This window comes from Uliginosibacterium gangwonense DSM 18521 (genome assembly GCF_000373965.1).
Classification (GTDB): Bacteria; Pseudomonadota; Gammaproteobacteria; order Burkholderiales; family Rhodocyclaceae; genus Uliginosibacterium; species Uliginosibacterium gangwonense.
In genome coordinates, this window is the sequence record NZ_KB892841.1 from 57,027 (window position 1) to 113,833 (window position 56,807).

Annotated in this window: 58 protein-coding genes, 1 tRNA gene and 1 other RNA gene (2 of these 60 cut by a window edge); 15 read left to right on the forward strand and 45 right to left on the reverse strand. The window is 58.7% G+C overall.

The window, feature by feature from the left end; translation table 11 throughout:
* The 4 genes from B145_RS0109915 to B145_RS0109930 form a co-directional block, all read left to right on the forward strand.
* On the forward strand, window positions 1-590 hold the 3' portion of the coding sequence (locus tag B145_RS0109915) for a DUF4350 domain-containing protein (protein ID WP_018607056.1). Its footprint begins 694 nt before the window's first position; 590 of the gene's 1,284 nt are visible here — the last part of the coding sequence; its start codon lies beyond the left edge, outside the window; its stop codon occupies window positions 588-590.
* Window positions 587-1,558, forward strand: a complete 972-nt coding sequence (locus tag B145_RS0109920; protein ID WP_018607057.1) for an AAA family ATPase — start codon at window positions 587-589, stop codon at window positions 1,556-1,558. The genes B145_RS0109915 and B145_RS0109920 overlap by 4 nt, the downstream gene beginning before the upstream one ends.
* A 6-nt stretch (window positions 1,559-1,564) precedes the next feature.
* A complete protein-coding gene (locus tag B145_RS0109925; RefSeq protein ID WP_018607058.1) occupies window positions 1,565-2,872 on the forward strand; it encodes a DUF58 domain-containing protein in 1,308 nt (435 codons plus the stop codon).
* 199 nt (window positions 2,873-3,071) lie between these two features.
* The gene (locus B145_RS0109930) at window positions 3,072-3,632 is read left to right on the forward strand and encodes a hypothetical protein (protein WP_018607059.1); all 561 of its coding nucleotides are present in this window, start codon (window positions 3,072-3,074) and stop codon (window positions 3,630-3,632) included.
* A 98-nt stretch (window positions 3,633-3,730) separates the two neighbouring features.
* Here B145_RS0109930 and B145_RS25160 read toward each other — a convergent pair whose 3' ends face one another.
* From B145_RS25160 to petA, 6 genes are all read right to left on the reverse strand, one after another.
* Entirely contained in the window at window positions 3,731-6,802 is a 3,072-nt protein-coding gene (locus B145_RS25160) for a sensor domain-containing protein (protein WP_018607060.1), read from the reverse strand.
* 33 nt (window positions 6,803-6,835) lie between these two features.
* A complete protein-coding gene (locus tag B145_RS0109940) occupies window positions 6,836-7,327 on the reverse strand; it encodes a ClpXP protease specificity-enhancing factor (RefSeq protein WP_018607061.1) in 492 nt (163 codons plus the stop codon).
* A 139-nt stretch (window positions 7,328-7,466) separates the two neighbouring features.
* Window positions 7,467-8,066, reverse strand: a complete 600-nt coding sequence (locus B145_RS0109945; protein WP_026259003.1) for a glutathione S-transferase N-terminal domain-containing protein — start codon at window positions 8,064-8,066, stop codon at window positions 7,467-7,469.
* A gap of 104 nt (window positions 8,067-8,170) precedes the next feature.
* Window positions 8,171-8,938, reverse strand: a complete 768-nt coding sequence (locus B145_RS0109950) for a cytochrome c1 (protein ID WP_018607063.1) — start codon at window positions 8,936-8,938, stop codon at window positions 8,171-8,173.
* Entirely contained in the window at window positions 8,935-10,425 is a 1,491-nt protein-coding gene (locus tag B145_RS0109955) for a cytochrome b (RefSeq protein ID WP_018607064.1), read from the reverse strand. The genes B145_RS0109950 and B145_RS0109955 overlap by 4 nt, the downstream gene beginning before the upstream one ends.
* A 3-nt stretch (window positions 10,426-10,428) precedes the next feature.
* Window positions 10,429-11,061, reverse strand: a complete 633-nt coding sequence (gene petA, locus B145_RS0109960; RefSeq protein ID WP_018607065.1) for a ubiquinol-cytochrome c reductase iron-sulfur subunit — start codon at window positions 11,059-11,061, stop codon at window positions 10,429-10,431.
* A 330-nt stretch (window positions 11,062-11,391) separates the two neighbouring features.
* On the opposite strand from petA, the gene B145_RS0109965 reads away from it, so the two are divergent.
* On the forward strand, window positions 11,392-12,168 hold the full coding sequence (locus B145_RS0109965) for an HAD-IIA family hydrolase (protein ID WP_018607066.1): 777 nt from the start codon (window positions 11,392-11,394) through the stop codon (window positions 12,166-12,168).
* A gap of 18 nt (window positions 12,169-12,186) precedes the next feature.
* On the forward strand, window positions 12,187-12,951 hold the full coding sequence (gene fabI / locus B145_RS0109970) for an enoyl-ACP reductase FabI (protein ID WP_018607067.1): 765 nt from the start codon (window positions 12,187-12,189) through the stop codon (window positions 12,949-12,951).
* A gap of 74 nt (window positions 12,952-13,025) precedes the next feature.
* Here fabI and B145_RS0109975 read toward each other — a convergent pair whose 3' ends face one another.
* The 4 genes from B145_RS0109975 to dnaX form a co-directional block, all read right to left on the reverse strand.
* A complete protein-coding gene (locus B145_RS0109975) occupies window positions 13,026-13,625 on the reverse strand; it encodes a DUF2059 domain-containing protein (RefSeq protein WP_018607068.1) in 600 nt (199 codons plus the stop codon).
* A 33-nt stretch (window positions 13,626-13,658) separates the two neighbouring features.
* On the reverse strand, window positions 13,659-14,246 hold the full coding sequence (recR, locus tag B145_RS0109980) for a recombination mediator RecR (RefSeq protein WP_018607069.1): 588 nt from the start codon (window positions 14,244-14,246) through the stop codon (window positions 13,659-13,661).
* A 63-nt stretch (window positions 14,247-14,309) separates the two neighbouring features.
* Window positions 14,310-14,633 carry a YbaB/EbfC family nucleoid-associated protein gene (locus B145_RS0109985; RefSeq protein ID WP_018607070.1) on the reverse strand — a complete coding sequence of 108 codons (324 nt, stop codon included), beginning with the start codon at window positions 14,631-14,633 and terminating at the stop codon, window positions 14,310-14,312.
* Window positions 14,630-16,462 carry a DNA polymerase III subunit gamma/tau gene (gene dnaX, locus B145_RS0109990; RefSeq protein ID WP_018607071.1) on the reverse strand — a complete coding sequence of 611 codons (1,833 nt, stop codon included), beginning with the start codon at window positions 16,460-16,462 and terminating at the stop codon, window positions 14,630-14,632. The genes B145_RS0109985 and dnaX overlap by 4 nt, the downstream gene beginning before the upstream one ends.
* A gap of 174 nt (window positions 16,463-16,636) precedes the next feature.
* Here dnaX and B145_RS0109995 point away from each other — a divergent pair, with 174 nt between their 5' ends.
* Entirely contained in the window at window positions 16,637-16,849 is a 213-nt protein-coding gene (locus tag B145_RS0109995; protein ID WP_018607072.1) for a hypothetical protein, read from the forward strand.
* A 71-nt stretch (window positions 16,850-16,920) separates the two neighbouring features.
* Here B145_RS0109995 and ffs read toward each other — a convergent pair.
* An RNA gene (gene ffs, locus B145_RS28075) (signal recognition particle sRNA small type) lies at window positions 16,921-17,018 on the reverse strand.
* 150 nt (window positions 17,019-17,168) lie between these two features.
* On the opposite strand from ffs, the gene B145_RS0110000 reads away from it, so the two are divergent.
* The 4 genes from B145_RS0110000 (at window position 17,169) to B145_RS0110015 (ending at window position 20,716) form a co-directional block, all read left to right on the forward strand.
* On the forward strand, window positions 17,169-18,047 hold the full coding sequence (locus B145_RS0110000; protein WP_018607074.1) for a DMT family transporter: 879 nt from the start codon (window positions 17,169-17,171) through the stop codon (window positions 18,045-18,047).
* Window positions 18,048-18,363: 316 nt separating this feature from the next.
* The gene (locus tag B145_RS25165) at window positions 18,364-18,954 is read left to right on the forward strand and encodes a cytochrome b (protein ID WP_083917707.1); all 591 of its coding nucleotides are present in this window, start codon (window positions 18,364-18,366) and stop codon (window positions 18,952-18,954) included.
* 1 nt (window position 18,955) lies between these two features.
* Window positions 18,956-20,320 (forward strand): hypothetical protein, encoded by a 1,365-nt coding sequence (locus B145_RS0110010; RefSeq protein WP_018607078.1) that lies wholly within the window; start codon window positions 18,956-18,958, stop codon window positions 20,318-20,320.
* Window positions 20,321-20,338: 18 nt separating this feature from the next.
* Entirely contained in the window at window positions 20,339-20,716 is a 378-nt protein-coding gene (locus B145_RS0110015) for a c-type cytochrome (RefSeq protein ID WP_018607079.1), read from the forward strand.
* 293 nt (window positions 20,717-21,009) lie between these two features.
* Here the strand turns inward: B145_RS0110015 and B145_RS29630 are convergent, their stop codons facing one another.
* Window positions 21,010-21,432 (reverse strand): GFA family protein, encoded by a 423-nt coding sequence (locus B145_RS29630; protein ID WP_083917708.1) that lies wholly within the window; start codon window positions 21,430-21,432, stop codon window positions 21,010-21,012.
* 699 nt (window positions 21,433-22,131) lie between these two features.
* Between B145_RS29630 and B145_RS0110025 the strand changes: the two genes are divergently transcribed.
* Window positions 22,132-23,610, forward strand: a complete 1,479-nt coding sequence (locus tag B145_RS0110025) for a hypothetical protein (protein WP_018607084.1) — start codon at window positions 22,132-22,134, stop codon at window positions 23,608-23,610.
* A 60-nt stretch (window positions 23,611-23,670) separates the two neighbouring features.
* On the forward strand, window positions 23,671-24,327 hold the full coding sequence (locus B145_RS0110030; RefSeq protein WP_018607086.1) for a c-type cytochrome: 657 nt from the start codon (window positions 23,671-23,673) through the stop codon (window positions 24,325-24,327).
* A gap of 3 nt (window positions 24,328-24,330) precedes the next feature.
* Here the strand turns inward: B145_RS0110030 and B145_RS0110035 are convergent, their stop codons facing one another.
* The 3 genes from B145_RS0110035 to rnr all read right to left on the reverse strand — a co-directional run bounded on the left by B145_RS0110035 (window position 24,331) and on the right by rnr (window position 28,176).
* Entirely contained in the window at window positions 24,331-24,768 is a 438-nt protein-coding gene (locus tag B145_RS0110035; protein WP_157288358.1) for a hypothetical protein, read from the reverse strand.
* Window positions 24,769-24,866: 98 nt separating this feature from the next.
* Window positions 24,867-25,604 carry a 23S rRNA (guanosine(2251)-2'-O)-methyltransferase RlmB gene (rlmB, locus tag B145_RS0110040; RefSeq protein WP_018607089.1) on the reverse strand — a complete coding sequence of 246 codons (738 nt, stop codon included), beginning with the start codon at window positions 25,602-25,604 and terminating at the stop codon, window positions 24,867-24,869.
* Complete coding sequence (gene rnr, locus B145_RS0110045; RefSeq protein WP_018607090.1) at window positions 25,597-28,176, reverse strand: ribonuclease R; 2,580 nt, start codon at window positions 28,174-28,176, stop codon at window positions 25,597-25,599. The genes rlmB and rnr overlap by 8 nt, the downstream gene beginning before the upstream one ends.
* Window positions 28,177-28,253: 77 nt before the next feature.
* On the opposite strand from rnr, the gene B145_RS0110050 reads away from it, so the two are divergent.
* Window positions 28,254-28,338, forward strand: a tRNA-Leu gene (locus B145_RS0110050).
* A gap of 192 nt (window positions 28,339-28,530) precedes the next feature.
* Here B145_RS0110050 and B145_RS0110055 read toward each other — a convergent pair.
* The 30 genes from B145_RS0110055 to rpoE form a co-directional block, all read right to left on the reverse strand.
* The gene (locus B145_RS0110055) at window positions 28,531-29,844 is read right to left on the reverse strand and encodes an adenylosuccinate synthase (protein WP_018607092.1); all 1,314 of its coding nucleotides are present in this window, start codon (window positions 29,842-29,844) and stop codon (window positions 28,531-28,533) included.
* 10 nt (window positions 29,845-29,854) lie between these two features.
* On the reverse strand, window positions 29,855-31,018 hold the full coding sequence (locus tag B145_RS0110060) for an ATP phosphoribosyltransferase regulatory subunit (RefSeq protein ID WP_018607094.1): 1,164 nt from the start codon (window positions 31,016-31,018) through the stop codon (window positions 29,855-29,857).
* A 12-nt stretch (window positions 31,019-31,030) separates the two neighbouring features.
* Window positions 31,031-31,213 carry a DUF2065 domain-containing protein gene (locus B145_RS0110065; RefSeq protein ID WP_018607096.1) on the reverse strand — a complete coding sequence of 61 codons (183 nt, stop codon included), beginning with the start codon at window positions 31,211-31,213 and terminating at the stop codon, window positions 31,031-31,033.
* 12 nt (window positions 31,214-31,225) lie between these two features.
* Window positions 31,226-32,113 (reverse strand): protease modulator HflC, encoded by an 888-nt coding sequence (gene hflC, locus B145_RS0110070; RefSeq protein ID WP_018607098.1) that lies wholly within the window; start codon window positions 32,111-32,113, stop codon window positions 31,226-31,228.
* On the reverse strand, window positions 32,113-33,402 hold the full coding sequence (hflK, locus tag B145_RS0110075) for an FtsH protease activity modulator HflK (protein WP_018607099.1): 1,290 nt from the start codon (window positions 33,400-33,402) through the stop codon (window positions 32,113-32,115). Before hflK ends, hflC begins: the two co-directional genes overlap by 1 nt.
* 14 nt (window positions 33,403-33,416) lie before the next feature.
* Complete coding sequence (hflX, locus tag B145_RS0110080) at window positions 33,417-34,592, reverse strand: GTPase HflX (protein WP_018607100.1); 1,176 nt, start codon at window positions 34,590-34,592, stop codon at window positions 33,417-33,419.
* 107 nt (window positions 34,593-34,699) lie between these two features.
* A complete protein-coding gene (gene hfq, locus B145_RS0110085; protein ID WP_018607101.1) occupies window positions 34,700-34,948 on the reverse strand; it encodes an RNA chaperone Hfq in 249 nt (82 codons plus the stop codon).
* A gap of 84 nt (window positions 34,949-35,032) precedes the next feature.
* Window positions 35,033-36,364, reverse strand: a complete 1,332-nt coding sequence (gene der / locus B145_RS0110090; RefSeq protein ID WP_026259006.1) for a ribosome biogenesis GTPase Der — start codon at window positions 36,362-36,364, stop codon at window positions 35,033-35,035.
* Between the two features lie 15 nt (window positions 36,365-36,379).
* Entirely contained in the window at window positions 36,380-37,519 is a 1,140-nt protein-coding gene (gene bamB / locus B145_RS0110095) for an outer membrane protein assembly factor BamB (protein WP_018607103.1), read from the reverse strand.
* 2 nt (window positions 37,520-37,521) lie between these two features.
* The gene (locus B145_RS0110100; protein WP_018607104.1) at window positions 37,522-38,175 is read right to left on the reverse strand and encodes a YfgM family protein; all 654 of its coding nucleotides are present in this window, start codon (window positions 38,173-38,175) and stop codon (window positions 37,522-37,524) included.
* 52 nt (window positions 38,176-38,227) lie between these two features.
* Window positions 38,228-39,523: a histidine--tRNA ligase gene (gene hisS, locus B145_RS0110105; protein WP_018607105.1), complete on the reverse strand. Its 1,296-nt coding sequence runs from the start codon at window positions 39,521-39,523 to the stop codon at window positions 38,228-38,230.
* 37 nt (window positions 39,524-39,560) lie between these two features.
* Window positions 39,561-40,814, reverse strand: coding sequence for a flavodoxin-dependent (E)-4-hydroxy-3-methylbut-2-enyl-diphosphate synthase (gene ispG / locus B145_RS0110110; RefSeq protein ID WP_018607106.1), 1,254 nt, complete (start codon window positions 40,812-40,814; stop codon window positions 39,561-39,563).
* Between the two features lie 11 nt (window positions 40,815-40,825).
* Window positions 40,826-41,812 carry a helix-turn-helix domain-containing protein gene (locus tag B145_RS0110115; protein ID WP_018607107.1) on the reverse strand — a complete coding sequence of 329 codons (987 nt, stop codon included), beginning with the start codon at window positions 41,810-41,812 and terminating at the stop codon, window positions 40,826-40,828.
* Window positions 41,809-42,624 (reverse strand): type IV pilus biogenesis/stability protein PilW, encoded by an 816-nt coding sequence (pilW, locus tag B145_RS0110120; protein ID WP_026259007.1) that lies wholly within the window; start codon window positions 42,622-42,624, stop codon window positions 41,809-41,811. The genes B145_RS0110115 and pilW overlap by 4 nt, the downstream gene beginning before the upstream one ends.
* The gene (rlmN, locus tag B145_RS0110125; protein WP_018607109.1) at window positions 42,621-43,715 is read right to left on the reverse strand and encodes a dual-specificity RNA methyltransferase RlmN; all 1,095 of its coding nucleotides are present in this window, start codon (window positions 43,713-43,715) and stop codon (window positions 42,621-42,623) included. Before rlmN ends, pilW begins: the two co-directional genes overlap by 4 nt.
* A gap of 51 nt (window positions 43,716-43,766) precedes the next feature.
* A complete protein-coding gene (ndk, locus tag B145_RS0110130; RefSeq protein WP_018607110.1) occupies window positions 43,767-44,192 on the reverse strand; it encodes a nucleoside-diphosphate kinase in 426 nt (141 codons plus the stop codon).
* A gap of 177 nt (window positions 44,193-44,369) precedes the next feature.
* A complete protein-coding gene (gene nagZ / locus B145_RS0110135; RefSeq protein ID WP_018607111.1) occupies window positions 44,370-45,422 on the reverse strand; it encodes a beta-N-acetylhexosaminidase in 1,053 nt (350 codons plus the stop codon).
* Window positions 45,415-45,798 carry a holo-ACP synthase gene (acpS, locus tag B145_RS0110140; RefSeq protein ID WP_018607112.1) on the reverse strand — a complete coding sequence of 128 codons (384 nt, stop codon included), beginning with the start codon at window positions 45,796-45,798 and terminating at the stop codon, window positions 45,415-45,417. Before acpS ends, nagZ begins: the two co-directional genes overlap by 8 nt.
* Window positions 45,795-46,562: a pyridoxine 5'-phosphate synthase gene (locus B145_RS0110145; RefSeq protein WP_018607114.1), complete on the reverse strand. Its 768-nt coding sequence runs from the start codon at window positions 46,560-46,562 to the stop codon at window positions 45,795-45,797. Before B145_RS0110145 ends, acpS begins: the two co-directional genes overlap by 4 nt.
* Before the next feature lie 18 nt (window positions 46,563-46,580).
* Window positions 46,581-47,303, reverse strand: coding sequence for a DNA repair protein RecO (gene recO, locus B145_RS0110150; protein ID WP_018607116.1), 723 nt, complete (start codon window positions 47,301-47,303; stop codon window positions 46,581-46,583).
* A 20-nt stretch (window positions 47,304-47,323) separates the two neighbouring features.
* Complete coding sequence (gene era, locus B145_RS0110155; RefSeq protein WP_018607119.1) at window positions 47,324-48,214, reverse strand: GTPase Era; 891 nt, start codon at window positions 48,212-48,214, stop codon at window positions 47,324-47,326.
* A gap of 32 nt (window positions 48,215-48,246) precedes the next feature.
* A complete protein-coding gene (gene rnc, locus B145_RS0110160) occupies window positions 48,247-48,930 on the reverse strand; it encodes a ribonuclease III (RefSeq protein ID WP_018607120.1) in 684 nt (227 codons plus the stop codon).
* Window positions 48,930-49,277 (reverse strand): DUF4845 domain-containing protein, encoded by a 348-nt coding sequence (locus tag B145_RS0110165; protein ID WP_018607121.1) that lies wholly within the window; start codon window positions 49,275-49,277, stop codon window positions 48,930-48,932. Before B145_RS0110165 ends, rnc begins: the two co-directional genes overlap by 1 nt.
* 16 nt (window positions 49,278-49,293) lie before the next feature.
* A complete protein-coding gene (lepB, locus tag B145_RS25170) occupies window positions 49,294-50,283 on the reverse strand; it encodes a signal peptidase I (protein ID WP_018607122.1) in 990 nt (329 codons plus the stop codon).
* A gap of 27 nt (window positions 50,284-50,310) precedes the next feature.
* Complete coding sequence (gene lepA, locus B145_RS0110175) at window positions 50,311-52,107, reverse strand: translation elongation factor 4 (protein ID WP_018607124.1); 1,797 nt, start codon at window positions 52,105-52,107, stop codon at window positions 50,311-50,313.
* A 70-nt stretch (window positions 52,108-52,177) separates the two neighbouring features.
* A complete protein-coding gene (locus B145_RS0110180; RefSeq protein WP_018607125.1) occupies window positions 52,178-53,617 on the reverse strand; it encodes a Do family serine endopeptidase in 1,440 nt (479 codons plus the stop codon).
* On the reverse strand, window positions 53,614-54,024 hold the full coding sequence (locus B145_RS0110185) for a SoxR reducing system RseC family protein (protein WP_018607126.1): 411 nt from the start codon (window positions 54,022-54,024) through the stop codon (window positions 53,614-53,616). Before B145_RS0110185 ends, B145_RS0110180 begins: the two co-directional genes overlap by 4 nt.
* Before the next feature lie 19 nt (window positions 54,025-54,043).
* The gene (locus B145_RS0110190; RefSeq protein WP_026259008.1) at window positions 54,044-55,006 is read right to left on the reverse strand and encodes a MucB/RseB C-terminal domain-containing protein; all 963 of its coding nucleotides are present in this window, start codon (window positions 55,004-55,006) and stop codon (window positions 54,044-54,046) included.
* Window positions 55,003-55,578 carry a sigma-E factor negative regulatory protein gene (locus B145_RS25175; protein ID WP_051082572.1) on the reverse strand — a complete coding sequence of 192 codons (576 nt, stop codon included), beginning with the start codon at window positions 55,576-55,578 and terminating at the stop codon, window positions 55,003-55,005. Before B145_RS25175 ends, B145_RS0110190 begins: the two co-directional genes overlap by 4 nt.
* A 2-nt stretch (window positions 55,579-55,580) precedes the next feature.
* Window positions 55,581-56,180: an RNA polymerase sigma factor RpoE gene (gene rpoE, locus B145_RS0110200; RefSeq protein ID WP_018607129.1), complete on the reverse strand. Its 600-nt coding sequence runs from the start codon at window positions 56,178-56,180 to the stop codon at window positions 55,581-55,583.
* Between the two features lie 203 nt (window positions 56,181-56,383).
* On the opposite strand from rpoE, the gene nadB reads away from it, so the two are divergent.
* Window positions 56,384-56,807, forward strand: partial view of an L-aspartate oxidase gene (gene nadB, locus B145_RS0110205; RefSeq protein ID WP_018607130.1) — the 5' end (the start) only. The gene runs 1,184 nt beyond the window's last position; the window shows 424 of its 1,608 coding nt (coding positions 1-424); it begins with the start codon at window positions 56,384-56,386; its stop codon lies beyond the right edge, outside the window.

A 56,807-nucleotide genomic window follows, 5' to 3' on the forward strand; every position in this document is an offset into this window, starting at 1 on the left:
AGGGGTTTGTGACGGTGGGCGACACATCTATGCTGACCAACCCGCAGATCGCCAAGTTCGACCACGGCCGCCTGCTGGTGCATCTGCTCAGCCTGCCAGACGACAATCGTCCGGTCTTCATGATTCTGGCACCGGAATTCCCCAGTCTGCCTGCATGGCTGGCTCAGCACGCACCCGAGGCACTGGCGGCATTCCTCCTGCTAGCGTTGAGCAGCATCTGGCACTTTGCGCCGCGCTTCGGCCCCCTGCTCCCTGAGCCGCAACCCGTGCGCCCAGGGCTACGTGAACATTTGTCGGCCAGTGGCAGCTTCTTGCTCAAAGCCCGGGCATATGAAGCGCTGATCGCCCCCTTGCGCGAGGAAGTCACGCGCCAGCTCAGCTTTCTGCAAAGCCGTCATCCGGAGATCCGCACGCCACACGACCTGGGCGCGGCCCTCAGCGGCATGAATGCCAACGAGATTGCCCGTGCCCTGATGCCCGACCCGGAAAACCACCAGGAATTCTTGCGCCGCTGCCATACCCTGGCTGTGCTGCGCGATCACTGTAACCGCATGCGACAACCCGCTTCTGATCCAGGAACCCACCCATGAATCTGCCCACCACCCCCATCGAAGCCACCGAACTGGCACGCCAGCTGCGCGGGGAAGTTGCCCGCGTCTTTGTGGGCCAGAATGCTGTGGTTGAACACACGCTTTGCGCACTGCTCTCAGGCGGCCACATCCTGCTTGAAGGCGTGCCCGGCCTGGGCAAGACCTTGCTGGTCAAGGCGCTGGCAAAAACCTTCGGTGGCCAGTTTGCACGTATCCAATTCACCCCTGACCTGATGCCTGCGGACGTTACCGGCCACACCCTGTATGACGTGCGCAGCAGCCAGTTCGTGATCCGCCGTGGCCCGGTGTTTGCCAATCTGGTGCTGGCCGACGAAATCAACCGCGCCCCGGCCAAGACCCAGGCCGCGCTGTTGGAAGTGATGCAGGAGGCGCAAGTCACCATCGAAGGCAAGACCATGCCCCTGCCTCCCCCTTTCCTGGTGCTAGCCACCCAGAACCCGATTGAGCAGGAAGGCACCTACGCACTGCCCGAAGCACAGCTTGACCGCTTCCTGCTCAAAGTGCTGATCGACTACCCCTCCCTGACCGAAGAACGTGCCCTGGTCGCAGCATCCTGCACCGGGCGCACCGGGGACCGCCTAGAGGTGGAAAGCGTGCGCCAGATCGCCACCCCGGAACAGCTTGTCGCCATGCAGCAGATTGCCGCAGGCTTGCGCGTGGATGATGCAGTGCTCGATTACGCCGTGCGTATCGTGCGCTCTACCCGCGAGTGGCCGGGGATTGCCATTGGCGCAGGGCCACGCGGCGCCATCGCCCTGGTCCGCGCCGCACGCGCCATCGCACTCCTGGCAGGCAGAGACTTTGTGACCCCGGATGATGTCAAACACATTGCCCTGCCCGCCTTGCGCCACCGTATTAGCCTGGTGCCGGAAGCCGAGATTGAAGGGCTTTCCATCGACGGCGTGCTGAACAGCCTGCTTGCGCGCACCGACGCTCCGCGTGCCTGATCGCCCATGGTTCTGCCATCCAAATACCTGCTGATCGGTGTAACGGCCTGGTTTGCCAGCGGCGTCATCACAGCCTTTGTCCCCTCTGCCTCCATTGTGTGCACGGGCGGCGGCATCCTGTTACTGCTTTGGGCGGCGACAGACTTTGTCCTGGCCAGGAGTCAGGCACTGCCCGTGTTGCAACGGGTGGTGAAATCCACCCTGGCACTGGGAGAATGGGCACCAGTCGAGCTTCGTCTGCATTGGCCGCACAATGTGCCGGAACTGGCAGAGGTTTTTGACCACTTCCCGCAAAACTTTGTCCAGGAAGGTTTACCCGGCAAGATTCTGACGGCAGGCGCCAACACCTTTTCGCTGCGCTACCGGGTTCGCCCGCTGCTACGTGGCGACCACCGCTTCGGGGCGACCGAGCTGCGTATCCGCTCGCCCTGGGGTGCCTGGCTGCGCCAAAGCGCGATGGGTGAAACACAGGATGTGCGCGTCTATCCCAATTTTGCCCCCTTGGCGCGACATGCCCTGCGTGCGGTGGATTACCGCAATGCCCGTTTTGGTTTGCAACAGCGCCGGCGACGGGGTCAGGGGATGGATTTTGCCCAGTTGCGTGAATACCGCGAGGGAGATTCCCTCCGGCAAGTCGACTGGAAAGCGACCATGCGCATGGGCAAGATGATCTCCCGTGAATACCAGGATGAGCGCGACCAGCGCATTCTGCTGCTGGTCGACTGCGGGCGGCGGATGGGCGCACGCGATGGCGACCTCTCGCACTTTGACCATGCGCTGGACACCATGCTGATGCTGGCCTACGTGGCCTTGAGCCATGGTGACCGGGTGGGCTTGATGACTTTGGGCGGGCCGGAGCGTTATCTGCCCACACAGCATTCATCCAGCACGGTCAGCCACATCCTGCGTGAAACCTACGATTTGCAGCCAACCTTGCAGGTCAGCGATTTTGAACGTGCGGCAGAAAGCCTGCTGGCCCGCGAGCGCAAGCGCGCCTTGGTCGTGTTGCTGACCAACCTGCGTGACGAAGACGACCAGGGCCTGCTCTCCGCCACCCGCATCCTGAGCAAGAACCATCTGGTCTTGGTTGCCAGCCTGCGCGAAAGTGCCCTGGACCGCGTACAGACCGAAACCATCCACAGTGCCCAAGACGCAGCCCGCCTGGGCGCCGCCGTAGGCTACGCACGTCGCCGTGAAGCCTCGCTGCGGCGGCTGCGGGCAGAAGGCGTCATGTGCCTGGATGTAACGCCAGAGTCGCTGGCCATTGAAACGGTGAATCGTTACCTGGCCGTCAAGGCCGCAAGTTTGTTGTAAAAAGCGCTTAAAACATTAAAAATATTACAAACACAACACCTCAGATGACCAATGGTGTTTTCCTCGCCGGCGGCTGGAACTATTATTCAGACATAGGATCGAATCACGCGAAGAACGGGTGGGGAAGCAGACAAGCTTCCGCGTTTTGGGGCAAAACAGGCCAGCCCTTGATGACCTGAGGATAACGAGGAGGGTTGAGATGGACATGAATCGACGCCCCATCCAGGTGGCAATCCTGTCACTGGCCTTCGTTTGCTCGGGCGCTTTCGCGCAGTCAAGCGGTTTGCGTCTGACGCCTCAGTTTGGCGTGTATGAAAATCCTATCGGCCTAAAATTGCGTCTGATCAATTCACGCAGCCCCTTATTCTCGGTGCCTGCAGATAATTATCTGGCGCCGCCGGTTGAGCACTCCTCACAGGCTTCCAACAGAGCATCTACCGCACTGATCGGAGATTGGCAGCTCAACGCCAGTGGCCTGCGTGCGTCGGCGGGCTTGGTCTTGCGCTATAAGGTCAGCACACTTCTTGGCGAAGAAAACCGCCGCCAGGATGTCTTTCAAAGCTCGCCGGAAACCTATATCGGCCTGGGCTGGAGTACCGAGCCCTTTGGTGCCAAGAGTTGGCGCTTCTCTGCTGACGTGGGGTCTTTTGTCTCCACCCGTTCGCGCAACATCAGCAGCATGGCCCAAGGTTTGCAGCCCGATGGCACAGGCATCCGCTGGACGCCTTACCTGTCCATCGGCGCACAGTTCAACTACTGATCAATTTTCCGGGTTGCTCTATTCGCGCTGGCGTCAAAAAAGCGTAAAGGGAGTCTGTCTGATCCGGGGTGTCAAACTGCGATCCCCTGTACAACCTTCTAGCGCCCCTGTGAGCTGATTGGCCCGCGTTTCAGAATGTCCATGAAGGTTTCATGCGTCACCGGCGGGCAGAAGTAATAGCCCTGTGCCTCGCGGCAGCCTTCTTTGATCAGAAAATCGATCTGCGCACGTGATTCAGCCCCCTCTGCGATCACATCCAGCTTGAGGCTGCGCCCCAGTTGCACGATGGCGCGCACAATTGCCGCGTCATCCGGATCGCTGACCATGTCCCGCACAAATCCCTGGTCAATCTTGAGGCGGTCCACGGCAAAGCGCTTGAGGTAGGACAGCGAGGAATAGCCAGTGCCAAAGTCGTCAATCGATAGGCGCACGCCCAGCTCCTTGAGCCGCTGCACGGTATCGAGCACATCCTCGGCATGCTGCATGAGTAAAGACTCGGTCAGCTCAAGTTCCAGATATTCCGGTGGCAGGCGGGTTTCGGCGAGCACCTCCCGCACCGTTGCGACAATATCATCCCGCCTGAATTGCAATGCCGAGATGTTGACGGCAACCGATACATCCTCAAACCCACGGTCATACCACTCGCGGGCACGCAGGCAGGCTTCACGCAGCACCCAGCGGCCAATGGGCACAATCAGGCCAGACTCTTCCGCAATCGAAATAAAGCGCCCGGGGGGGACAAAGCCCAACACGGGGGACTGCCAACGGATCAGCGTCTCGGCCCCCATGATCAGCCCGGTCTCCAGCTGCACCTGGGGTTGGAAATGGAGCATCAGCTCGTTGCGTACAAGCGCCCGGCGGAGCTGATTCTCGGTTTGCAGGCGCTCCAGCGCATTGGCATTCATGGCCTCGGTAAAAAAACGGTAGGTATTGCGCCCATTTTCCTTGGCGTGATACATCGCCGTATCGGCATTCTTCATCAGCGCCTCTGGCGTATCCCCATCGCTGGGATAGACCGAGATGCCGATGGAAAAAGAAGTCCCCAACACGTGCCCATCCAGATCAAATGGCTCGGAGAGGTGCCGCAGGATCTTCTCTGCAATGCGTGCCGGGTCTTCGGTGTCTCCGATGTCGGTCAGCACGATGATGAACTCATCGCCCCCCTGGCGGCAGATGGTGTCAGTCTCCCGCACACAGCTTTGCAGGCGTTCGGCCACGGCTTGCAGCAAGCGGTCTCCGGCAATATGGCCCAGGGAATCGTTGATGGTTTTGAAGCGATCCAGATCCAGGTAGAGCAAAGCCAGCAGATCGGCATTGCGCTCAGCCCGCCCCATCGCCTGTTCAAGCCGGTCCTGGAACAAGGCACGGTTGGGCAAGCCCGTCAGTGGATCATGATGGGCGAGGTAGGCAATCCTCGCCTCGCTGTTCTTGCGTTCGGTAATATCGGAGAATACCGCCACGAAGTGCGAGATGGAGTTGCCACGATTGTGCACCGTTCCGATCGAGAGCCACTCCTGGAACTCCGATCCATCGCGTCGCCGCTGCCACACTTCCCCTTGCCAGGCGCCTTTCTCGGCCGCCTCACGCCAGATCGTATCGTACTGAACCTCATCTTGCTGCATGGAGGAGAGCAATGCAGGCGTCTGCCCCACCACGAAACCGGCGGTGTAGCCCGTCAGTTCCGAAAATGCCTTGTTGACCGATAGAATCCGCCGCTGGGCGTCGGTGATCATGATCGCCTCGACGCTGTTGTCGAACACCGTGGCCGCCAGACGCAAATCTTCCTCGGCCCGCCGTTGTGCAGTCACATCATTCAGCGTCAGCACCACGGGGTAAGCCCCCACCACCTCGTCCCGGGTCAAGGGTTCGGCCTTGGCCAGCATCCACAGCCGCGTGCCATCGCGCCGGTCGATCCCCACCACGGCAGCAGTGGGGCGGCCAAAATTGCGCGTCCGCGCACCGGGCAATTCATCTGCGGGACAAGGCGAGCCATCCTCACGCACAAAGCCAAACCCCTCGGGCTCCTGCTGCGGGGGAAATACTTCATCCGCAGCAAGCCCGTACAGACGACGCGCCGCATTGTTGGCAATGATGACGCGCCCGGCCGCGTCGCGCATGATGACGCCTTCGCGCATAGCCGCGAGGATGGTCCGCATCCACCCTTCACTTTCACGCAGTTCCCGCTCGGCATTCTTGCGTGCAGTAATGTCTTCGATCATCTCCATGAACTGGCTGGCACCCTGGTTGGAATGCACCATCGAGACGGTCAGATGCACCCACACAACGTCTCCATCACGCCGGATCATCCGGCGCTCAACAGAGAAGGTTTCCAGCTCACTCTCAATCAAGGCATCGCGCAGGTCTTCTTGCTGAAACACGTCTTCAACATGCGTGATTTCGCGGAAGTCGCGCAACAGGAGTTCCGCCTCGCTATAGCCGGTGATCTCGCAATAACGCAGATTGACGCGCATGTATTGGCCGGTGAGCGAGCACAGACAGACGCCAACTGCCGCCTGTTCAAAGGCGCTACGGAAACGCGCCTCGCTATCTTCCAATAGCGCCTCATTGCGTTTGCGGGCGGTCAGATTGACAAAGATGCCGCGCATGCCAACGATCTTGCCCGCTTCGGCCCGGATAGGGGTACGCAAGTCGCGGATGTGGACTTCGTCACCATGCAGACCGACAAGGCGGTATTCACATTCATGCCCCTCACCGCTTTCGAGCATGCGTGCGGCAAATGCACGGGCGATATCGGCATCTTCAGGGTGCAGGCGGTTCGCCCAGAACCCGGATACCAACCAGGCCTCAAGGGGATAGCCCAGCAAGGCTTCGGCAGAAGCCGAGACATAGGTGTAGGCATCCGTGGCGGCGCTGTATTCCCAAGCCACCACCTGGGTGCCTTCCACAATCAGGCGGAAACGCTCCTCTGATGCACGCAGGGCTGCCGTATGTTGGGCCAACTGCTCCAGGCGCCGCCGGTACAGGAGCGCAGCGCAAAGCAATAGCGCTACAGCCCCCCAGAAAAACAGGGTTCCACTCACAAACGGAATCCCTGGGGAATAGCCCCCCTCACCCGCCACCGGCTGTGCCGCTGCAGGCAGGCAGAACGGCGCCACAGTGAGGCCAAGCCATAATCCCTTGACGCGATTGACGGCCCCACATGGCCCCATGGCAGTTCCCGGAAGGAAAAGTGTGCGGTCAGTTTACTTCACAACCCGCAGTCTTGAGCCTCCGGTCGGCGGGGGACTATCGGGCTGTGAGGGGGGCGTAGGGGTGGCTGGGCTGGCAGTCGGCTTGGCGGCAGGTGCGGTCTCGGTTTCCATTTTTGCGGCAGCCTCCGCGTCCATCAGCCCCCCCAGCTCCATCGCCGTTCCCCAATTGGTGCCGGGCTCAAAAGCCATGCCTCGCCCGTTCTCACGCGCATAGATGGCCATGATGTTCTGCAAGGGCACGTACAGCAGTTGGGCAACCCCACCAAAGCGGGCCTGACAGGTCAGCGCCTCATTGGAGATTTCCAATTGCTGGGTGGCATAGGGCGCCACGTTGAGCACGATCTGCTTGTCGCGCACATACTGGAGCGGCACGCGTGTATTCGCGTCCACGGAGACCGCGATGTAGGGGGTAAAACCGTTGTCCACGCACCAATCATAAATGGCACGAACCAAGTAGGGTTTGGTCGGTGTAATGCTCGGCATACGAAATCCAGGATCAACTGGCGTTCCGGGTACAACAGACCACAGAACACCGTGAAAAAACAGAAATGGCCGACATGATCGCTCATGCCGGCCACGGTATTCCAACTCGCTGGCGCCCTGGGGCGCCAAGCTGGACAAACTAGCGACGCATGGCGCGTTCTGACGGAGTCAGTGCGTCAATGAAACCCTGACGCGAGAAGATGCGCTCTGCGTACTTTTGGATCGCCGCAACCGATTTGGGCAATTCGATGGCGTAGTGCTCCATACGCCACAACAGCGGGGCGATGGCCACATCCAGCATCGAGAACTCATCACCAAGCATGAACTTCTGCTTGGTGAACATCGGCGCAAGTTGGATCAACTGATCGCGCACATGCACACGAGCCTTGTCGACCACGCCCTTCTGGTTCTTTTCCAGGGCGTCGATATGCGAGAACAGCTCATGCTCCAGCGAATGCAGCAGCTGGCGGGCACGAGCACGCATGATCGGGTCAGGCGGCATCAGTTGAGGATGTGGGAAACGCTCATCAATATATTCATTGATGATGTTCGACTCGTACAGGACGAGATCACGATCCACCAACACGGGGACACGGTTATACGGGTTGATCACGGCGATATCTTCAGGCTTGCTGAAGAGATCAACGTCAATCACCTGAAAGTCCATGCCCTTTTCGTACAATACGATCCGGCAACGGTGGCTGAACGGATCCGTTGTACCGGAATAGAGATTCATCATTGCAGAACTGCTCCAGGAATATTCAGTATCACGTACAACGCGACGCCCCTGTGGCATCTCGCTTTCGTGACGAGCCAACACATTCATTTCGGTTGTACACCCGATCAATGCACGTCCTTCCAATAGGCATGCTTGAGCAGGTAAGCCAGCACCGCAAGCACACCCAATGCGGCCAGCACTATCCAGCCCAAACCACGACGCGTCTCTTGTGACGGTTCCCCCATCCAGACCAGGAAGGAGACCAGATCGGCCACTTGAGCATCGTACTCCTCGGGCATGAGCAGCCCGGGTTTGACAACCTCAAGTTTCTCGATTTCCGTCACTTTCTTGCCGTGACCGTCGTCCTTGGTCACCAGCCGCGCTTCTTGCTCACCCTGCAACGACCACAACGCATGCGGCATCCCCACATTCGGGAACACCACATTATTCCAGCCAGTCGGGCGCGTATCGTCACGGTAGAACGAACGCAGATAGGTATACAACCAATCTGCCCCTGTTCCACTTTCCGAGGCGCGGGCCCGGGCAACCAAGGTCAGGTCCGGAGGTGCCACGCCAAACCACTGCTTGGCATCCTCCCGACGTAGAGCTATTTTCATCTGTTCCCCTACCTTATCGGTAGAGAACATCAGATTATCCTTGATTTGTTGCTCGGTCAGGCCGATCTGCGTCAACCTGTTGTAACGCAAAAAGCTTGCGCCGTGGCAACCCATGCAGTAATTGACAAACAGTTTGGCCCCATTTTGCAATGAAGCGTTGGAAAAACTGACCGGCGCCTTGTCGAGCTTCAGCTCAGTCGCAGCCTGCGCCAAGGGCGTACCCAGCGCGGCCCCCAACAGGGCGGCAACACACAGCAGCTTGTTGAGTAGCTTCATTTCCAGGTCACCCTTTCCGGTTCAGGTTTGGTCTTATCCAGGCGCGAATACCACGGCATGAAGGCAAAAAAGCACAGGTAGATCAGCGTACACACCGCAGCCACCGGCTCACCGGGGATGACACCAAAGAACGCATACCCCGGCGCCTTGGTCCCCAGAATGCCCAACAAAATGAAGCTCACCACAAACAGGCTCAGAATGGTCTTGTACAGCCCCCCCTTGTAACGGATGGACTTGACCGGACTTTGATCCAGCCAGGGCAGGAAGGCAAACAGCAGCACCGAGCCCCCCATCATCGCCACACCCCAGAACTTGGCGTCCAGGCCCTTGCCGAAGTGGACACCCAGAAGATCGAAGTCAAACAGCGCCGGCGTCTTGCCGAACACCGTCAGGCCGAAAAAGCCCCAATAGGTTCCCACCGCAACAAGCGCGCACAGACGACGCACCCACACGTTCTTGCAGCTCACGAAGCTCAGCCCCGCCACGACAACAACCAGCGCCCACAGGGCCGGTAGGAAGTCAGACGTGGTTGCCCGCAGCATCGAGTAGAACGGCGTGAAGTACCACACCGGCGCAATGTGCGGCGGGGTCTTCATCGGATCGTAGGGCACAAAGTTGTTGAATTCGAGGAAGTAGCCGCCCCCTTCCGGTGCGAAGAACACCACGGCAGCAAAGATGATCAGGAAGATCGACACCCCGAAGATATCCTTCACCGTGTAATACGGGTGGAACGGGATACCATCGATCGGAATGCCACGCGCGTCCTTTTTCTTCTTGATTTCCACCCCGTCCGGGTTGTTCGAGCCCACTTCATGTAGCGCAATCAGGTGAGCACTCACCAGCCCGAGCAGCACCAGCGGAATGGCGATGACGTGGAAGGCGAAGAAGCGGTTCAGTGTTGCGTCGCTCACCACAAAATCCCCCCGGATGAACACCGACAGATCCGGCCCGATCACGGGAACAGCCGAGAACAGGTTGACGATCACCTGCGCGCCCCACCCGGACATCTGCCCCCAGGGCAGCAGATAGCCGAAGAACGCCTCGCCCATCAGACACAGGAAGATGCCCATGCCGAACAGCCAGACCAACTCACGCGGTTTGCGATACGAACCGTAGAGCAGGCCACGGAACATGTGCAGATAGACCACGATGAAGAAGGCCGATGCCCCCGTGGAGTGCAGGTAGCGGATAAAGGAACCACCCGGCACATCACGCATGATGTACTCGACACTGGCAAACGCCACGGGAATCCCCGCGCCGTTCATGGAAGCATCCGGCTTGTAGTGCATGACTAGGAAGATCCCGGTCACGATCTGGTTGACCAATACCAGCAGCGCCAGCGAGCCGAAGAAATACCAGAAGTTGAAGTTCTTTGGTGCGTAATACTCGGCTAGGTGTTCTTTATACAGGGAACTGAGCGGAAAGCGTTCATCCACCCACCCCAGTACCTCTTTGCCCTTGTCGACCAGTGCATTGATCTGACTCATGGCTTATGCCCCCTTGGTGTCTTCGCCGATAATCAGGCGGGTATCGCTAAGATAGGTATGCGGCGGAATCACCAGATTGTCTGGCGCCGGCATGCTCTTGAAAACCCTACCTGACAGATCGAAACGTGAGCCATGGCACGGGCACAGAAAGCCCCCCGGCCAGTCATCGCCAATTCCGCTTTCCGCGCCGGGCACAAACTTGGCCGTTGGCGAACACCCCAGATGCGTACAGATGCCCACGCAGACGAAATACTCGTCCTTGATTGCCCGCGCCATGCCCTTGATATAGGAAGGCTGATCCGAGCGGCTAGACCCTGGGTCTGCCAGCATCGTCTCGCTCTTCTTGAGCGACTCCAGCATTTCCTTGTTGCGCCGCACGATCCATACCGGCTTGCCGCGCCACTCCACAGTCATCATTTCACCTGGCTGCAGACGTGAAATATCCACTTCAACCGGCGCCCCAGCGGCCTTGGCACGTTCAGAAGGCAAAAAACTGGCCACAAAAGGAACTGCCGTTCCGACGCCAACCGCCCCCCCTACCACCGCAGTCGCCGCCAAAAGCTGGCGGCGATTTGTGTCAGCGCAACTACAACTGAACGAAGCCCCGCCTGGAACATCTTGTTTGTCGTTGCTCATTGCAAACCTCTAGTGTTTGTGATCCAGAACCCGGCGATTATAGCCAATTTGGCCTCCGGGTTTAAAGCCCATGTGCGGTAAAAGGCTGAAACTCCCTGCTTCGACTAAAGATACTTCCCTGCCAATAGCACAAACGCAAATATTGCGCCCGTTTGGCACAGCATGCTGAAAAGCCCACCCCCACTGCCTTCTGCCCCGTAGCGTGGCACAAATACCGGGTGGGCCGTCCACGCTGGGGAGATCTGAGTCATACTCACGCGCAAAGGGCGTTGGTCATGTTACAGACGCCCGTGTAGCCTTTCCCACTTTCGTTTGTTGAGTACAAGAATCATGGCCAAAAGCATCATTTCAGACATGGATGGCGTCATCTACCGTGGCAAGCAGCTTATCCCCGGCGCCAAGGAATTTGTCACCCGTCTGCTGGACACCCAGACCCCCTTCCTGTTCCTGACCAACAATGCCGAGCAGACCCCGCTGGACCTCAAGCTTAAGCTGGAAGGCCTTGGTATCAGCGGCCTGACCGAAGACAACTTCATCACCGCAGCTATGGCCACGGCGATGTTCCTGAAGAACCAGAACCAGAAAAAGCACGCTACCGCTTACGTGGTAGGCGGCGGTGGCCTGATCAACGAACTCTACAACGTAGGCTTCTCGATCTCCGAGTCCAACCCGGACTATGTGGTGATCGCAAAATCCTCCACCTTCGGCTACGAGCAACTGAAAAAAGCTGTGCGCCTGATTGACCAGGGCGCCAAATTCATCGGCACCAACCCAGACATGATCGACCCGGTGGAAGGCGGGCTGGAACCTGCTGCGGGCACCTTCCTGGCGGCCATCTCAGCCGCAACTGGCAAGAAGCCCTACATCGTGGGCAAGCCCAATTCGCTGATGATGATGCTGGCGGCCCGCAAATTGGGCGCCCACCCGGAAGAATGCGTGATGATTGGCGACCGCATGGATACCGACATCGTGGGCGGCATGGAAGCCGGGATGAAGACGGTGCTGGTCCTCTCCGGCGTCACCACCCCGGATCTGATGACCCAGTTTCCCTACAAGCCGGACTGGGTGCTCAACAACGTGGGCGAAATTGACCTGCCTGCCCTGTAAGCAGCGAAAGGATTCCTCATGTTATCACTCCAAGGCAAACGCGGACTCATCGTTGGCGTTGCCAACGACAAGAGTATTGCCTATGGCTGTGCCAAGGCCATCCGCGCCCAAGGCGCAGAACTGGCCCTTACCTATCTGAACGCCAAGGCCGAACCCCATGTGCGTCCCCTGGCAGAAAACCTGGGCGCCTCGCTCATCCTGCCGCTAGATGTGGAGCAAGCCGGGCAGATGGAGGCCGTCTTCGCCGAAATTGCCCAAGGCTGGGGCAAGCTCGACTTCGTGATCCACGCCATCGCCTTTGCCACCAAGGATGATCTGCACGGGCGCGTCACCGATTGCTCACGCGAAGGTTTTGCACGCGCAATGGACATCTCCTGCCACTCCTTCATGCGCTTGGCCAAGCTGGCCGAGCCTTTGATGAGCGCGGGCGGTTGCCTGCTCACCATGGGCTTCCTCGGGGCAGACAAGGTTGTCGGCAACTACGGCATGATGGGGCCGGTGAAGGCGGCGCTCCAATCCTCTGCGCGCTACATGGCTTCCGAGCTGGGGCCACAGGGCATCCGGGTGAATGTGATCTCCCCCGGCCCGTTGCCCACCCGCGCCTCCGGCGGCATCAAGGGCTTTGACGCACTGCTGGGCAAGGCCGCAGCACGTACCCCCTTGAACAAGACGGTGGATATTGACGACATCGGTGCGCTGGCGGCCTATCTGGTCAGCGACGGTGCACGTGCCATCAACGGCCAGATCATTCTGGCCGATGGTGGCTACAGCATGGTGGATTGAGCCGCGCGCCCAACGCATGGGGGAAGAAAGCAATGCGCTCCCTACTTCTCCCATGCCATGCGCCATCACAGTGCTTATTCAGCCGCGTGCTTAGCCGTTTTTTTGGCAGCCGACTTCGCTGCTGGTTTGCTCTTGTCCTCCGCGCCACGCTTCACATCGGAAGCCTTGGCGAACTCATCGGCAAAAGTCTCACTGATCTGCTGCATCCTGGGGAACATCGGTTCAGTCAGCGCACGCATATTGCGCATGGATGCCTCGGTGAGTGCGGGCATCTTGGCAAGCATTTTCTGCCCCAGCGGCGTCTTGTAGAACTGGGTCAGTTCCACCACCTCTTCCTCGGTAAAAGTCTCCAGGTAGACTTTCGCCATCAGCTCCTTGTACTTGTCCCAAGCCAGCATTTCATCCATCACCTGGGAGATGCCGGAAGAGAAATGTTGCACCGCCGCCTGCTGGGCCTCGTTCAAATCCTTGGCCTGCTTGCTCTGGAGTTGCTGGACGAGAACCTGATTCATCACCTCCTGGCTTTGCTGTGCAATCTTGCCACGGATACTGACAAGCAGATTCTCCATATTGGTCTGGACGAACAGCTCATCAATCGCCTTGCGCTGGGAGGCTTCATCCGCCCAGGCGTTCAGTGAGAGGCCCAACAACAGCACGGCAAGTATTTTCTTCATTTTCACTCCTCGAAATAGGTCGCAGAGACGGAATCAAACCCCGCGTCGTTCAACAAAGGCCTGCGCAATCGTGCCCAGGTCGGTATGTTCCAGTTCGCCCCCAACCGGCACGCCCCGGGCGATGCGGCTCACGCGCAGCCCACGGGCACGCAGCATTTCACCCACATAATGCGCGGTCGCCTCGCCCTCGTTGGTAAAGTTGGTGGCGAGAATCACCTCTTGCACCTTGCCATCGGTCGCGCGCGCCAAGAGCTTGTCGAGCTTCAATTCCCGCGGCCCGATACCATCCAGCGGCGAAACCCGCCCCATCAGCACGTAGTACAAACCGTGATAGGCAAGGCTGGACTCCATCACGGCGAGGTCGGCGGGCATCTCGACCACGCATAGCTGGGCCTCGTCGCGGGAGAGATCGGCACAACGGTCGCAGATATCGGTTTCAGAAAAGGTGTTACAGCGTTCGCAGTGCTGGAGTTCGGTCAGACACCGGGTCAAAGTGGCGGCCAGTTGGGCCGCGCCGTCACGGTCCCGCTGCAACAATTGATAGGCCATGCGCTGGGCCGATTTGGGGCCGACACCGGGCAAGACCCGCAAGGCTTCAACCAGACTATCAAGAAGGGACATAGAGGTAGGGCCAAAAAAGCAAACCCGGCTGGGTGGTGCCGGGCTTGCGGGGTCTGTGGCAACTTAGAATGGGAGCTTCATTCCCGGCGGCAGATTCAAGCCGGAGGTAAAGCCGGACATCTTCTCCTGGGTGGTGGATTCCACCTTGCGCACGGCATCATTGACGGCAGCGGCGATCAGGTCTTCCAGCATTTCCTTGTCGTCCATCACCGAAGGATCAATCACCACGCGCTTCACATCATGGTGACAGGTCATGGTGATCTTCACCATCCCGGCGCCAGACTGGCCTTCCACCTCGACAGAGCCGAGCGCTTCCTGGGCCTTTTTCATGTTGTCCTGCATCTGCTGGGCTTGCTTCATCAGCCCGGCGAGGCCACCTTTCATCATGCTTGTTTCTCCTGCAAGGGTTTAACGGAAGACTCGACCAGCGTTGCATCGAAACGCTCGACAAGCTCCTGTACGAATGGATCGGATTCCAGCGAGGCCACCGCCTCGGCGTGGCGTTGTTGGCGAATTTCGTCGTTGCGTTGGGCCGGGGTCTGGGAACTAAGTTCCCCCACCTCCACATTCACGCGTAGGGCTTCGCCCAGGATGGCACGGAGTGCTTCCTGCAATTTCTGATGATTGCCCGCCAAAGCCATCAAATGGCGATGCTCGGGCGGCAGGCGCAGGCGCAGAATGTGGCCGTCGTAGGCCAACAACTCGCAATGCTGGGCCAGCTCCCGCACCATGCCACCAACCTGGGCATGTTCGATCGTCGCCTGCCAATCGCTGACCGTGGCCTGGGACCCTGGCTGCAAAGCCCCTCTGGAAGCAACGGCTTCAGCAACGGGCGCAGCCGTAGTGGGCACAACAGCGGCCTCGGCAGCAGATTCAACGGGGGCAGATGCCTGCGCTGCACGGGGCACTGCAGGTGCCTCGTCTTCCCATGGCGGAGGCGGCTCAGGCATGCGCGGCGGTTCAGGTTCAGGTGCTGCAGCCCTGGACGGAGCCAGGGCAGGCGCTACGGGTTCCGGCTGAGTGGCAAGAGGACGAACTGTGGTGTGTTGCGCGGGTGCAGCAGATGGCGTTCCTGCACTCTGCAGTGCTGGACGGCTGGGCGCCGGGCCTGATTTTGCAGGCGGTGAACCGGGCTGCACGGGCTGGAAGGCATGCAGACGCAACAGACTCATCGTGAAGCCGGTGTACTCATCCGGCGCCAGCGCGAGTTCTTCGCGCCCGTGGATACAGATCTGGTAAGCCAGTTGCAGAAATTCGGCATCAAACGCTTCGGCATAGGGAGCCAGCCGCTCGCGCTCGAAGCTATCGGCAATCGCCTGCGGCGCCATCTGGAACAAGGCGATGCGGTGGAGCAACACGGCCAGTTCCTGCAGGGCCGAATCGAAACTCAGGCTGCGGGCTTCCATGCCATCGGCCGCTGCCATCAGGGCAGCGGGGTCTTGCGCCCGCAAGGCGTCGAGCAACTCGTAGAGGTGGTCTTCCCCCACCGTGCCGAGCATGTCGCGCACGCCTTCTTCCTCTACCTTGCCCGCTCCGTGAGCAATAGCCTGATCGAGCAGCGAAAGTGCATCACGCATTGAGCCATGCGCGCCCTTGGCGATGTGACGCAAGGCGCCAAGCTCAAAGCTCACCTGCTCCTCCCCCAGGATGCGCGAGAGATGGTCGATGATATGGCTCTGCGGCATCTGCTTGAGGTTGAACTGCAGGCAGCGTGAGAGCACAGTAACCGGAATCTTCTGCGGATCGGTGGTGGCGAGGATAAATTTCATGTGCGCAGGAGGTTCCTCCAGCGTCTTGAGCATAGCGTTGAAGGCATGCCCGGTAAGCATGTGCACTTCGTCGATCATGTAGACCTTGTAGCGGCCCCGCGAAGGCGCATACGCAGCCTTCTCCAACAGGGCGGCCATGTCATCCACCCCACGGTTGGAGGCCGCGTCCATCTCCACGTAATCCACGAAGCGGCCACTATCAATCTCGGTACACGCGGCGCACACGCCACAGGGCGTAGCGGTCACACCCGTCTCGCAGTTCAGGCTTTTCGCCAGAATCCGGGAGATGGTGGTCTTGCCCACCCCGCGCGTCCCCGTGAAAAGATAAGCATGGTGGAGCCGCCCGGTTTGCAGGGCGTGCGTCAGGGCACGCACGACGTGCTCTTGCCCGACGAGGGTTTCAAAATTGCGCGGACGCCATTTTCTGGCCAATACCTGATAGCTCATGGCGGTGATTTTAGCAGCACCGCAGACATCTGCCGGGGCATTTTCTCGTGCCGGGGATAATTGGCACCCGATTAGGCAAAGCTATCGTAGCGCTATCAGCATTCAATTGGCGTGTTGAGTAGGTAAAGACCAAACTACATCAAACAAATTGCCTTGTGCAAAAAGGAGGATCGCATGAACACCCCCACCCCCAACGCTGTCTCTGTCCACAGCTTCAAGCGACGCCTTGGCGTGCTGATCACCATTGCCGGTGGCTTGCTCCTGCTGGATCAGGCACTGAGTACGTTCGCAACCGATCAGGCGCCGCAGGCTTCACAGCAAACCGTGGTTCCCGCACCGGCTTCGGTGCCGATGGCCGCCCCTGGAAAACGACTGATAGAAGCCTGATCTGATTAGATACCGGCCCCAAAAGCAAAAACGGGATGCGTGTGATACGCATCCCGTTTTCATGTATTCGAGGCGGCGAGCCCAACCCCCGGCACTCCCAGGGAGTGGTTATGGCTGCTTCCTTCCGGACCTGACCAGGTTCCCACGCTGTGATGCGAGGAGACCCGCCGCAACGAATAATACCACGAGTTTGGTTTTGTGCCAGCACGCTTGAACACAGCGCGAACACCGTCCGTCATCGCTTGGCGCAGGCTATGCAATAATAGTAGCCAGATTGCAGCCTGCCCTGCCCACCCAATTAGCGACACGCCATTCCCCTATGTTTGACCGCTCCCGTCTCGTCCTGGCCGGTCTGGCCCTCCTGTTGGTCACACTTTTGTGGGGCACCACCTTTCCAGCCATGAAGGCCGTCTCACTGCACATGCCGCCAGGGCTGATGGTTGGTTCGCGCTGGCTGCTGGCCGCCCTGGTGTTCGCCCCCTGGGTCGAGTGGCGCAGCAAGGCGCTATGGCGTGATGCGCTGATCGTCACCACATTGCTGTTCGCAAGCTTCGTCCTCCAGGTCATCGGGCTGACCATGATGAGCGCCGGGCGCAATGCCTTCATCACCGGATTCAACATCATCCTCGTGCCCCTGCTCATGCCACTATTGGGCTCCCGCCTGCCGGTACGCGCTCTGGTTGCCGCCGCATTGGCAACGGGAGGCATCGTGGTGATGAGCTACGAGCAAAGCAGCGGCTGGCTGGGCGACGCACTGACCCTGGGCTGCGCCGTCGCCTTTGCGCTCTACATCATCGGCATGTCCCGCTACGCCCCACGCCACGCCACCTTAGCATTTGCGGGCGCGCAGGCCGTCATCATGGCCCTGTTCTCGCCACTCTGGATCGCGGGCGAATGGCTGTGGTGGGGGGCCGCCTACCCGGAAATGGCCGCAGGCATCAGTGGGGTCTGGCTGGAACTGATCTACCTGGGGCTGGTATGCAGCGGCTTCGCCCTGATCCTGCAAACCTGGGCCCAGGCACGCGCCAGCGCCACCCAGGCAGCCATCATCTACGCCCTGGAACCCTTCTTCGCCGCGCTCTTCGCCACCTGGTGGTTGGGCGAGACCTTCGGCCCCCGTGCCATGATCGGCGGCGTGCTGATCGTGGTGGCCATGGTGTACTCGCAACTGCCGGACAAATCCCCCGCTACAGCATAGCAATGCTGTACGCCCCTGGAAAGCAGATGCGGAATTGTTGAGCCGATCTGCTTCACGGCAAAGACAAATCCAGCAAAGAACCCTTTGCGGCCAGGCAACCGTCTGTCGAAATGATATCTATGACAAACGAAAAACTCATTTGTAATTCATTGATTTTTCTAGACTACGCCTGATTTCAGGCATAGCCACTGCACTCCATTCTGAGCCAAAAATCAGAATACTCCTAGCTGCGCCAAACCATTTATTCATAAGGAAGCCAGTATAGTAAGGCACAAAAGTTCAACAACCCCACAGTCAAATTGAACGCCTTACCCCCATGAATATACAAAACAAATACTCAAGAGTAATTATCGCTCTTCACTGGATCAGTGCTGCACTTATCTTATTGGCTGTTTGCTTCGTCCTGGGACGAGAATTAACCGAATCCCGCAGCCTACGGCATACGCTGATTGACTTTCACCGTCAATGCGGTTTGCTCATCCTCCTGTTTGTACTCCCCCGCTTGGGCGCACGGCTCATTACCGCTGCCCCCGCTGCCGAAAAAGGCATTCCGCATATTCTGCAATGGGTCGCAAAACTCACTCACCTTGCCATCTATGGCTTCATGGTAGCGCTCCCCATCTTGGGGTGGGCCATCAGCGGGGCCAAGGGGCAGGCGATCAAATTACTGGCATTCGTCTCGCTCCCCTCTTTCGTCAGTGTCGATCCTGACTTGGCCGACACCTTGGAACAATGGCACGGCACACTTGCCTGGGTCTTTTTGAGTCTGCTCGCGCTGCACGCTGGCGCAGCGCTTTGGCATCACTTCATACTCAAAGACAGCACACTGCAAAAGATGCTGCCTTTTGCAAAACAAAACCCCGCACAAAAGGAACTTGTTCCTGCTCACTCAACAGGAGAAAACTAATATGATCAATTGGCTTTACACCACTCTAAATGCCCGCAGAATCGGGCTGTGCCTGGGAATGCTCCTATGGGCTGTGGGCGCCTTCCAGTCGGCCTGGGCGCTACCCAGCTATGCACGCCAAACCGGGGATGAATGCGCAGCCTGTCACGTCGGGGCCTATGGGCCGCAGCTCACCCCCCACGGGATGCGTTTCAAACTCACGGGTTATGCTGATAGCAACGACCAAGGCATCAAAATCCCCCTTTCAGGCATGGTTGTCGCATCTTTTGAACGTACCGCCAAGGCACTCTCAGCCAAACCAACTGCCCACACCGACACAAACAACAATACTGGGATGGATGAAGCCTCGCTTTTCCTGGCAGGGCGAATTGCTCCCCATGTCGGCTCATTTATTCAGGCGACCTATTCCGGCACAGAACATCGCGCCTCAATTGATAACAGTGATATACGCGCTGCCAATACTTTCAAGCTGGGTGATCTGGACGCCATCGTGGGCATCTCGCTCAACAATAATCCTGGCGTTCAAGATCCATTCAACACCTTGCCCGTCTGGGGTTTCCCGTATGCCTCAACGGAATTGGTTCCCGGCTATGCCTCCCCCATGCTGAGTGGTGGGCTGGGCCAACACGTAACAGGGCTGACCGCGTATACAATGTTGAATGACTCCCTGTATGCAGAGTTCGGCGGCTATCGTTCGCTATCGCATGGCGCTTCAATCCGCCTGGGCGTAGATGACACCGGGTCCAGCCGGGTCGCATCCAATACTTACTGGCGCTTGGCCTGGATGCGTAATCAGCGGGCCTATAACTGGTCAGTTGGCCTTGTCGGCATGAATACCGGATTGAAACCTGATCTAACCGTCTCGGACATTGATCGTTATAAAGATATCGGGATTGACGCCAACTTCCAATACCTTGGCAATCGCCAGCATATCGTAACGGCATCAACCAGCTACATTCGGGAACGCCAGAACCTAGGCGCCACCTATGCAGCGGGCAATTCCGAGAACGACCATAACAATCTATCACGTTGGCAAACGACGGCCTCTTACTTCTACGATCAAACCTGGGGCTTTAGCAGCTCACTCTTCCGCGTTCGCGGCAGCAGCGACGCCCTGCTCTACACCCCGGCAGACGATAGTGGCAGCCGCATAGGCTCACCCAATACCAATGGCTATATCCTGCAAGCGGACTGGACACCGTGGGGCAAGGAAAACGCATCCAGCACACCTTGGCCTAATCTTAGAATCGGCCTGCAATACACGGGGTACACCAAGTTCAATGGTGCGTCGACCGATTATGACGGATCAGGTCGCAAAGCCCGCGACAACAATACGACCTTCCTGTTTATCCACACATCGTTCTAATCGTTAAGGAATTGCAGCATGAAAAAATCAGAACGATTCCTTCAGTTGGCCATGGCTATTCTGCTCGGCTTTCCCCTCCTGGCCCACGCAGCCGATGCCAAACATGGGGGCGAGGTCTATGCCGAAGCTTGTGCAGACTGTCATAGCGTCAAGGAAGGCAAAGCCAAAAAAGGCCCTTCGATGTTTGGCATAGTTGGTCGGCAAGCCGGTACAGTTGCCGATTTCAATTACTCCGACGCCATGCGCCAAAGCAAGTTGAGCTGGGCGCCCGATCAACTCAGCGCCTTCCTCAAAGCCCCCAAACAAAAGGTGCCGGGCACCAAAATGAAACTGGACGGGGACCTGAATGATGCAGAGATCGCAGACCTGATCGCCTACCTCTCATCATTACACTAAGAACCTGTTTACGATCCAATAGAGGGTGCTGGCGATATAGGCAACACGCAAGCACCCTCGAAGCAAGGTTGGCCCTCTTTCCACCTGCTGGCAGGTGCCCCCCCGCGCTATGATCGTTAGCGTACTGATCGTGGTGGTCACAGTGCATTCCCAACGGCGAGACAAAACGGCAGTTCCTGCCTAGCACTGCGCATATTCATTTACGACAGATTGCCGCGCGAATCCGCCCTACAGATACGCCACCATGCAGTAATTGAGCCGATCATTCATCTCCGCAAAAAACCAATATGGAATTATTGGAGCGCCCCACCTTGCTTTCGATCCGACACATGGTGAATACCATCGGAACATGGAACCTCTCCGAGATCAAACGGATTGACGCCTTCGAGACAGCCAACGTTGTATGCAAAGACCCCAGGGTCTGATCGGCGCAGGTGATGAGTGTACACACCGCAGATCTTGCAAAAGTAGTGTCTCGCAGTATGTGTATTGAATTGATAGAGCGTCAGCAGATCCTCGCCTTGAACGACTCGCAATCCAGACAAAGGCACTGACGCGCAGATCGCCCCCCGACGACGACAGATTGAGCAATTGCAACGCCGCGGGTCTTCTACCCCTCTGGGCAGAGCCAACTCAAGGACAACACCGCCACAGTGGCAACTCGCTCTGTGAAGAGGCTTGATTTGTGTGATACCGATCTGATTGAAGGTTGGCATATATGGACACACCAAAACTTAATAATATAGGCGGCAGCCCTATAGATACCGGGCTGTAACTGAAAATCTGAGCACATGCAAGTTCCGTTCCATCTCGCCAGGAACCGAAGCCCCAACGCTTTGCAGATTATCGCTCAACTGCAGAAAGGATGTGGGTCAATGGGACTCAGCATCTAGGCACAGGAATCTGTGATATCAACCTGAATCGCATGCTGGCCTGATTTTGCGGTGGCGGAACGGCTCAGGATTGTGACGCACGCGCCCAACGCCTGAGCCCCCTGCGTAACGGCTTGGCCGATACCGCTATTGCCAACAATGATAACAAAGGAGATAGCAAGCACTGGTATTGGCACAAAAAAAACCGAATAGCATTTACAGATTACGTTAAAAAAATATATTCCAAAATACTATTATTTACAAATTCTGCGCAATGAGACGTTCAAAATCTTCACGAATTTTATACGCACTCCGTTTTTTGGCTCACCTTCACGCGGCCTGCGCGCTCTCCCTAGAGATCGTAAACAGGCTAGTAGAACCCGGAGTTTTTCGAGGCACCCTATAAAGACATACCCTAGTTCTTGGTGTCACATCGTGTCTACCAGCAGACATTTGCGTAAGTTTTGTCTATAGCTTGTAAAGATAAATAAAGACTGAAGATAGTTAACAGGCCAGGGCATCTACAACAGAGAGGTGGGCATTATGCAAGGGACTTCCTGGGAAGCCGCTCCATGGGCGCGCCATGGCTTATCGGTGTTGCTGGGCTTGGTGATTCTGCTATTGGGGTGGTACGCCCCAGAATCTGAGGCCTTGCCGATCTTTGCCCGACAAACCGGACAAAATTGTGTCGCCTGCCATGCGGGGGGGCAGTTCCCGGAACTCACCCCTTATGGCCGTGCATTCAAACTCACTGGCTATACGCTTGGGGAGCGTACTGCACTTCCTGTGGCCTTTATGGCGGTGCTCACCGGTACCAAGGTACGCAATACCAATGACCCCAATGGGAATTCCACTGCGGATTTCCCAGCCAAGAATAGAAGTGTGATTTTCAACACAGCCAGCCTTTTCCTGGGTGGCAAAATCACCGATAACCTGGGCGCCTTCATCCAGGTGACCAACAATAATTACGACCATCTTAGCCAGGACGGAGTCACCTGGAAGAACAAGTTCTATTCCGACAATACTGACCTGCGCTATGCCGATCGATTGATTGGCGAAAACCACGATCTGATCTTTGGCTTCTCGGTCAACAACAACCCGTCGGTATCGGATGTCTGGAATAGTGCGCCCGCCTGGGGTTATGACGTGGTGCCCGCCAGTGCCTGGGGTGGCGCCGTTGGCAAGATTCCACAAAGCCCGATGTTGGCGGGGGCCTTGGCACAAAAGGTGGTTGGGCTCAGTTCCTATGCCTACTGGAACAAGATGGTGTACGCAGAGTTTGCCGCCTATCGCACAGCCAATAATTCCCTCTCGGCACTCAGCCGTGGTTATACCACCCGTGACCAGTCTCTACCCCTGCTCTCGGGCATCACCCCTTATTGGCGATTGGCGCTGACCCATGAATGGGGTGCCCACAATGCAATGCTGGGGGTGATGGGGCTCAGTGCCAAGCAACACACCGACGCAACGGATTCAAGCAGCCCGACGTGGAAGTACAACGACATTGGAATAGATGCACAGTATCAGTACCTACTTGACCCGCACACGGTGACCACCGAAGTAAGCTATCTGCATGAGCGCATACATTACGACTCGGCCACCGCAGGGCAGCCGGGCGCCTACGATGCAGCGTTTGCAACGACGCTGCAATCTTTGAGCAATAGTTCGGATACGCTGGGGCTGTTCCGCGTCAAAACGGCTTATACCTATCAGGCAAAATATGGCGGAAGCATTGCATTCTTCAACTTGACGGGTAGTTACAACTCCGCCCGGCAAACAGGAGTAGGGAGCGACCCCACAGGCGGCGACACACTGCCATCCCTTAGCAACAACATCACCGGCAAACCTGACACCCGGGGCTGGACGATGGAGGTTTTCTGGCTCCCCGTGCAGTACGCCCGAGTCGGCCTACAGTACACGCTATTCAACAGATACCAGGGAGCATCCAATAATTACGATGGTTGGGGGCGCCGAGCCAAGGACAATAACACGGTATTTTTCTATGTATGGGGGTCGTACTGATCCATGGAGAAGATTGATGTTTTCTGCCTGACAGACTTCATGAGCATATAGGGACCCGAAATGAAAAATACATTTATTGCCTTGACCATCGTGGCCACGCTGACGACTGCGGCCTGCACCAACCTGGAACGTTCGCGCAGCCTGGGCAATCCGGCGGTATCTGGACGGGTACTGGCCGAACAGGTTTGTTCAAACTGCCATGGCCGCACCGGCGTTTCGATCTCGCCCAATTTCCCCAATCTTGCGGCCCAGACGGAGCCTTACCTGGTGGGGCAACTCACAGAATTTCGGGGGCATAGCCGCTCAGACCCGGCGGGCTTTGAATATATGTGGGGCTTGAGTCGGCATTTGACGGATGAGCAAATCGCGAGTCTGGCGGCCTACTACGCTGCACAAAACCCGAAGGCGCCTCCGGTACGCGCCCATGCACAATGGGCAAACGCAGGCCAAAAGATATTTTCAGAGGGAATTGCTGATCAGGGCATCCCGCCATGCATGTCTTGCCATGGGCCACAGGGACAAGGCAATGCAACTTTCCCGCGCCTTGCCAGCCAGCACTCGGACTACCTCATCAAGCAACTTATGGTATTCCAGAGAACGGATGAACGCCCAGAGGGGAGCATCATGAAAACCGTCGCGCACGGCCTGACGGAACAGAACATGCGCGACGTGGCGGAGTATCTCCAAACACTGGAAACACCGCTAGAAGCACACTAGACATTAGCCTCTGGACACCTTAGAGGCATCAATTAGAGCCCTCGCCAGAGCTATCAAGTCGTCAAGTGCAGATCGTATATCTTTGGAAATGTTCAGCACTTCCTCTGGAGTCATGCTGTCTTCTTTTATCATGTGCTCACCTCCTTTGGAAAAGGTTAGAAGTGACGCTTTGGCTTCTTCGGAAACAGGCACAGCATCTCCGAATAGCTCGTCATGAGCCATGCTCCAAAAACCATGAACAACCCTGTTTCTTGATGGCAACAGTTGGTTTTCGATTTTATTCCGGAGTGTTTTGTATTCATCAAGAATAGAAGGTTCGCATTTTTTGTTGTCTATCAGGCGCGGAATCATTGCAGTCCAACTGCGTATGTTTGCCGCATTGGTTAGCACCAATCCGCGCTCAATACCAACCCCTGACATTTTGCAGATAATGATCTGCAAGTGAAGTTCCAAGCGTGACCATTCATAGGTCACGCGACCTATTGCTTCAAAGTGAGCAGGTGTTGTCGTCACAATTTCAAAATTTCTTTAAGTGTTAATCAACCCTGCCGTTGACGCCGCGCCTCAAACAGGCAAATCCCTGATGCGACGGATACGTTGAGGCTCTCGACGCTGCCGTACATGGGGATCTTCGCCAGTTCGTCGCAGGTATCCCGCGTGAGGCGGCGCAGGCCGTCGCCTTCGGCGCCCAGCACCCAGGCAGTCGGGACTTTCTGGTCGATCTCGTAGATTGATTTAATGGCCTCACCTGCCGCGCCGATGCACCACACTCCGGCTTCCTGCATTTCACGCAGGCTACGGGCCAAGTTGGTCACCACGATGTAGGGCACAGTATCGGCGGCACCACTGGCGACTTTCATGGCAGTGGCATTCAGGCCCACGGCACGATCCTTGGGCACGACCACGGCATGGGCACCGGCAGCATCGGCCACACGCAGGCAAGCGCCCAGGTTGTGGGGGTCTTGGATGCCGTCGAGCACCAGGATCAGCGCGGATTCGGTAAGGTTATCCAGCACATCGTCCAGATGCAGTGCCTTTTGACGGGCGTCGATCTTGGCGACCACGCCTTGGTGGCGGTGGGTGCCTGCCATCCCTTCAAGGCGCGCAGAATCAGTGGGGAAGATGCGCACACCAGCGGCTTCGGCCTTGGTGAGCAACTCGCGGGCGCGGGCATCACCGCGTTGGGCAGCCACATGGATTTCAATAATGGATTCCGGGTCGTGACGCAGTTTGGCGGTCACGGCATGAAAGCCATGGATAAAGCGGGTTTCAAGCACGACGTGTTCCTTTATTACTCGTTTTCTTGCTGTTCTTGCCGCCTGCATGCTTTGCCCCAGGCTTTGCGGCGGGCTTGCGCCCCTCGGTCTTGGCCTTGGGCGCGCCACGCTTGGGCTGCATGCCGGGCATGTCGCGCCATGAAGGCGGCTCATCAGCATCGACAGGGGGCGCAGTATCGCCGATTTGGGCGTTCTTTGCGCCTTTTGCGGTGTCTTTGGCTGTCTTGCCGACACGTTCAGTGACGCGTGCCGGGCCTTCGATAAGGCGGAAATCGATCTTGCGCGATTCCAGATCCACCCGCACCAGTTGCACCTTGACCCGGTCAGCCAGACGGAAACGCTGGCCGGTACGTTCCCCCACCAGTTCATGGCGGGCTTCGTCGAAGTGGAAGTAGTCCGCCCCAAGGTCAGAGATATGCACCAGCCCTTCGACAAACAGCTCGTCCAGGGTCACAAAGATGCCGAATGGCACGGCTGCGGTGATGTTGCCGGTGTATTGCTCCCCCACTCGGTCCTGCATGTAGAAGCATTTGAGCCAGGATTCTACATCTCGGCTGGCTTCATCCGCCCGGCGCTCGGTCTGCGAGCAATGCACACCGATGTCTTCCCACAATGCCTTGAGGGCAGCCTTGGCGCTGGAGCGTTTGCCGCTTTGGCTTTTCTCGGCCGCTACGAACTCGGCATCCGCCTCCCGCACCGGGCGACCCTTACGGCGGCGGGTATCCTTGAGCAGTTCGACACCTCCGCTGGCAGGCTGGTATTGAGTCTTTTGCAGCACGGCCTTGATGGCGCGATGCACCAACAGGTCCGGATAGCGCCGGATCGGCGAGGTGAAGTGGGTATAGGCCTCGTAGGCCAGACCGAAGTGGCCAACATTATCCGGGCTGTATTGCGCCTGTTGCAGGGAGCGCAGCATCACCGTCTGGATCAGTTGGGCTTCGGGGCGCTCCTTGATCTTGTCGACCACCTTGGCAAAGTCGGCCGCCTGAGGGCTATCGCCCCCGCCAAGGCTAAGGCCGAATTCGGCCAGAAACTCGCGCAGATTTCCCAGTTTCTCTGCAGTGGGGCCCGCATGCACACGATAGAGCGAAGGATGTTCATGCTTCTGGAGGAATTCGGAGGCGCAGACATTGGCCGCCAGCATGCACTCTTCGATCAGGCGATGAGCATCATTGCGGGACTCGGGCACGATCCGTTCGATCTTGCCCTCGTCACCGAACACCATCTTGGTCTCAACCGTCTCGAACTCGATCGCGCCACGCTTGGCACGGGCCTTGAGCAGGATGCGGAAGAGTACATCGAGCGTTTCCAGATGCGGCAGTAGCTCACCCAGCTCAGTGCGCATGGCTTCGTCCTGCTCGTACAGGGCAGCGGCGACCTTGGTATAGGTGAGGCGGGCGTGAGAGAACATCACCGCCGGGTAAAAGCGATAAGCCTTGATCACGCCCGTGGCGTTGATCGACATATCGCAGACCATGCACAAGCGCTCGACCTCCGGGTTAAGTGAGCATAAACCGTTGGAGAGTTTCTCCGGCAGCATCGGGATCACCCGGCGCGGGAAGTAGACCGAATTGCCTCGGGCCAGCGCTTCGTTATCCAGCTCGGTGCCCGGCTGCACGTAATGGCTCACATCTGCAATCGCCACCAGCAGACGATAACCTTTGCCCTGCTTTTCGCAATACACGGCATCGTCGAAGTCTTTCGCGGTTTCACCGTCAATGGTCACCAGGGGCAGATGGCGGATGTCTTCGCGCCCATCCGTCCAGTCTTTCTTGCGTACGGCAGAAGGTAGCTTGCGCGCCTCGGCCTTGACCTCGGCAGAGAATTCAAAGGGCAGATCGTGCTTGCGCAGCGCGATCTCGATTTCCATACCATCGTCGGCATAGCCCCCCAAGGTTTCGACGATGCGCCCGATAGGCTGGTTGTTGGAGGTGGGTTGCTGGGTCAGCTCCACCGTCACCACCTGCCCGGCTACCGGTTTGCGTTTGCCGGTTTCCGGCACCAGGAGGATGTTCTGATTGATACGGCGGTTCTCCGGGGCCACAAAGGCCACCCCCTGCTCGACGACCACACGGCCCACAATGCGGGTATTGGCGCGCGAGAGCACTTCAACGATCTTGCCCTCACGCCGCCCACGCTGATCCAGCCCCGCCACGCGCACCAGGACGCGGTCGCCATGCAGCACTTCGCGCATGGAGCGGGGGCCGAGGAACATGTCGTCCGATCCATCATCAGGGATCAGGAAACCGAAGCCATCCGGGTGGCCTTCAACGCGCCCCGGAATCAGCGCAGCGCGATCCGGCAGAATGTAGGCGCCGCGCCTGTTGCACATCACCTGCCCGTCACGCTCCATGGCGCGTACGCGGCGGGCGAAATCTTCCAGCTCTCCCGTCTGGATATCCAGCGCCTGCGCCAGTTCGCTCCCTTCAAGGGGACGCCCGGCGTGCTCCAGGATTTGCACAATGTATTCCCGAGAGGGCAAGGGATAGGGGTACTTGGCCGCCTCGCGCTCAAAATAAGGATCGGCACGGCGAATGGCGGAGAGCTTGGCGTTACTCGTATTTTTTTTCATTTTTCTTTTGTCAGATTGTTGACTCATTTTTCGGATACTCTATAATTCGTTTCCTCGCTGCTGCTGACGCAGCGAATGCCCAGGTGGCGAAATTGGTAGACGCGCTAGTTTCAGGTACTAGTGCCGCAAGGTGTGGAGGTTCGAGTCCTCTCCTGGGCACCAAGATTTCGCAGAGAAAGCCAGATCCCCGGATCTGGCTTTTTTCTTTTCTGCGCGGCTTGCGACAGATTGCATTGAGTTGGTTTGTAATGCTTGTATTCCTTGTTTTTGTTATCAGGGGAAGCAGGCAACAGGCCCTCTTCCCCCGTCTTTTTTTGTGTAGCAGCCCTTCACAGGCTGCCACACCTTCACAGTTTAGCAGGCATCAAACGGATGCTTGCGCAAAATCGTCTCATCGCGCTCAGGGCCTGTCGACACAATGGCGATAGGCACTTCGCTCAATGCTTCGATCCGTGCCAAATAGGCTTGGGCATTGGCCGGCAGATCCTCCCAACGCTTGACGCCAAAGGTGCTCTGCGTCCAACCCGGCATGGTTTCATAGATCGGCTCACAGGCGGCGACATCGTCGGCGCCGATCGGCAGCAGCTCAACCTTCTTGCCATGCAGCATGTAGCCGGTGCAGATCTTCAGTTCCGACAGGCCATCGAGCACATCAAGCTTGGTGATGCACAGGCCGGTCAGCCCATTGATGTAGGACGAGCGACGCAGTGCGGCCACATCGAACCAGCCACAACGGCGCTTGCGCCCGGTGACTGTACCGAATTCACGCCCCACGCGGGACATTTGCTCGCCCGGCGTGCCTGCCGTTTCGATATCCAGTTCGCTGGGGAATGGGCCACCGCCCACACGGGTACAGTAAGCCTTGGTAATGCCCAGCACGTAGTGCAGCATGCCAGGGCCCACGCCCGAACCCGCTGCGGCTTGGCCAGCTACGCAGTTGGACGAAGTCACGAAGGGATAAGTTCCGTGGTCGATATCCAGCAGCGTGCCTTGGGCGCCTTCAAACAGCAGATTCTTCCCGGCCTTGTTGGCGGCGTAGAGATCAGCCGACACATCCGTGATCATCGGGCGGATGGCTTCTGCATCCTGCATGGCCTGATCGTAAACGGTCTGGAAGTCCACCGCCTCAGCGCCCAGATACTGGGTCAGCACGAAGTTGTGATAGTCCAGCACTTCGCGCAGCTTGGTGGCAAAGCGCTCCGGGTAGAACAGGTCATACACGCGTAGCGCACGGCGGGCTACTTTGTCGGCATAGGTCGGGCCAATGCCCTTGCCGGTGGTGCCAATCTTGTCGGCAGCGCACTTCTTGGCTTCGCGGGCGCGATCCAGGGCGGAGTGATACGCCAGGATCAGCGGGCATCCCGGGCTGATCTTCAGGCGCGAGCGCACTTCGATACCATCTTTTTCCAGGATTGCAATCTCAGAGAGCAGGTGATGCACATCCAGCACCACGCCATTGCCGATGTAGCATTGCGTGCCTGGGCGCACAATGCCAGAAGGCACGAGGTTGAGCTTGTACTCTTTGCTGCCGATTACAAGCGTATGACCTGCGTTATGCCCGCCCTGGAAGCGCACCACGCCACCGGCATGGTCCGTCAGCCAATCCACGATCTTGCCTTTGCCTTCGTCACCCCACTGTGTGCCGACGACAACCACATTCTTAGCCATGCCAGTTCCCTTACTCTTCAAGTGGAACAACGCACCAGGCGCCATCCCTTGCAATAATCTTGCGGTCACAACCTGCTTCACGCCAGGAGCCTTCGTGCCCCGGCAATTCCCGTTGTACGGACTCCCCGGCCTGACGCAGGCAGACCACCAGGGCAGTCAATTCTGAATCCGTCGAATACGGAGCCAGGATTGCGCCGACGCCCTGCTCCGAGGCGGTGGACGCCGCCACCAACTCGCGCAGATCCAGGCTGAAGCCAGTTGCCGGACGCTTGCGCCCGAACACGCGACCCACGTTGTCGTAACGCCCACCCAGCGCCAGTGCGGTGGGTGAGGCACCACAGTAGGCCGAGAACATCAGGCCAGTGTGGTAGTGGTAGCCGCGCAGATCCGCGAGGTCATAGCTCAAGGGCAGATCGCTCAGGTGCTTGGCCAGGTGGAGCATTTCATCCAGCGCGTCGCGCACGCCAGCGACATCCGGCAGCACGCTGCGGGCACGCACCAACACATTGGCGTCGCCATACAGTTCCGGCAGCGCCAGCAAAGCACTGCGGGCAGGTTCGGCCAGGGGAGCGACGAATTCGCGCAGCCCCGGCACATCCTTGGCCTGGAGAATGCCAAACAGCTCTTCCTTGTCACGTTGGTCCAGCCCCGCCATATCGCTCAGCGCCTGGAAGATGCCCACGTGACCCACATCGATCCGGCTTGCGGCCAGCGTGGCCAATTCCAGCGTGCGCGCAAGCAGGCGGAGAATTTCCACATCGGCCTCAATCCCGGCGTGGCCGTAGATTTCCGCACCGATCTGGATCGGTTCGCGCGAAGCCGTCATGGTGCGCGGCATGGCATGCACCACCGATCCACAGTAGCACAGCCGCGTCACCCCCGCCCGGTTGAGCAGATGGGCATCAATCCGCGTGACCTGCGGCGTGATGTCCGCCCGCAAGCCCAGGGTGTGACCGGAGACCTGATCGACGAACTTGTAAGTGGAATCGTTCATGTCCTGCCCGGCCCCGGAAATCAGGCCATCGAGGTATTCCACACTGGGTGGAATCACATATTGGTAACCCTGAACGCGAAACTCGTCGAGCAGGGCTCGGCGCAGGGTTTCGAGGCGCAGTGCCCGGGCAGGCAGCACATCCTCAAAGTATTCGGGCAGAGCCCAGCTTGGCAACGCCATGACAGCAACCGATTATTTAAAGATGAACAGGAAGATCAACCCGAGCAGCATGGAACTCAATCCGATAAAGCGGATCTGTCCATCAGCCATCCGAGTGATGCGTTGGAACGTCTCGCGCCAAAGCTTTGGCGCGAGTAATGGGATGATCCCTTCGAGCACCAGCATCAAGGCCAGGGCGCTGAACAGGAGCTTCAAGATGACACCTTCTTACTTCCCTGCATCGCGGCCATTGCCACCGCTCTTCATATACTTGAAGAAGTCCGACGAGGGGTCAACGATCAGCACATCGCTCTTGTTGCGGAAGCTTTGCTTGTAGGCATCCAGGCTGCGCCAGAAACGATAGAACTCAGGGCTACGGCCAAAAGCTTCTGCATAGATTGCAGCAGCCTTGGCATCCCCCTCACCCTTGATCTTCTGGGCATCACGATACCCTTCGGCAATCAGAATCTCGCGTTGCTTGTTGGCGTCCGCCTTGGTCTGCTCGACGATGGAGGCGCCTTCAGAGCGCAACTGGTTGGCGTACTGCTTGCGTTCGGCGTCCATGCGTCGGTAGACCGATTCACGCACTTCATTGGGCAGCTCTACGCGCTTGACCCGTACATCAACGATCAACACGCCGTAGGGCAGCACTTCCTTGCCCGTCTTGGCACTCACGGTTTCCATGATGCTCTGACGCTCGCCAGAGATCACGTCATGCACCTTGCGTTTGCCAAACTCTTCGCGCAGGGCGGCATTGACAGTCTGCTCCAGACGATTCAGCGCACGAGCCTCATCGTCGCCAAAGGCGCGGTAGAAGGCTGCCGGGTCTTTGATCCGCCACTTTACATAGGAGTCGACGAGCACATTCTTCTTCTCGCTGGTCTGGAACAGCTGAGGGTCTTGTGCGTCAAGGGTCAGGATGCGGTTGTCAAAGTAGGTGGGCGTCTCGATCAAGGGCCACTTGAACTTGAGGCCGGGCGTCACCTCTACCCGGGTAATCTCGCCGAATTGGCGTACCAGGGCGTACTGACGCTGATCGACGGTAAACACCGACATTGAGGCGATCACAACGACCAGCAGCAAGCCGGCCAAGAGAGGGAAACGTTCAGGTCTCATCAGCGGTCTCCCCGATCACGGCTGCGCAAGCCATCACGGCTACGATAATCGGTGTCGGCAGTGCGGGTGTTGGAACTGGGCGTCACTGTGGTTGTGGAATTGCTATCGTTTTGTGCCACGGGAGGCGTTTTTGCACTTGCGGCAGGCGAAGGTGCAGCAGCATCCGCTGGGGCGGTGCTTGGTGCATTCATCTGCATGATCTTGTCCAGTGGCAGGTACAGCATGCTGCCATTGCTCTTGGCATCAATCATGATCTTGGTGGTATTGCGATACATATCCTGCATGGCGTCGATGTACATACGGTTGCGCGTTACCTCGGGCGCCTTGGCGTATTCGGCAAATATCGACTTGAAGCGCGCAGCATCCCCCTCGGCACGCGACACGACCTGGGCCGCATACCCTTCAGCTTCGGTACGCAGGGCAATGGCGGTACCCTTAGCCTTGGGCACCAGATCGTTGTAGTAGGCTTGGCCTTCGTTCTTCAGGCGTTCCTGGTCCTGACTGGCTTTGACGGCATCGTTGAACGATTCCTGCACCTGCTCGGGCGGCTGGGCATTGGCCATCATCACCTTGTTGATCTGGATACCGGACTTGTACTCGTCCAGAATCTTCTGCATCAGCACCTGGGCATCCTTGGCGATGGCCTCACGGCCTTCGTAGAGGACGAAATCCATCTTGCTCTTGCCCACGATCTCACGCATGGAGGTTTCGGCCACCTGTTTGACCGCTTCCTTGGGATCACGGTTGTTGAACAGGTAGGCAGACGGGTCGCTCAGCGTGTATTGCACCGCGAACTGGATGTTGATGATGTTCTCATCATCCGTCAGCATCAGGGATTCGCTGGAATCCTTGCCATGATCGGCACCACGGTAGCCCACTTCGACCGTTTGCAGGTCGGTCATCTTGACGATTTCGTGGGACTCGATCGGGAAGGGCAGGCGCCATTGCAGACCACCTGTGGTAACGGCCTGTGCCTTACCAAAACGCAGCACGATGGCGCGTTCGCGGGCATCGACCACATAGAATCCGCTGCACAGCCACAGCACCAGGGTGACCAGCACCACCAGCAGCACGCCCCCGCTGAACTGCCGCGAGTTGAGCGGCGCACCACCACCGTTGCTGCCGCCTTGGCCGCCTCCACCATTGCCGCCGTTGCGCCCAAAGGCGCTGCCCAGGCGTTGGTTGAATTCGCGCCACAGATCTTCCAGATCGGGGGGGCCCTGCGGGTCCTTGTTGGGATCGTTAGGCTGATTGTTGTTCTTGCCCGAGTTTGGATCGTTGATTGACATGAGTAGTCCAGTTATCACATTACTTCTCGGTCAGTGGGTTCTTCAATGAACGGTTCTGTCTCATCCCCGCCATCGTATGGCAAATCAATAGCCTCTGGCGTGAAAAGCCTTGCTGCAAGGGCCTGACGCAACAAATCCAAGCCCTCACCCGTGCGCGCACTGAGCAAGACGCATTCGATATTACCACAGGCATCCTCATGGGCAGCGATTGCCCCTTGGGTCAGGTCGATCTTATTCCAGACAATCAGCTGCGGCACGGCACCCGCACCAATTTCATCAAGCACACGGTTGACCACGGCAATCTGCTCCTCCCGATCGGGTGAGGCGGCATCCACCACGTGCAACAACAAGTCGGCATTGGCCGTCTCTTCCAACGTGGCGTGAAAGGCCGCTACCACCGAGTGCGGCAGGTTGCGGATGAAGCCGACCGTGTCCGACAAAATCATGTTCTGCCCGGCATCTTTGAGGTATACCCGGCGTGATGTGGTATCCAGCGTGGCAAAAAGCTGGTCGGCGGCATAGGCCCCGGCCTTGGTCATCGCATTGAACAGGGTCGACTTACCCGCGTTGGTATAACCCACCAGGGAGACCACAGGAATCTCGCGCCGTTCACGGGCCCGACGGCGCACCTTGCGCTGCTTTTCCATCTGCACCAAACGGGTCTTGAGGAGCTTGACGCGATTGCCGAGCAGGCGGCGGTCGGTTTCCAACTGCTTTTCGCCGGGGCCGCGCAAGCCGATACCGCCCTTTTGCCGCTCCAAGTGAGTCCATCCCCGCACAAGCCGTGTGGACAGATGCTCAAGTTGCGCGAGTTCGACCTGAAGCTTGCCCTCAAAGCTCTTGGCGCGCAGAGCGAAGATATCCAGAATCAAGGCGGTGCGGTCGATCACCCGATGCTTGAGCCGCCCTTCCAGGTTACGCTGCTGCGCCGGGCTGAGTTCGTGGTTGAAGATCACGAAGTCGGCACCATGGGCCGCTACGGCCTCGGCAATCTCATCCACCTTGCCCGAACCGGCGAACAGGGCGGAATCAGGCGCCTGCCTGCGCCCCATGATCACAGCCACGGTTTCGGCTCCGGCAGAAGAGGCCAGCAGCTCTAGCTCCGACAGACGCTCGGCCTGTGCGCGTTCGCCAAAATCCAGTTGGACGAGTACGGCACGGTTGCCTTCGGAATCGGGACGATCAAACATCAGATTTATATACCGCGATCAAGAATCGAGAAAAACACAAAAAGCCAGGCTTCCCGCTCGCTTGGCAAGCAGGAACCCGGCTACAGGCTGCAGCACAGAGGATCGTGCTATTCCTTGGTTTCGACACCACCGTTTTCGTGAGGGATCGACACCGCGCGTGCGGGCACGACGGTAGAGATGGCATGCTTATAGACCATCTGGGTCACCGTATTCTTCAGCAGCACCACATATTGGTCGAAAGACTCAATATGGCCTTGCAGCTTGATGCCGTTGACCAGATAGATGGAGACGGGAACGTGCTCACGACGCAGGACATTCAAAAACGGGTCCTGCAGCATTTGGCCTTTGTTGCTCATGTTAGTGTGGGCCTCTATTTGTTTGTTGTGTGTTGATCTTAACGCGGAAGCACTCAAATATGCCAGCGCTGCCGACCTTGGACCTTAGTCCTGATCGGCATAAGGGTTACGGGAAGTACGAAACTCAATGCGTAAAGGAGTTCCCTGAAGTTTGAACGTATCCATGAAGAAGCGCTCCAGATAACGTTTGTACGCATCAGCTACATGATCCAGGGCGTTGCCGTGAATGACAACGACCGGAGGATTCTGTCCGCCCTGATGGGCATAGCGCATCTTGGGCCGGAAAATACCGTGTCGCGGGGGCTGCTGCTTGGTCGTGGCCGTTTGCAGGGCACGCGTGAGCTTCGGCGTGGCAAGCTTGACCATGGCCGCACCATAGGCCAGATCCACCGATTTGAGCAAAGCCCCCAGGCCTTCGGCCTGCAAGGCGGAAATATGGTGGTGACGGGCAAACCACAGGAAATGGAGCTTGCGGGCGATATCCGCCTTGATGCGCTCGCGCCGGTAATCATCCACCGCATCCCACTTGTTGATGGCCACCACCAGAGCGCGCCCAGCTTCGAGCACGAAACCGGCGATGTGCGCATCCTGGTCGGACACATCCTGGCTCGCGTCCAGCACCAGCACCACCACGTTGGCCTCTTCGATCGCATGCAACGTCTTGATGACCGAGAACTTCTCAATGGCCTCAAAAACCTTGCCACGCCGCCGCAACCCGGCGGTATCGATCAAGGTATAGGCTTTGCCGTTACGCTCAAAGGGAATTGAAATCGCATCCCGCGTAGTGCCGGGCATGTCGAAAGCAATCACCCGCTCTTCGCCGATCAGGGCGTTGATCAGGGTGGATTTGCCCACATTCGGACGCCCCACGATGGCGACACGGGGGCCTGCCTCGTCATCCACCACCGCACCTTCGTCGTCCAGCGGGAAGCCTTCGAGCACCAGCTCGATGAGCTGACGCACACCTTCGCCGTGGGCGCCGGAAATCACATAGGGTTCGCCACAACCCAGTTCATGAAACTCGGCAGAAAAAGTGGCGCGGTTCATCCCCTCGCCCTTGTTGACGGCGAGGTAGATGGGGCGCCCTGCGCGACGCAGGCGATCCGCAATCTGCTTGTCATGCGGGGTCAGCCCAACCCGGCCATCAACAATGAATAACAGGGCATCGGCCTCGGCAATCGCCGACTCGGCCTGCCGGGCCATTTCCGCCACAATGCCCTCACGGGCAGTCGGCTCAAAACCACCTGTATCCACGACCAGATATTCACGGTCGTTGTAGCGGCCAATGCCGTAGTGCCGGTCACGCGTCAGCCCTGGCATGTCCGCCACCAGGGCGTCCTTGCTGCGGGTCAGGCGGTTGAACAGCGTCGATTTGCCAACGTTGGGACGCCCAACCAAAACTATTGTAGGTTTCACTATCTCTGCTCAGCCTTAATAATGCACAGCGAAGGCTGCCAGCGTGCCATCTTGCGCCTGAATAACCAATTGCCCATTCGGCAGGGCAAGCATGGGCGCATTCACCCCGGAACGATCTGCCCGGATCTGGGCGACGAAATGCCCATCCACCGGGTCCATCAGATGCACCCAGCCCTGGCTGTCGGCCACGGCAACCGCGCCCCCCACGAACACCGGACGCCCCACGCCACGATAGCGCAGCAGATCTTGCTTCCAGATCGTGGCGCCCGTCTGCACGTCAAGCATGAAAACGATGCCGCTTGCATCGGTAAAGGCCAGGGATTTACCCTGGATCACAACCCCTTGGGCCGACGAGTAATCACGCGTCCATAAGAGATTGCCCTTGTTGCGGTCGGCGCAGACGATGCGCCCCTGAAAAGCCGCCACGCAGACGGTATCGTCCCGCACCACGGGGTCGCCTGCCACATCGGTCATGCGCTCCAATTCATTGGAGCCACGCGGCACGGCTACGGCAGCCTCCCAGCGGGGGAAGCCCCCCACCAGGGTCAGCGCGACCAGCTTGCCACCGGGGAAACCAGCCAGCAGCAGGTCCCCACTTTGCGACAAGCCTGAATAGGCACGCAACGACAGCGGTGCCTGGGTACGCTGGTAGTTCCACAGGAGCTTGCCATCGTTGGCCGAGTAAGCCACCAGACGGTTGTCCCCGACGCGGGCCACCACGATATTGCCACTCACGAATGGGGTGCCCCCCAGTTCGCCATCAAGCTGTACCTGCCACAGCAGGGCACCGGTATTGGCGTCATGCGCCACCAGGACGCCTTCACCGCTACCAGCCACCACCAGCGCTTCGTTGGCAGCCACCCCACCGACCAGGTTGGGCACTGAACGCACGCGCCAGCGCTGGCGACCATCCTGATCAATACGCACCAGGGTGCCATTGCGCGCACCGGCAAAGATGCTGTCACCAAAAACAGCGGGGCGCAGCAGCGTGCCTTCTGTGCCGCCCATGCTGACCGACCAGCTCGACTTGATTTGTGCTGCTGTCGAGACCTGCGGCAAAGGCGAAGGCAGCGGCCCACGCGGACCCCTGAACAATGCGCAGGAACTCAGCAACATGGCAGAAGCCAGCGAGAGGGCAAGCAGGCGGATTTTCATCGTCAAACCCCTCCGAGGGCTTCGAGCTTGGTTTCAACAATGCCCTTGAACCCGGCACCAAACGTCCCCGTGGGGGCTTTGGCATAGGCGTCCAGCGCGCGCTGATAGGCGGCGGCAGACTCCTTCACGGCGCCTTTGGCGAAGTAGACATCGCCACGCATATCTTCAACACGTGGCAGGAAAGCCTCTGTGGGTGCAGCTTCAAGCGTCTTCAAGGCAGCATCGAACGCCTTGTCGTCGATCTGATACGCAGCCAGACGCAGGCGGGCCATATCGCGCAGCGCCGCATCCTTGGTGTTGTCGACCACCCATTGCAGCTTGAGGATGGCACTCTTGGTGTCACCCGCATCCGCCTCGGATTTACCCGCAAACATCACGCCCAGGTCGGCCGACATTTTGCCGGGGAACTTGCTGACCAGATCGCTCGCCGCCGCACGCACCTTGGGGGCTTCACTCTTCTCAGCCGAATCCAGCACGGCCGAATACAGCACCCCGGCCTCTGCGGCCTGGCTCAGCTGATAGCGCTGCCAGCCGAACCAGCCCGCCGCACAGACCGCGATCACCGTGACAATCCAGCTCACCATATTGCCGTTTTGCTCCCACCAGGCTTTGATCGCCGATAGTTGCTCTTGTTCTTCAAGATCGTATGCCGCCATAGTCGACTTCTCTTATATATTCCGGTTCTGAATGAATAGGTTCGCTACGAACTTATTCGCCGTACAACATTTCCGCCAACTCTTCGGCCAAGGCATCCAGGCTGACGCGGCGCTGCTCGCCTTCACCACGCAGGGGCTTGAGCGAGACTTCGCCCGCCTGCGCTTCGTCATCGCCCACAATGATGGCGAAAGCACTGCCGGAGGCATCGGCCTTCTTCATCTGCGACTTGAAACTGCCGCCACCACAGTGATACACCGCCGACAGGCCGGCAGAGCGCAGTTGCTCGGCCGCCCGGAAGGCGACCCGCCCAGCCAGCTCGCCAAGGTGGACGATGTAGACATCGGGAGTCACCATCGGTGCATCCTCCATGCCTTCGGTCCACATCAGCATCACGCGCTCCATGCCCATGGCAAAACCACAGGCAGGCGCTGCCTTGCCGCCCAGTTGCTCGATCAGGGAGTCATAACGCCCGCCCGCACAGAAAGTTGCCTGGGCCCCCAGACGCGTGGTGGTCCACTCGAACACCGTGCGGTTGTAGTAATCCAGGCCACGCACCAGACGGGTATTGAGCTTGTAGGGCACAGCAGCTTCGCGCAGCAGTGCAGTCACCCCTTCATAGTGCTTGAGGGATTCTTCGCCCAGGTAGTCCATCAACTTGGGTGCGCCATCCACGATGGCCTGCAGATCAGGGTTCTTGGTATCAAGCACGCGCAAGGGGTTGGTATATAAACGACGCTTGGCATCTTCGTCAAGCTTGTCTTGATAAGCTTCCAGATACGCAATCAACTCGGTACGATGGCGGGCGCGCTCAGCGGCATCCCCCAGGGAATTGATTTCCAGGGTCACATCGTCCAGCCCCAGGTCGTCCCACAAGCGAGCGCACATCACGATGTGTTCGGCATCCACGTCCGGCCCAGCAAAGCCCAGGGCTTCCACGCCAACCTGATGGAACTGACGGTAGCGGCCCTTTTGCGGACGTTCATAACGGAACATCGGCCCGTTGTAATACAGGCGCTGCGGTTGCGAGAACAGCAGGTTGTGTTCAATCACCGCACGCACGCAGGGCGCGGTGCCTTCAGGACGCATGGTGAGGTTGTCGGTATTGCCTTTGCTGTCCGGGCGGTCATCAAAGGAGAACATCTCCTTTTCGACGATGTCGGTATGCTCGCCCACGCCACGGCAAAACAGTGCGGTATTTTCCAGGATCGGGGTGCGGATGGGGCGGTAGCCATAGCTCCTGAGCCAATCACGCACAATTTCTTCAAACGCTTCCCAACGCTCGGCGTCAGCGGGAAGAAAATCGTTCATCCCCTTGACGGCTTTTACAGACTCAATTTTGTTTGCCATGCTTTGACTTTGTATTTTATGTATGCTGCTCGCCAACCTAGGCACTCAGACCCTTGGCCGGAAATTTGGTTGCAACGTAGTTGTCAAGAATCGCCTGGAACTCCTGGGCGATATTCTCCCCGCGCAGGGTCATGGCCTTCTGCCCATCAATGAACACCGGTGCGGCAGGCGTCTCGCCCGTTCCAGGCAAGGAGATGCCGATATTGGCATGCTTGCTCTCACCTGGGCCGTTCACCACGCAGCCCATCACCGCCAGGGTGAGGTTTTCCACACCATCATACCGTGTCCGCCACTCAGGCATCTTCTCACGGACATAACTTTGCACGTTTTGCGCAAGTTCCTGGAAGACGGTGCTGGTCGTCCGCCCACATCCCGGGCAAGCCGTCACCATGGGGGTGAAAGCCCGCAGGCTCATGCTTTGCAGGATTTCCTGCGCCACCACCACTTCCTGGGTCCGTGCGCCACCCGGTTCCGGCGTCAGAGAGACGCGGATGGTGTCGCCAATACCTTCCTGCAACAACACGGCCAAGGCAGCCGTGGAGGAAACAATCCCTTTGCTGCCCATGCCCGCCTCGGTCAGCCCCAGGTGCAGCGGATAATCGCTGCGGGCAGCCATTTCACGGTACACCGCGATCAGGTCCTGCACCGAAGAGACCTTGGCCGAGAGGATGATCCGATCCCCCGGCAGGCCGACTTCCTCGGCCATCTGCGCGCTTTCGAGTGCGGAGACCACCAGCGCCTCGCGCATCACCGCCCCCACATCCCAAGGCTCGGCCCGGCTGGCATTGGCATCCATCATGCGGGCCAGCACCGATTGATCCAGACTCCCCCAGTTCACCCCGATGCGCACCGGCTTGCTGTGGCGGCAGGCCATTTCGACGATCTGGCCAAACTGGGTATCGTGCTTGGCCCCCTGCCCCACGTTACCGGGGTTGATGCGGTACTTGTCCAGCGTTTCGGCACAGGCGGGGTTATCCGTCAGCAGCTTGTGGCCGTTGTAATGAAAATCCCCAATCAGGGGCACATCCACGTTCATCTTCAGGAGCTGTTCGCGGATCTTCGGCACCGCCTTGGCGGCATCATCATTATTGACGGTGATACGCACCAGTTCAGACCCGGCGCGCGCCAGTTGGGCCACCTGGATTGCGGTGGCGATATGGTCCGCCGTATCGGTATTGGTCATCGACTGCACCACAATCGGGGCAGCCGAACCAACCAGAACCCGACCGATCTGGACCAGACGGGTCGGGTGGCGTGAGAGGGCAGAGGCGGAGCGGGGAGACTGACTCATTACAACGATTCCTATTGCAGGCTCATCTTGGCCACATCAATTTTGGTATAAGGCGCCAGATCAACCGGTTTGCCACGCCAGATCAATTTCACATGCCTGGCATTCCCGACCACAACCGCCAGTGGGGGTGTCCCCTGGAGGATCTGACTGGACCCTGCTGCATTCAGCCGGGACATCAGGGTCTTGCCCGTTGCATCCCTGACCACGACCCAGGAATCCCCCTCAAACGCCAAGGAGAGATTGCTAGCATTCGCCGATTGTGCCGCTGCAGGGGCGGAAGCAGGCACCGCCACGGACGGGCTGACAACAACAGGCGAGGCCGCTGCCACCGGTAGAGCAGGCGCACTCTGGCGCACCACGGCAGGGGCAGAGGAAGCAGGCACGGCTACAGGGCTGGCAGCCACCACGGGCGCCGATTCTGCTGCGGGGAGTGGGCTTGAGGCGGCTGGCGCAGAGGCGACGACCTCAGAGGCGGCCTGCACGGGAGCGGATGCCACCGAGACCACGCCGGAGACGCCCACCGCAGCAGGTTCGGACTGCAACTGTGCCAACAGCTCGTCGTCCTTGGGTTCCAGCCACCTGAAGTGCCAAGCCACAGACAACAGGATAAACAGGAGCAGCACCCCCAGCGCCATCGGCAGCCAGGGCATATGCAGGCGGCGCTTGAAGGGGATGGTGCCCAGGCCTGTTGGATTGATGCGGGCAGCCAGTGTTGCGGAATCGGCGTCCGGCGCCAAACCGGTAGTATCCTTGGCCTGCAGGAACTCAGCCGGGTCCAGCCCCAGGAAACGGGCGTAATTGCGCACGAACCCACGCGCGAACGCAGCACCGGGCAGCGCGTCAAGCTCGCCATGCTCAATCGCTTCAATCTGGCGAACCGTCAATTTCAGGTAGGCCGATACGTCACCGATCGACAAACCCATGGCTTCGCGTGCCTGGCGCAGACGATCCCATACCTCGGCAGGAATGGCATCAGCGTTGTTTTTATCCTCGCTCACTCGAATTTCCCTTGCAGGTAGTTCTGGTATTCAGCGGATCCGGGGAAATCATTGCGCAGTTTGTCTGCCAAGCGTCTGACGCTTTCAGTATTCTCCAGCTTACGCTCAATGCGCAGGGCCAGCCAGAGAACATCTGCATCAGGCTCCTGCCTGTTCATCAACTGGTCCACAAACTGCTTGGCACGCATATAGCGCTCAGTACGCAGGTTGATCTGCGCCAGATGGTAGAGCGGCATGGGCTCGCGGTCGTCCAGCGCATAGGCACGGGTGAAACGCTCTTCAGCCTGGGCATCCTGCTTCAGGCGCAGATAGCACAAGCCAGCGTTGGCCCAGGATTTGGCGGGCGTGGCGTAATAGGGGTTGCGAGCAGCCATTTCCAAGCGCTGCAAACCCTGGCCCTCCTGCCCCTGGGTGCACAGGAACCAGCCATAGGTGTTGTTGACAGTGGGGTCCCCTGGCGCCAGACGCACCGCCTCTTCAAACTCCGGCCGGGCGAGCGAGAACTGCTCCAGCTCGACATAAACCTGGGCCTTGAGCAAATGGGCGGGGGCATAGGTCTGGTCGTAGGAAAGCGCTTGACCGACTTCGTCCAGTGCCACCCCCACGCGTGCAGCCTGCAAATAGGCCGTCCCCAGTTCCGTATGCAGCTTGGCAGAGGTTCTTGCCTTGCTGGTGGAGGGCTGATCTGCACTGGGGCGCTCTACGGCTTCAGGCACCTTGGGTTCCTGTGCCTTGTAGTTCTGCGGCGCCACACACCCCGCCAAGCCGAAAACCACACCAAGCATCCCCAACAACCGATAGTGCTTATTCACTGAGCCTTCTCCTTTGTTATCGTCATAACATGAGCCTGCGTGCGGCGGGTTCGATCCTTGACCTGTCCTGCAAGCTGACCACATGCGGCATCCACATCGTCCCCCCGCGTCTTGCGGGTGGTTGTGACAATACCTGCTTCATTGAGCAACTGTGCAAATCGACGGACAGTCGGTGCGGAAGAACGCCGGAAACCGGAATTCGGGAATGGATTGAAGGGGATCAGGTTGTACTTGCACGGCACCTTGTGGGCGATATCGATCAACTGGCGCAGGTGTTCATCACGATCATTCACACCTTCAAGCATGATGTATTCGAAGGTTACGAAATCACGTGGGGCACGATCAAGATAGCGCCGACAGGCCGAGAGCAAGTCCTTGAGCGGGTATTTCTGGTTGATGGGCACCAGCCGATTGCGCAACTCGTCATTCGGTGCATGCAGCGATACGGCAAGGGCCACCGGGCATTCGTCACGCAAACGGTCGATGGCAGGCACGATACCGGAGGTCGACACCGTCACTCGCCGCCGTGACAGGCCATAGGCGTGATCATCAAGCATCAGTTTGAGCGCGGAAACCACGTTGTCAAAATTAGCCAGCGGTTCGCCCATGCCCATCATCACCACATTGCTGATGATGCGCTCGCCATCGGCCGTCGCCCCCAGCAGGCGGTTGGCGAGCCAGAGCTGGCCGATGATCTCGGCCGCAGACAGGTTGCGGTTGAAACCTTGCTTGCCCGTGGAGCAAAAGGCGCAATCCAGTGCACATCCTGCCTGGGAAGACACGCACAGCGTGCCACGCTTGGTTTCGGGGATGAACACCGTCTCCACCGCGTTGCCGTTGCCCACATCCATGAGCCACTTGCGGGTGCCGTCCCCCGAGACAGAATCGCGGATCGGCACCGGCGGCACGATGCAGGCAGTCTCCTTGAGTTGGGCACGCAGGCTTTTGGCCACATCCGTCATGGCGTCAAAGTCGGTTTCCCCAAAGCGGTGAATCCAATGCAGGATCTGGCGCGCACGGAACGGCTTTTCACCACGCTCGGCGAACCAGGCAATCAGGGCATCGGCATCGAAATCAAGGAGGTTTTGCATGGGCTTCAAACTATAGCCCGATCACGACAATGCGACCGGGCATAAATACTATTAACGGCTATAGATGTTCATGCCGGGGAAGAAGAAGGCGACTTCCACGGCTGCGGTGTCCGGGCCATCGGAACCATGCACGGCATTGGCGCTGATGGAGTCGGCAAAATCGGCACGAATGGTGTTGGGAGCGGCCTTTTTCGGGTCGGTCGCGCCCATCAGCTCGCGGTTCTTGGCGATTGCACCTTCACCTTCGAGCACCTGGATCATCACCGGGCCGGAAATCATAAATTCCACCAAGCTGGCAAAGAAGGGGCGGTCCTTATGCACAGCATAGAACTGGCCAGCTTCCTGTGCGGACAACTGCACGAACTTGGCAGCTACAATTTTCAGGTCTGCATCTTCAAAGCGCTGGTAGATCTTGCCGATCACGTTCTTGGCTACGGCATCAGGCTTGATGATGGATAGGGTGCGTTCAATCGCCATGGTGGTGAAATCTCTCTTGATGTATGGGTCACGTATTGTTGGTCATCATCCCGCCCTTACGCGTTTGGCGGCGGAAAGCATACCTCCCGACGCAATAAGAACAGAATAACCTCGTATTGTAGCAAGCCATGCTCAAAGCCCCTACCCCTTCATCATCAAACTCCGGACGATTTTGGCCTATGGCGTCTCCAGCCATGCATCCAACTGCTGACGCGCTGCCAGATACGTGGCACTACAGGCCAAAGGGGGGCGCTTGCTCCAGGATGCATCCGGCTGCAATCGGGCGATCCGCCGGGCGCGCGCGGCCTCAATCGGCGGTTGCCAGCGGGTGAGCAGATCGTCCGCCATGTCCGGGCGATTACACACCAGCACCATGTCGCAACCCGCCTGATGCGCGGCCTGTGCGCGTGCAACGATATCCCCGGCAACGGTAGCGCCTTCCATGGTGAGGTCGTCGCTGAACACCACACCCTTGAAGCCCAGCCGGGAACGCAGCACATCCTTGATCCAGAACGGGGAGAACCCAGCAGGATGAGCATCAACCGCTTCGTAGATCACATGGGCGGGCATCACCCCGGCCAATTCCACATTCAGGGGGTGGGTGTAGGGCTGGATATCCTCTGCCCAGATGGCTTCAAAACTGCGCCCATCACGTGGAATAGCAAGATGGGAATCCGCCTCGGCATAGCCATGACCGGGGAAATGCTTACCCACAGCGCCCATGCCTGCTTCGCGCAACCCTGCCGCCAAGGCTTGTGCCAGGGCTTGCACGGCTTGCGGCTGACGGTGGAAGGCACGATCCCCCACCACCTTGCTGCGCCCATAGGCCAAGTCCAGCACCGGGGCGAAGCTCAGGCCGACACCGCAGTCAAGCAACTCGGCCGCCAGCACATATCCGGTATTGCGCGCCATGCTGAGCGCCCGTGTGGAAGCTTGATCCCACAGTTCGCCAAGCCTGTGCATGGGAGGGATTGCGGTAAAGCCTTGGCGGAAACGCTGGACCCGCCCGCCTTCGTGGTCGACTGCAATGATCAGCGCCGGGTCGCGCAAGGCACGCAACTCGGCCACCAGCGCCTTGAGCTGCGCAACGCTCTGAAAATTGCGTGAGAACAGGATGACCCCGCCCACCAAAGGATGACGCAGGCGCTGGCGTTCTGCTTCGGTGAGGCTATAGCCCGCCACATCGCACATCACCGGCCCCAGCAGCAGGCCGTGAACCGTTTCACTCATTCACCTTCTCCATGATCGCAAAAGCCAGCACGTAATCGCGCTCATCGCTGATCGACAACTGGGCACGCAAGCCGCGTGCCTGAAGCAACTGTGCCAACGCCGGGGCACAGACATATTCGGGCTTGCCAAGTTCATCGTGCCCCACTCCAATGGCCGCAAGCGTGGCGGGCGGACGCAGGCCGGTGCCCAAAGCCTTGGAAAAAGCCTCTTTGGCAGCAAAACGTTTGGCAAGAAAACGCGCTGGGTCGTGAGCAGAAGCGAACCCCGCCTTCTCGCAATCGGCCAGCACCCGCTCGGCAAAGCGCGCACCGTGGCGGGCCAGCACCTCACGGATACGGGCCAGCGATACGATGTCAGTGCCGATGCCGTAGATCATCGTTCATCAACGCGACGCTGGGCATCCGCTTCGCGCATCAGGCGCTTCATCTCGGCCACGGCTTCACGCAAGCCCACAAACACGGCGCGGCTGACGATGGCGTGACCGATATGCAACTCGCGTACCCCGGCCAGGGCGGCAATCGGCTGCACATTGAAGTAGTTCAGCGCATGCCCCGCATTGAAACGCATGCCTAGATCAACAATGGCCTTGCCTGCGGCACGGATTTTGTCGATCTCTGCGACCACCGCTGGGCTGCGGGTATCGCGCCCCTTGGTGTGGAAGGCTTCGGCGTAGGGGCCGGTGTGGATTTCACACACCCGTGCGCCGATGCGGGCAGCAGCTTCCACTTGGCGCAGATCCGCGTCGATGAACACGCTACTCATAATGCCGTGGTCTGCCAAGCGGCTGATCGAATCCTTCAGTGCGCCCTCACGGGCCAGAATGTCCAGCCCGCCCTCGGTGGTGATCTCCTGCCGCCCTTCTGGCACGAGCATGGCCATCTCGGGCTTGATCTCACAGGCGACCTTGACCATTTCCGGGGTGGCGGCCATCTCGAGGTTGAGCTTGATGTGGGTGAGTTCGCGCAGGCGGCGCACGTCATGATCCTGAATATGACGACGATCTTCACGCAGGTGCACGGTGATACCATCCGCACCGCCCAAGTGGGCCTCCACGGCGGCCCAGACAGGATCAGGTTCGTAGGTGCGACGTGCCTGACGAATCGTGGCTACGTGGTCGATATTGACGCCAAGTTCAATCATTTTGCTTTCCTCGAAGGTTCACAATTCTTGCAATTCAATCAGGATGCGGCGGGAGGCAAGCTCCTGCCCATCCAGATGATGGTTGATCAGTCGGCGCATCAGGGCTTTGGCATGGCTGAGCGTGGCAGGCTGGGAAAAGTCCCCGGCGGCCATGGCCAACAGCACATGCCCAGGAATCAGCGCCGAATCGGCTGACTCGCCCCGCGCTGGCACAGGACCACGCTCGGGCAAGAAAAAGTAGTATTCGGATGGGATGACAGGCCTTTGACCATCCGCCTCACGGTCAAGTGTCGGCGCATAGCCCAGTTCGCGCAAGAGCGTGAGTTCAAATTCGCGCAGCAAGGGCGCATGGGGCAGCCCGAGTGCCAGCTTGGCGAGCGATTGGGCATACGCTTCGAACAGGCGGGGGTGTGGGTCTTCGCGCGGCAACAGGCGCAGCAGCAGTTCGTTCAAGTAATAACCACACAGCAGGGCCGAGCCTTGCAGCAAAGGCAGACCACCGACCCATTCGGCTTCAACCAGGGTTTTTACCTCTGCCTTGCCAGACCAGGTCAACGACAGCGGCTGAAAAGCCATCAGCACGCTGCGCAAATTGGACAGGGGGCGGCGTGCCCCCTTGGCCACCATGGCGACCCGCCCATGATCCGGGGAGAATATCTCGGCGATCAGGCTGGTTTCCCGCCACGGGTAGCTGTGCAGCAGGTAGGCAGCCTGAAACTCGACGCGTCGCCGCACAACCATGTTGGTCCGCCTCCAGTGGCCTAGTCGTACCCGAGGCTCTTGAGTGCGCGCTCGTCGTCTGCCCAGCCGCTTTTGACCTTGACCCAGGTTTCTAGATAGACCTTGCAGTCGAAGAGCTTCTCCAACTCCACACGAGCTTCGGTAGAGATGCGTTTGAGGCGCTCGCCTCCCTTGCCGATGACGATACCTTTGTGCCCAGCCTTATCGACCACGATGGCGGCATAAATCCGGCGCAGATTGCCTTCAAGCTCGAACTTCTCGATCTCCACCGTCATCCCGTAGGGCAGCTCTTCGCCCAGCAGACGGAACAGTTTTTCACGCAGGAACTCGGCGGCCAGGAAACGCTCGCTGCGATCGGTGATGTCGTCTTCGCCGAACAATGGCGGCGCCTCCGGCAAATACTGCCCCACGCAACGCAGCAGTTCTGCCACGTTCTGCCCACGTTCGGCACTGACCGGCACGATGTCCGCAAACTCGAATTCCTTGGACATCCCTTCGATAAAAGGCAGCAGCTTGGCTTTATCGGCTTCCAGATCAACCTTGTTGATCACCAGGACAACCTTGGTGCCCTTGGGCAACAAGGCCATCACCTTGCGATCATCAGGGCCAAAACGCCCCGCTTCGATCAGGAACATCACCACGTCTACTTCCTGCAAGACCTGGGACACCGTGCGGTTCATGGTGGTGTTCAAGGCATTGCGGTGGTGGGTCTGGAATCCAGGGGTGTCGACAAAGATGAACTGATTGTTCGCCTCAGTCAGCACACCGGTGATGCGGTGCCGGGTAGTCTGAGCCTTGCGCGAGACAATGCTGATCTTCTGCCCGACCAGACGGTTGAGCAGCGTGGACTTCCCTACATTGGGACGCCCGACAATGGCCACGAGGCCGGTATGGAAAGTTTCGTTATTCATGACACCATGCGGGCAGGTGCAACCGCACCCACCTATGACAAGCCCAGACGCGCCAACACTGCAGCGGCGGCACTCTGTTCGGCAATACGGCGACTGGCGCCGTTACCATGCTCAGTAATGGAAAGGGAGGGGACGGCACAGACCACCTCGAATTCCTGGGCATGCGCTTCACCCCGGATTTCGGCCAGCGCATACTCTGGCAAAGGCAGATGCCGCCCCTGAAGATGTTCCTGCAAAGCCGTCTTGGGGTCTTTGAGGGATCGGGCAGGATCAAGCCCAGCCAGGCTTTTGGCATACAGCCGGGCAATCACGCCCGTCACTGCATCAAACCCGCCATCAAGAAATACAGCACCCAGGCTGGCTTCCACTGCATCGGCCAGAATGGAAGGGCGGAAACGCCCACCACTTTTCACCTCGCCCTCGCCCAGACGCAGGCATTCACCCAACTTCAAATCCTGGGCGATCTGAGCCAATGCATCTTGCTTGACGAGCATCGCCCGAAGACGCGACAGTTCCCCTTCACGCAGCTCGGCATAACGCTCAAAGAGCATCATGGCGACTACCATGTTGAGAATGCCATCGCCCAAAAACTCCAGGCGCTCGTTATGGTCAGCCGAAAAACTGCGATGCGTCAGCGCCCGCGCCAACAACTCCGGGCGTTTGAACTCATAGCCCAGAGCCTGCTGCAACATGGCATGAAATGGCTTCAAACCCATCAGGAATCAACGGAAAATTCGAACAGCAGACTCGCCGGCCCAAAGAGCTTGACCGTCCGCGTGTACTTGACGTGCATGGAGGCATGCCCACCTTCCTTGACCACATCAATAGCCTCACGATCCACAGAGGTGATGTCGTCCACGTCGGCAAACCGTTGGAAGGCATTACGGAAGTCAGAGGGAGATGCACCCACATCCGTCGCAGAGATAACCTTGGTAAAAGCCTTCTTGACCGCAAAATACTCCGCATACACGGGCACGATCTTCAGACCCAGAATCAAGGCCGCCATCCCCATCACACCAACGATCAGGGCCGAGATCAAAGACAAACCACGTTGTCGAACCATATTTTGCTCTCCTTGCTTAGTGGAAGCTGCCAATCCGGCCAAACTTGATACCGCTGGGGGGGATGATTCCATCGGCGTGGAACCAGACGAAGAAGGCCTGCCCAACAATGTTCTCATCCGGCACAAAACCCCAGACACGGGAGTCGGAACTCTGATCCCGGTTATCACCCATCATGAAATAGTATCCAGCCGGCACGACGCATTCAACACCCAGTTCGGAATACTTGCAGTTTTCCTGATAAGCGTGAGGCAGACGGATCATCTCCGGCGTAAAGGGCGGTGCGCTGCTCTCATTCAGGATGCGATGCTCCACGCCACCAAGCGTCTCGGTGAACTGGTCAGTCTCATATTTCCCGGGCTCTGCATAGGCTTGCTCGGGGCGCACAGGCATCGCCTCCCCGTTGATCGTCAGGCGCTTGTTGATGTAGGCAACCTTATCTCCTGGCAACCCGACCACACGCTTGATAAAACTCTGGGTCGGATCAAGCGGATAGCGAAAGACCATGACATCGCCGCGCTTGGGCTGGCCCACTTCAATGATCTTTTTATTGAGCACTGGCAGGCGCACACCATAGGAGTACTTGTTGACCAGGATGAAATCCCCCACCAGCAGGGTCGGAATCATGGACCCGGAGGGGATACGGAAAGGTTCCAGCCAGAACGAGCGCAGCAGGAAGATCGGCAGGATCACCACAAAAAAACTGGCCCCATACTCCACCCACCAGGGGTCCGGCAAACGCAGGGTCGGCTTGGTGGTAGCGGGCTTGTCCGTAGCAGCCTCATCCCCCAAGGATTCAAGCACGGCACGCGCTTCCGACTGGCGGATACCTGCTTGGGTCAGAAGCAGCTCGGCAGCGCCAAGCTGGCCTTCCCGCTTGGCTTTGACGGCCCCTTCCAGCGCATCTTGCAGCACCTTCTGGCGACGCCTGCGCGCAAAGAAAACGTCCAGGCACCACAGGATGCCGGTCACCACACTCAGTACAAACAGAATCAGAGCAAAATCCACACAACCCCCAAGGGATAAAAATAGCGCTTACTTGCCATCATCCACACGCAGCACCGCCAGGAAAGCCTCCTGCGGAATTTCTACGTTACCCACCTGCTTCATACGACGCTTACCCTCTTTCTGCTTCTCCAGCAGTTTTTTCTTCCGGGTAATGTCACCGCCATAGCACTTGGCCAACACGTTCTTGCGCAGCGCCTTGATCGTCTCCCGCGCAATGATGTGTGAGCCAATCGCCGCCTGCACGGCCACATCAAACATCTGACGCGGGATCAGTTCGCGCAGCTTTGCCGCCAGCTCACGCCCGCGATATTGGGCGCTCGCGCGGTGCACAATCACAGAGAGCGCATCCACCTTCTCGCTGCTGACCAGCAAATCCAGCTTGACCACATCGGCGGCACGATATTCCTTGAAGTCATAGTCCAGAGAGGCATAGCCACGCGAAACGGACTTGAGCTTATCGAAGAAATCCATCACCACTTCGGCCATGGGCAGGTCATACACCAGTTTGACCTGCCGACCATGGTAGTGCATGTCGACCTGACTACCACGCTTCTGGTTGCACAAGGTGATGACCGGCCCGAGGTAATCCTGCGGCACAAAGATCGTGGCCGTGATGATCGGCTCACGAACCTCAGCAATCTTGCTGACTTCAGGCAGCTTCGAGGGGTTCTCGATCTTGATCACGTCACCATTATTGAGTACAACCTCGTACACCACAGTGGGAGCCGTGGTAATGAGTTCCATGTCGAACTCACGCTCCAGGCGCTCCTGCACAATCTCCATGTGCAAAAGCCCAAGGAAGCCGCAGCGGAAACCGAAACCCAGAGCTTGCGAGACTTCCGGCTCATACTGCAAGGAGGCATCATTGAGCTTGAGCTTTTCCAACGAGTCACGCAGTTGGTCGTACTCGCTGGCTTCCACCGGGTACAGCCCGGCAAACACCTGAGGCTTGATTTCCTTGAAGCCATCCAGCGGCGTTCCTGCCGGCTTGGAAACCAGGGTGATGGTGTCACCCACCTTGGCTGAGTCCAGTTCCTTGATCCCGGCGATCACAAAGCCCACCTCGCCCGCGTTCAGGGATTCACGCGAAACCGATTTCGGGCTGAACACACCAACCTGCTCACACAAGTGCTGGGCACCCGTGCTCATGAACAGAATCTTGTCCTTGGGGCGCAAGGTGCCATCGACCACCCGCACCAGCATCACCACGCCCACGTAGTTGTCAAACCACGAGTCGATGATCAGCGCCTTGAGCGGCCCTTCAGGATTGCCACGCGGCGCGGGCACCTTGGCAATGATCGCTTCGAGAATCTCCTCGACCCCCATCCCGGTCTTGGCCGAACAGGGAATCGCCTCGGTGGCGTCAATCCCGATCACGTCTTCAACTTCTTGCCGCGCTGTATCTGGATCAGCCGAGGGCAGATCCATCTTGTTGAGCACGGGCACCACTTCCACGCCCAGCTCAAGGGCCGTGTAGCAGTTGGCGACAGTTTGGGCTTCCACCCCTTGCGAAGCATCCACCACCAGCAGCGCCCCTTCGCAGGCCGACAGTGAGCGGCTGACCTCGTAGGAAAAGTCGACGTGCCCCGGTGTGTCAATCAGGTTCAGGTTATAGACCTGCCCGTCACGTGCCCGGTAGCTCAGCGAGGCAGTCTGTGCCTTGATGGTGATACCACGCTCGCGCTCCAAATCCATGGAGTCAAGAACCTGTTCCTCCATCTCACGGTCTGATAGACCGCCGCAGGTTTGAATGAGGCGATCAGCAAGCGTAGACTTGCCGTGGTCGATGTGGGCGATGATCGAAAAATTGCGAATATGCTGCATGGGCGGTGAAATCGGGCTTGTTACCAATGAGAATTAAGCGACGGCCAACCTAAGAGTATAACCGAGGCATTCAGTTCCGAATACCGCCTACCGCCGGAATGCGGATTGCCACGAAACTTTGTGTATTCCCCCGATGCACCAGCAGCGTGACCGCTGTGCCCTTGGTCAGCGTGCCGACCGCCCGGTTGAGCTGTTCGGCTGAAGCCACTTCCTGTAACTTCCCCCCCACGATCAGGCCAGAGATCAAGTCCCCCGGACGCAACTCCGAACGCGCCGCAACACCGGCTACCTCCTTAATGGCGGCAGCGCGATCCAGGCCACTGTCGTGCTTTTGTTCCCGGCTGGGTTCCTGCACTACCAGCCCCAACGGGTTTGCCCCACGTGGAATGGGCGCAGGCGCCTTGACCGCCTTGGCGCGCTCTTCGGGGAATTCATCCACCAACAGACTCGCCTGCAGTGCCTTCCCTGCCCGCCAGTAATTCACGACAACCCGGCTACCGGGTTGAAGTGAGCCCACCACACCGGGCAGGTCATTCGAATTCACGACCTGCTTGCCAGAAACCCGCAGAATCACATCCCCGGCATGCAAGCCCGCGCGCGAAGCCGGGCCATTGGGTTCGACCATGCTGATCATGGCCCCTTCGGCCGCACGCAATTGCAGACTTTCAGCCATATCGAAAGTCAGCTCCTGCACCTGCACGCCAATCCGCCCACGGCGCACATGACCACGCACGCGCAACTGTTCGGCAACGTCCATTGCCACATCAATGGGTATCGAGAAAGAAAGCCCCATGAAGCCGCCAGTCTGGCTGTAAATCTGGGAATTGATCCCGACCACCTCGCCCTTGAGGTTAAAGAGCGGCCCACCCGAGTTACCCGGATTGATGGCTACATCAGTCTGAATAAAAGGCACAATGCTTTCGTCGGGAAGCCAGCGCCCCTTGGCACTCACGATCCCGGCGGTGACCGTGCTATCGAAACCAAAAGGGGAGCCAATCGCCAACACCCAATCGCCCACCCGCAGATTGGCGGGGCTGCCGAGATGGGCTTGACGCAAACCACGGACATCGAGCTTGAGCAAAGCAATATCGGTGCGTTTGTCCATCCCCACCAAGCGCGCCAGATATTCACGTCGGTCAAACAGGCGCACAAGGATCTCCGACGCATCCTCCACCACATGGGCATTGGTCAGCACGTAGCCATCCGTGCTCACCACAAAGCCGCTCCCCTGCGCCGGACCGTCATCGTCATCCTGCTGCTCATTCTGAGACTGGGGCGGCGAATCACCAGAACCGGGGGTCAAACGCCGCAACCACTCTGGCAAGCCATTCCAGTCTGGCACGGCACGTAGAGCCGGCACACGTGATCGCGCATCGCTACGCGTGGCGCTGACGTTGACCACCACTGGCGCCTGTTGCTCAACCAATGAGGCAAATTCAGGCAAAGCATGCGCTTGCGCCACGCCTTGGCACAGGAAGCACACCAGCAGCAGCGCAACGCGCGCAATCATCCTGGCACAACGCGCACAATGCGAGGAGAGGCCACCACCAGCCAACCTCGTTGCAGCGCCAACTTGCCCACCCACAGCCCGAGGGCACCACCTGTGAGACAGGCACCAAACAAGGCGATATCAGGCCACTGCAGAAGTTTGCCGACCAGTACGGCCAGCAACATTCCCATCACAGGCAGCATGTAAGCAACAAAGGCCGCCTTGAATGCGCCGCCTTCGGGCAGATCAATTTCAACCCGCTGACCTGGGACAGCATTGGCCGGGTTACTCAGGCTGTATTGCTCGCACGATGACTCACCGCCGCCGCAGCCCCCCGCTTCATGGCAACGGCCGCAACCGCCCGAGCGCTTGACGCTGACGACTGCCTGATTATTCTGCACATTCATTACAGTGCCTTCGACCCGCATGCTTATCAACCTCTCTGTTTCACTTCTTTTTTGTTTCCACGCCGTCAGCCACACGCCGGATCGCCGCAGCGGGCACTTCGCCCAATACCGTGATCAGGTGTTCATTGACCACCTTACGGTAGATGCTTGTTGATCCAACCTTGGCTGAACCCACGTCCCCCAATTTGGCGCCTGGGGGAATGGGTTCGATAAATACCGACACATTGGCCAATCCATCGCTGAACATCAAATGTAGCGTATCCGGCCCATCCTTGCGCAGCAGACGTCGGGTCAGGGAGACCATTCGGTAGCCAATCGGCAAGGAACGCATCAACCAGGCCAAATCCCCTGGGCGCAGCTCGTTACCCCGTGCATCCAGTACCTGCCAGTCAGCCCCCGCATTGGCGTGGACCTTGATCCGTTCGTGGTCAAAAGGGATACCCTGGGCGATCTCGGAAAAAGAGAACTGCTCCACCACCTGCCCTGCATCATCCACCATCCGCGCCTTGAGCAACAGGCCCGTAGTCAGATCCGCCCAGAATTGATGCCCGTAGCGCATATCGTCACGCGGCTCCAGGATCACCATCTGCGCGTCCCGCCCGGCCACGCGGACCACCGGCCCCAGACGCACGTTGTAGTAGTCACCCAGCACACTGGCCTTGCCGCTCAACGTACCGGGGAAGCGATCCTTGCTCGCCCGCTCAAGCACCATGACCTTGTCGGCGGGGAAAAAACACTGCACCTCATCGTTATTACGCAACACCTCTCGCGGCGGGCCATCCAGTGCCTCCAGGCGTTCATGCTCGCCGTTGGCATCCACAAAATGGGTGATGCGGGACAGTTCGGAACGTTTCCCGCTCTGATACACAAATACGCCCGAGTAATTCAGGTTGCGGGCAGCCTGGCTCATACGCTGCAACCAGGCTACCGCATCTTCAGCCACTGCCAGGGAACTCAACCCGCTCAAAACGAGCGCAACGGCCACACACCTCAACAATTTCATCGCCCGGCGCCCTGTTGATCGTCGTCGCTCACCGTCCGGATGAAATGCGCCACATCAGCGATTGGCGCCCCGCCGCTGGATGCCTGATGTGCCATCAGATAGGTGGCGTCAGGCGCAAGGCTGCTTGTCTTGGCAGGCGCCAGGGCGGGTTGCGCACTCGCCACCCACTCCGCCCCACTGGCCGCAACCACAGGAACAGGCGCGGGAGCCCGGGCAAGCAGTGCGGGGTTGGCCGCTCCACCAGACCACATCGACGCGACCATCCAGCCTGCCACCAACACCCCGGAAACGGCAGCCGCCATCGCCATCCAGGGATGTTTCAATACCTTTTTACGATGCGAAGCCATCGCAGCAGGGACCAGCACCACAGGTTCAGCGGCCAACGCCTGCATCACCTTGCTGGTGAAATCCTCTGAGAGCGCGGGTTCGCCGCGTAGGGCATCGCCAATCAGCCATGCCAGCTCACAGTCCGCACGCTGCTCAGCACTACCGGGAAAGAACGCCTGCGACGAAGCCCCCTCATGATCTGAAGACTCTCCATCACACCAAGCCGACAACTGTTCATTCAACATGATCACCACCTCTTGTCCGGCGCTACATCCAGCATTGGCCGCAGCCGCTCTGCGATCGCTTCCCGCGCCCGGAAAATCCGCGAGCGAACCGTCCCGATCGGGCAATTCATCACCACGGCAATCTCGTCATAACTCAAACCATCAATCTCACGCAACACAATCGCGGTGCGCAAATCTTCCGGCAGTGCTTCCATCGCTGCGTTTACGGCATGGCCGATCTGCTGCGTCTGCAACAGGCGCTCCGGCGTATCCATGTCCCGCAACAGTCCCGCGTCATCAAACCCTTCCGCATCCTCGGCTTCCACCTCGGTGGTCGTAGGCGCGCGGCGCCCCTGGGCCACCAGATAGTTCTTGGCCGTATTGATACCAATCCGGTACAACCATGTGTAGAAAGCACTGTCGCCCCGAAAGTTCCCAAGCGCACGATAGGCCTTGATGAACGCCTCCTGGGTAACATCTTCCACCTCGGCCGCATCCCGGATCATGCGTGACAACAAACGGGCCAGCTTGCGCTGATACTTGGCCACCAGCAGGCCAAACGCCTTCTGGTCACCACGCTGAGCGCGCTCCACCAATTGTTGATCAATCTCTCTGTCACTCATCGACCCGAACCACATTCTCTGCAGGGCGAACTTGCCCACGCGCGGGAGTATAGCCGAAGCCGGGGATCGAACCTGTCAATAAGACTGTCTGGAGCTTAAGGAAGTTCATCGAACGCAAGGAATATCTGCACAAGACTTGGTTCACGCCAGCCATGGGGCTAGGATTCAGGCTTCGCCCCTTTTTGCACGCATGAGGACACCTCGTGGAGTCGTTTGATGTTTTGATTATCGGCAGCGGCCTGGCCGGGCAATCACTGGCTTTAAGGCTCGCTGACACGCACAAGATCGCACTGGTCAGCAAACGTCATCTTGAAGACGGCGCCAGTTCCTGGGCCCAGGGCGGCATTGCCGCCGTGATTGATCCAAGTGACTCGACCAACGCCCACTACGAGGACACCCAGATCGCTGGGGCGGGCTTGTGTGACCCCACCGCCACGCACTTTGTGGTCGATCACGGCGCCCAAGCCATCCAATGGCTGCGCGACCAGGGGGTTGCCTTTACCCCGGACGCGGATACGGCCTGGAACATGCACCTGACGCGCGAAGGCGGGCACAGCCATCGGCGTATCGTCCACGTAGCGGACGCCACCGGTGCCGCAGTGCAGGAAACCTTGATCGACAAAGTGC

Excerpts from the sequence above, each read along its gene's own strand:
- hisS (WP_018607105.1), bottom strand. The coding sequence starts at position 39,523 with ATGGCAAACAAAATTGAGTCTGTAAAAGCCGTCAAGGGGATGAACGAT.
- B145_RS0109955 (WP_018607064.1), bottom strand. The coding sequence starts at position 10,425 with ATGAGTCAGATCAATGCACTGGTCGACAAGGGCAAAGAGGTACTGGGG.
- B145_RS0110030 (WP_018607086.1), top strand. The coding sequence starts at position 23,671 with ATGAAAAATACATTTATTGCCTTGACCATCGTGGCCACGCTGACGACT.
- B145_RS0109965 (WP_018607066.1), top strand. The coding sequence starts at position 11,392 with ATGGCCAAAAGCATCATTTCAGACATGGATGGCGTCATCTACCGTGGC.
- nagZ (WP_018607111.1), bottom strand. The coding sequence starts at position 45,422 with ATGAGTGAAACGGTTCACGGCCTGCTGCTGGGGCCGGTGATGTGCGAT.
- ispG (WP_018607106.1), bottom strand. The coding sequence starts at position 40,814 with ATGAGTCAGTCTCCCCGCTCCGCCTCTGCCCTCTCACGCCACCCGACC.
- B145_RS0109975 (WP_018607068.1), bottom strand. The coding sequence starts at position 13,625 with ATGAAGAAAATACTTGCCGTGCTGTTGTTGGGCCTCTCACTGAACGCC.
- B145_RS0110025 (WP_018607084.1), top strand. The coding sequence starts at position 22,132 with ATGCAAGGGACTTCCTGGGAAGCCGCTCCATGGGCGCGCCATGGCTTA.
- rnr (WP_018607090.1), bottom strand. The coding sequence starts at position 28,176 with ATGAAAAAAAATACGAGTAACGCCAAGCTCTCCGCCATTCGCCGTGCC.
- B145_RS0110185 (WP_018607126.1), bottom strand. The coding sequence starts at position 54,024 with ATGCGGGTCGAAGGCACTGTAATGAATGTGCAGAATAATCAGGCAGTC.
- B145_RS0110000 (WP_018607074.1), top strand. The coding sequence starts at position 17,169 with ATGTTTGACCGCTCCCGTCTCGTCCTGGCCGGTCTGGCCCTCCTGTTG.
- hflC (WP_018607098.1), bottom strand. The coding sequence starts at position 32,113 with ATGAGACCTGAACGTTTCCCTCTCTTGGCCGGCTTGCTGCTGGTCGTT.
- fabI (WP_018607067.1), top strand. The coding sequence starts at position 12,187 with ATGTTATCACTCCAAGGCAAACGCGGACTCATCGTTGGCGTTGCCAAC.
- acpS (WP_018607112.1), bottom strand. The coding sequence starts at position 45,798 with ATGATCTACGGCATCGGCACTGACATCGTATCGCTGGCCCGTATCCGT.
- rlmN (WP_018607109.1), bottom strand. The coding sequence starts at position 43,715 with ATGCAAAACCTCCTTGATTTCGATGCCGATGCCCTGATTGCCTGGTTC.
- B145_RS0109930 (WP_018607059.1), top strand. The coding sequence starts at position 3,072 with ATGGACATGAATCGACGCCCCATCCAGGTGGCAATCCTGTCACTGGCC.
- B145_RS0110180 (WP_018607125.1), bottom strand. The coding sequence starts at position 53,617 with ATGATTGCGCGCGTTGCGCTGCTGCTGGTGTGCTTCCTGTGCCAAGGC.
- B145_RS0109950 (WP_018607063.1), bottom strand. The coding sequence starts at position 8,938 with ATGAAGCTACTCAACAAGCTGCTGTGTGTTGCCGCCCTGTTGGGGGCC.
- dnaX (WP_018607071.1), bottom strand. The coding sequence starts at position 16,462 with ATGAGCTATCAGGTATTGGCCAGAAAATGGCGTCCGCGCAATTTTGAA.
- B145_RS0110010 (WP_018607078.1), top strand. The coding sequence starts at position 18,956 with ATGATCAATTGGCTTTACACCACTCTAAATGCCCGCAGAATCGGGCTG.
- ndk (WP_018607110.1), bottom strand. The coding sequence starts at position 44,192 with ATGGCGATTGAACGCACCCTATCCATCATCAAGCCTGATGCCGTAGCC.
- era (WP_018607119.1), bottom strand. The coding sequence starts at position 48,214 with ATGAATAACGAAACTTTCCATACCGGCCTCGTGGCCATTGTCGGGCGT.
- hfq (WP_018607101.1), bottom strand. The coding sequence starts at position 34,948 with ATGAGCAACAAAGGCCAAATGCTGCAGGACCCGTTTTTGAATGTCCTG.
- B145_RS0109995 (WP_018607072.1), top strand. The coding sequence starts at position 16,637 with ATGAACACCCCCACCCCCAACGCTGTCTCTGTCCACAGCTTCAAGCGA.
- B145_RS0109920 (WP_018607057.1), top strand. The coding sequence starts at position 587 with ATGAATCTGCCCACCACCCCCATCGAAGCCACCGAACTGGCACGCCAG.
- petA (WP_018607065.1), bottom strand. The coding sequence starts at position 11,061 with ATGAGCAACGACAAACAAGATGTTCCAGGCGGGGCTTCGTTCAGTTGT.
- recO (WP_018607116.1), bottom strand. The coding sequence starts at position 47,303 with ATGGTTGTGCGGCGACGCGTCGAGTTTCAGGCTGCCTACCTGCTGCAC.
- B145_RS0110060 (WP_018607094.1), bottom strand. The coding sequence starts at position 31,018 with ATGGCGTTGCCAAGCTGGGCTCTGCCCGAATACTTTGAGGATGTGCTG.
- B145_RS25165 (WP_083917707.1), top strand. The coding sequence starts at position 18,364 with ATGAATATACAAAACAAATACTCAAGAGTAATTATCGCTCTTCACTGG.
- B145_RS0110100 (WP_018607104.1), bottom strand. The coding sequence starts at position 38,175 with ATGGCGGCATACGATCTTGAAGAACAAGAGCAACTATCGGCGATCAAA.
- B145_RS0109945 (WP_026259003.1), bottom strand. The coding sequence starts at position 8,066 with ATGATGAATCTCTATTCCGGTACAACGGATCCGTTCAGCCACCGTTGC.
- lepA (WP_018607124.1), bottom strand. The coding sequence starts at position 52,107 with ATGCAGCATATTCGCAATTTTTCGATCATCGCCCACATCGACCACGGC.
- B145_RS25160 (WP_018607060.1), bottom strand. The coding sequence starts at position 6,802 with ATGGGGCCATGTGGGGCCGTCAATCGCGTCAAGGGATTATGGCTTGGC.
- B145_RS0110165 (WP_018607121.1), bottom strand. The coding sequence starts at position 49,277 with ATGGTTCGACAACGTGGTTTGTCTTTGATCTCGGCCCTGATCGTTGGT.
- B145_RS0110055 (WP_018607092.1), bottom strand. The coding sequence starts at position 29,844 with ATGGCTAAGAATGTGGTTGTCGTCGGCACACAGTGGGGTGACGAAGGC.
- B145_RS0109940 (WP_018607061.1), bottom strand. The coding sequence starts at position 7,327 with ATGCCGAGCATTACACCGACCAAACCCTACTTGGTTCGTGCCATTTAT.
- hflK (WP_018607099.1), bottom strand. The coding sequence starts at position 33,402 with ATGTCAATCAACGATCCAAACTCGGGCAAGAACAACAATCAGCCTAAC.
- rpoE (WP_018607129.1), bottom strand. The coding sequence starts at position 56,180 with ATGAGTGACAGAGAGATTGATCAACAATTGGTGGAGCGCGCTCAGCGT.
- bamB (WP_018607103.1), bottom strand. The coding sequence starts at position 37,519 with ATGAAAATCCGCCTGCTTGCCCTCTCGCTGGCTTCTGCCATGTTGCTG.
- hflX (WP_018607100.1), bottom strand. The coding sequence starts at position 34,592 with ATGTTTGATCGTCCCGATTCCGAAGGCAACCGTGCCGTACTCGTCCAA.
- B145_RS0110190 (WP_026259008.1), bottom strand. The coding sequence starts at position 55,006 with ATGAAATTGTTGAGGTGTGTGGCCGTTGCGCTCGTTTTGAGCGGGTTG.
- B145_RS29630 (WP_083917708.1), bottom strand. The coding sequence starts at position 21,432 with ATGCCAACCTTCAATCAGATCGGTATCACACAAATCAAGCCTCTTCAC.
- B145_RS0110015 (WP_018607079.1), top strand. The coding sequence starts at position 20,339 with ATGAAAAAATCAGAACGATTCCTTCAGTTGGCCATGGCTATTCTGCTC.
- B145_RS0109925 (WP_018607058.1), top strand. The coding sequence starts at position 1,565 with ATGGTTCTGCCATCCAAATACCTGCTGATCGGTGTAACGGCCTGGTTT.
- B145_RS0109985 (WP_018607070.1), bottom strand. The coding sequence starts at position 14,633 with ATGATGAAAGGTGGCCTCGCCGGGCTGATGAAGCAAGCCCAGCAGATG.
- rnc (WP_018607120.1), bottom strand. The coding sequence starts at position 48,930 with ATGGGTTTGAAGCCATTTCATGCCATGTTGCAGCAGGCTCTGGGCTAT.
- recR (WP_018607069.1), bottom strand. The coding sequence starts at position 14,246 with ATGTCCCTTCTTGATAGTCTGGTTGAAGCCTTGCGGGTCTTGCCCGGT.
- B145_RS25175 (WP_051082572.1), bottom strand. The coding sequence starts at position 55,578 with ATGTTGAATGAACAGTTGTCGGCTTGGTGTGATGGAGAGTCTTCAGAT.
- B145_RS0110145 (WP_018607114.1), bottom strand. The coding sequence starts at position 46,562 with ATGATTGAACTTGGCGTCAATATCGACCACGTAGCCACGATTCGTCAG.